We start from the raw sequence: 57,671 nt of genomic DNA, 5'->3' as shown, positions 1-57,671 counted from the left end.
GTCCTTCCACGGGAGACGAAGAGCGCGACGCACATTGGCGAGGACCATCTCGGTCACCACACTGTCGAGCTGAAGGTGACACCCAGCGGGAAGCGTCGGGTTCGGCAACGCCTCGGGCAGCTTACGCCGAGGAAGACCGGTGAGCGCCCGGAGGCGTAGGTCAAAGCGGAACTCGGCCCGCTGGTGACCAACGAAGTCCAGCACGGTGAGACACGTCTTCTCCGGGGCGCGGCGCAATCCTCGGCCGAGTTGCTGAAGGAAGACCGTAGCGCTCTCCGTGGGGCGAAGGAACAGGACGGTATCGACCTCGGGGATGTCCACACCCTCGTTGAAGAGATCAACGGTGAACAGTACGTTGACCTCCCCCTTCCTCAAGCGATGCACGGCAAGGCGACGCTCATCGAGTGGAGTGTCACCGGTTACGGCCAAGGAGGGAATGCCGTACTGAGTGAACTGGCCGGCCATGAATCTGGCATGTTGAACACTCACGCAGAAGCCGATCGCGCGCATCTCACCCGGATGAGCGATCTTGTCCCGTACGGCTTGCAATATAAGGCGAACCCGGGCGTGGTTTCCGGTGTAGAGCTCGCTGAGGGCCGTCTCGTCATAACGTCCACGGCGCCACGCCACGTCGGCTAGGGAGACCTCATCGTGGATGCCGAAATAGTGGAACGGGACTAGAAGCTGTTGTTCGAGCGCTTGCCAGAGGCGCAGCTCGTAAGCAATCCGCCCACCGAAGAACGCTCCGACGTTGATGCCATCGGTGCGCTCGGGAGTAGCTGTCAGGCCGAGAAGGTAGCGAGGTTGGAGGTGCTCAAGCAGCCGCCGGTAGGTAGGCGCCTGAGCATGGTGGAACTCATCAACGATCACCATGTCGAACCGGGACGGGTCGAGTTCGTCGAGGTTGATGTTGGCCAGCGACTGAATCGAGGCGAAGACATGTCGCCACTTCTTCGGTTGATGACCGGCGACAAGCTTCTCGCCAAACTCCCCATCACGGAGCGTCTGCCGGAAGGTAGCCAGGCTCTGGTTCAGGATGCTCTCTCGGTGAGCGACGAACAGCACGGTGTCGGCCTTGCCCGCGGCAGCCAGTCGTCGATAGTCAAGCGCGGCGATCACGGTCTTTCCAGTGCCGGTGGCCATGACGACCAAGTTGTGTGTACGGCCGTGCACTTCACGCTCGGCTTCCAACTCTTCCAGCGCCTCCGCTTGATACCAGCGCGGCAGGACATCCAGCGCGGCAATCTCCAGGGGGAGATCAGCCGGGGCCGATCCACCCTCAAGCCTGAGCGCCGTAGCCAGGCGAGAACCATCGCGGGCCGGGTCATAGTCCTCAAATGCCGGATCGGCCCAGTACTGCTCGAAGGTGGCAGTGAACGTCGAGAGCAGATGGGCTTGTTCGACCTGGGTGAGTCGCACGTTCCACTCCAGGCCGTCCAACTGCGCGGCCTTGGACAGGTTGGATGAGCCGACGTAGGCAGTCGAGAAGCCAGTGTGCCGGTGGAACATCCATGCCTTGGCGTGAAGCCTGGTGCTATGCGTCTCATAGGAGATCTTGACCGTGGCACCCAGGGCGACCAAGCGATCCAGTGCAGCCTTATCCGTTGCCCCAATGTAGGTTGTAGTGATCACTCGGAGCTCACCGCCCCGGGCGATGAACTCCTTGATCGGCCCCTCAATGAGGCGCAGGCCGTACCACTTGATGAAGGCACAGATCAGGTCCACCCGGTCGGCCGTCGCGAACTCCCGCTGGATTTCGGTGCCGATACTCGGCTGACCGCGCCCGTTCACGAGGAGAGCACTGGCGGATAGCGGGGTCTCGGGCCGGATCAGCGGCTCCGGCCGTCCAGGCACGCCTGACGGCTGCCGCACCTCAGTGAGTAGCTGGCCGGGCTGTACGACCCGTTCCCCTTCGTCCTCGGCGTCGAGGAACCCCTTGATGATCGCCTCAGCGATGTGGTTGGCCCGATCGATCTGCTGCTCAGGAGTCTTAGCTGATCGCAAGGCATGGCGGGTCAGGCTGGCAATGTGCCGGACGAGATAGTCCTCAGCGGTTGCCTGCTCAACGGAGACAACCTCCACCAACTCTCCGGGAACCACACGCAGACGCCGGTCAAGGGCATGGGTGAGGAGCTGTTCGTAGACGCCAGGCGCGAGATCACTCATAGCCCGGCACTCTAAGCGGTACTCCTGACATCTGAAGAGATGATGGCCAAAATTCCCACTTAGTCAAGTATCAAGCACGAGGTCATGCCGATCTCCTAAATTCTTCGTATCGGTGTTCGATCGCAGCGACATCAGGGCGATCTCGACGCACTTTGGGCACCCTGAGGGAAATGCCGTTCATCTCCTGGAGACCATGACGCAGCATTGGCCCATCATTCTCTTCGAGAATGTCTCGACGCACCTCAACAACATAGTCCGAGCGTATCCCGAGGATGTTTTTATCGTAGGCAGCATGGTGAATTTTACAGAGAGCCAAACCGTTAGATACTGCCGGTATACCTTCCGGGTGACTGTCACGTAAAATGTGAGCCGCATCAAGCAATGAGGCATGCCGAAGGTTGCACATTGCACAGCTCTCGTCGTAAGCACGAAGCACCTGAGCACGGAATACAGGCTGATGGAGACGCTGACGAGTTAGACGCTCTGCATAGCGCCTCTGACCAACTCTAGCTTCTACTGTATCCGACATAAGCAACTGCGCTTCGTCGAGAGCTACCGCAAATTGCAATTGCTCCGGCTCGTCAGCCACAAGCCAGACCGGAAAGCACGGTAGGTACCACCCCTCCGCCACCCCATAAAACCAAATAAGAGGCAACTTACGCTCGTAAGCGATACGCAACGCCACATTGTCTGACTGCCGAGGGTCGAAACCACGATATTTATAGCGAAGCAGACCGTCAGGGCCCGGCCTGTCCTCATAAGGCGCACGACGACCAGGCGCCGTGTAGGTAGTGAGGATCGAGAGAGCCGCGGTCATTGATTTAGGCTTCCGAATTCCCCGATTGGGATCTACTAGCGGAAAACGCTTGCCCTCGAAATGAAATTCAAGAAGCTCATTACGATGCACCACGAAGTCACCATCAGCGCAACGCCGCTTCAGCCAATCCATTGCAGCGGTCCGGACACGGGCACTGAACGCGTCTTCCATGAAGCTGTCGATCATGATGTAGTTCTACACCGTCATACTCCGGTTATCGAGAGGAGAAGATCATCAATCAGATCACAGATCTAACGCACGACCGTCTCAGGCAAACTCCATACGCAACGATCTGCAAGACCTCTAACTCTGTAGTCGTGTCACCCAAGAGCGCCCTCCAGGAGAAGAGCACGCCAGAGAATGCGTTCGTATGCATCAGGTAGCTAGCCTGGACAACCCACTGGTCAGGAGCCCAAGCCGTCGAACTCTCCGCCTTTGATGCCGCCGACGAACATCTGCCATGTACTGCCGCTGAAGCTCAGCCAAGGCCCATCCGGGTCCTTGCTGTCTCGTACGACGCGGCCCCCGCCCGGAAGGTCTGCTACCTCCACACAGTTGTCCTGCTGAGCACTCAGGCTGCTCTTACGCCAAGCGAGTGCAGGGGGGATCTGGTCCACAGTTCTCGCCTCTACTCCTGATGTAGCTGGTCAACAAGGGCGGTCACGTAGCGTACGGACTCCTCGACGGTCAGAGCCGCCGCCACTACGCGGTTAAAAATGAGCGTATACGCCTGAACCTCCTCTGGTCGCTCCAGGAAGAGATTGTCTGTGGGTGTCTCCAGGTAGACGATCGATGGATCCAGCTCACCCGCGAAGTCAAGTATGACGAACCCGCTTCCCATGGCCGCATGGGCGCCGACCGCGTCAGGGAGCACCTGAACAGCAATGTTGGATCGCGTCGCCATGTCGGCGAGGTGCCTGAGCTGTTCAGCCATGACGTGGGGACCGCCGACCATCTTCTTCAGCGCTGCCTCGTCGATGACGGCCCAGACCTGCGGCGGATCATCACGTGTGAGGATCGCTTGCCGAGCCAGTCGTGCCTCAACGCGTCGCTGGACGGCGGTCTGATCAAGAACCTGCCCGGCTTGGAAGATCGCCGTGGCGTAGCCGGCGGTTTGCAGGAGTCCGGGGATGGTCACGAGTTCGACCGTACGGATTTGGGTCGCCTCTGCCTCAAAACCGGGGAGGCTGCCGCCGAACACGTCCTTGTACTTCGCCCACCAGCCCCGCTCCCGAGACTGCCGGGCGAGATCGAGTATCGCTTCACGCACTGCGGCATCTGTGACGCCGTAGAGGTCCAGCAAGAGGCGGATATTACCGATATCAGGTAAGACCCACTTATTTTGCTCCATGTGAGTGAGGCGACCACGCGACCATTCCAGGCGCTTGGCGACCTCGTCATGCGTAAGACCGGCCTGCTCGCGGAGCCGGATGAGCTCGGCGCTGAGGCGGCGCCGCTTGATAGTGGGGCTACCGGCCACGAGACTTCCTTTCACCTACAGAACAAAGCGTTCAAATCAGACCGTCAAATCAGACAATTGTGGCAATGAAATTTTGGCCTTGAAAATTCTTTGGACGAGATCCACCATGTGAAGAGTATCCACCACTGACAGTGATTTGAGGGTGACTCTGATACGACGCACCCTCTGAACTTTCAGTGCGCTATTCCCCTGCCCGACAGGTGGTCCTATGTGACCGAGCCGGACTGAGCTCATCCGGCATCACGGCACTACCTCCGCGTGAGGGGCACCGTAAACGGCTCTGCCGGGCGAGTGGCTTCGCCCGACAGAGCCTTGATCGCACGTAGGAGGTGCGCCCCGTGTTCAACCCTAGTAGAGGCATCCGGATCATCCGGGTCCGTTGGCGGGCCGAGCAGCCGCCGTCACCCCTGGGGTGCCGGTGGTGCGGTCATCCGCCGTACGCGCATGACGCGGCCAGCCTGCCGCACCGACCCGGCCACCTGTGGGAGCAGCCCAGCCCGGCCCAGGTGCGCACCCGTATGGCGGCCCGGCGCCGTCTCGGATTGTGCGGCCGACCGCCCATAAGCGTGCCCATCATGTCGCGCGTGAGCGCGCCCCGCATGCCGACCACCTCGATGACACGCCCGTCGAGTCGCCCCCTCGTGATCTCTCTCGCGAGCCAGGGTCGACATGCGCGACCGGCCCCGGCGGCGGTCTCCTCGCCGTACGGACGTGAATCACCGCCGGGTGCGCATTCCCGGCCCGGCAGGCGCGAGCCGTACCGGAAGCCGGTGATGGCATGAGCCCTTCACCCACCGGAGCAGGCACCAGGCGCCTCGTCGCGAGTGACACGTGCGAAGGAGGTGATCGGGATGGCCACGCGGCTTCTGTCCGTGCTCGTCGGCGCGTTCACTGACCGGTTCCGGGCGACGACCGGCCTCCGGACTGCGACCGACTTCCTGACGGCGACCGACGACGGTATCCCGGGACCGGCCCGGCCGGACACCATGTGGTCACCGCGCCTGGGGCACGCGCCCGTGATGTCCCCCATGATCTCCCGGCGCTTCGCGGCCACGCCCGACCAGGTCAGGCCCGCGCGGAACTTCGTCGCCGAGATTCTGGGCGACGGCCATCCGCTGTGCGACGACGCCCTGCTTCTCACCAGCGAGCTTGCCACCAACGCCGTCGAGCACTCCGCCGGGCCGGCCGAGGCCGGATCAGGCAACCGGCCACGGGAGTTCGTCGTCACGGCGGCCTCCGTCCCCCACGGTGTGCTGATCACCGTTCAGGATCTGGGTTCCTCACAGATCCCTCACCTCAGGAACTCCGGACCGGACGCCACGGACGGTCGCGGGCTCATGCTCGTCAACAGCCTCGCCACCCGCTGGGGGTTCCACCGTGACTCCATCGGAACCGTGATCTGGTTCGAGCTCGGCTCGACGAACTGAACGACCGGACGGCCCGGTAGACCGGCGTGGCGGCGTGGGCTTGGAGGGGCCGCGCCGTCACGCCTCGCCGTCCGGACATCCTTGGTCGAGGCGGCCTCCCGGCGTTCGGAGGGTGGACGTGGCGTTCCCGGGATCGGTGCGGTATCGAGCGGACCATGCCCCGGCGACACCGTACCCCTCCGAGTTGACCGACGCCCGGTGGAGCGGCGCGAGGCGTTCCGTTCGCCCGGTCGCTCGCGCGGGCCAGGGCCCGCTCGGAACCGGTGTCCCGTGGACGGGGAACATGGCGGGCCCCTCGGGACCGGTGTCCCGGTGCGGACCGCGGCCCGGCGCGCGCTCTCCTGCCCGCCGGGCCGGTTCATCTCACCGGGACGCCGGGTCTACCCGCCGCTGCCGTAGGGGCGGGTGAGAATCTCCAGGTTGTGACCGTCGGGATCGTCGAAGTACGCGCCGCGCCCGCCGTCGCGGCGGTTGATCTGTCCTGGCTGGTCGTGGCCCGGATCGGCGTAGTAGGTGATCCCGGCCTGCTGGATCCGCTGGAAGATCGCGTCGAAGTCCTCCTCGGACACCAGGAACGCGTAGTGCTGCGGGGTGATCTCGCCCTGGTCGCTGGTCATGAAGTCCAGGGTGACGCCGTTGGCGGTCGCGACGGGCAGGAACGGGCCGAGGGGCGCTCCGACCTCCAACCCCAGGATGGTGGCCAGGAACTCGGCGGAGGCCCGCCTGTCACGGGCCATGACGATGGTGTGGTTGAGCTCGACTGACACGGTGGAATGCCTCCACAGACGTCTCACGAGGGCCTCGTACGCCTCACCGGGACGGTGACGGCGTTTGGTACCAGATCGCGATCGTAGGCGGCGTTCACCGGCGCTGTCACGGCGGGCTCGACGGCGGGCCGGAATCCGGGCTCCTCCGCGGAGATATCGTTGATCGCGCTTTAACCTCGCAGCATCCCACGGTGTATCACAATGTGAAATATAGTGTCCCGCTATCCGAGATGATTGCTATGGTCGGACTCTCCGGTGACAAGATCGAAGAATCAGAGGGTGCGGCAGATGCCGAAGACGGTCATCCACGTGTTCCACGACGACGACCACTCGATCACTACGGGAACTCGCGTGGCCCAGCGCATCCAGGAGATCGCGCCGGACCACGACTGCGGTGTCGAGGTCTTCTGCTTCGGGCCGGCCCAGCGTCGTCTCACCGACGGGGATGCCTCCGAGGCCAGCGCCACCTACAACCGTCAGATCGACGAGTTGATCGCCGGCGGCGTCGTCGTCGGGGCCTGCGTCAACGCGGCCCGTGCCGACGGGACCGAGGCCGAACTCGTACGGCGCGGGCTCAACCTGCGGGTCGCCCGAGACGAGTTCCTGCGCTTCACACTCGAACAGGCCACTGTCATCACCTTCTAGTGCGCCGTCCATGGACGTTCACCGGGTCTGGTGACACGCCGGGCAACGTCCGTGGGCGTGGCGTGTGTGGGCTTCACGCTCGATGGCGGATGTGATCACTGTCGAGCGTGCGGTGGGCGGTGGCGGAGCCGGTGAGGGCTTGGCGGTTGACCGATCACCGGTGACGACGAGCAGTACATCGTCCGGGCGGCCACCACACGCCCGGCCAGGCTCGGCCGCCCGTTCACGCACTGGAGCATCCGCAAGAGGGCAGCGCACCAGCTGTTGGATGGCCGCGCCTACTTTCGCACGCGGAAGCGGAGTATCGTGACGGCGCCCAACTGGGTGTTGCTGAAAGGTTCCAGGTCGATCCTGTCCAGGCTTGGGGGCGAGAAGCGGACGCCGTCGCCGAGGAGCACCGGCAGGACATACACCAGGATCTCGTCGACGAGCCCGCGCTGCAGGCACTGGGCGGCCACGTCGGCACCGAGGATCTCCAGGTTCTTGCCGCCCGCGGCGCTGCGTGCCGTGGCAACGGCTTCCTCAAGTCCACAGGTGAGGAACGTGACGGCAGGGTCCGGCTCGTCGGGAGGCTCGTGGGTGAGGACGAACTGTGCTCCCCCGTCGTAGGCGGTGTCCTGGTCGGCCATACCCTTGGCGACCTCGTACGTGCCCCGGCCGATGAGCATGGCGCCCGTGGCCGCCATCACCTCCGGGACCGCGTCCGCAGTCAGGTAATCGGCGATCCAGTCCATCGCGTGGCCAGGACCGGCGATGAAGCCGTCCAGCGACATCGCCCTGTTCACGACCACTTTGCCGGTGCTCGCATCACTCATGCACTTCTCCACGGATCTTGGAAAGCCCGAGGCCGAATCATAGTTCGCCCGGTGGGGGAGGGCGAGGGCGGAGCGGGCCGCGTCGACCATTTCGGAGAGCGCGGGGAGGATCAGCGCGCCGGTGAACATGTCGGCGTGCGTCTCCACGGTGACCGTCCTCGAACCCGGCGTCGAGGAGCAGGGTGCGGTAGCCGCGGGCGGCGCGGGGGCTGCGGCCGACGTCGGCCACGGGGGCACCCGGTGTCAGGTGGAGCAGTTCGTAGGAGCGGGCGCGGAGCGTGATCGCGCCGGGCAGGGCGTTGAGCACGTCGAGCACCCGGAGCAGGTGGGTGAAGGCATCGTTCTGCCGCGTTGTGACGGTGCTGTCAGGCATGCGGTCGAGGGTGCTTCCTCATGTCGACATGAAGTCAAGTAAGGACGGTATGAGGAAGCACGTCCGAAGTGAGCCGGACCGCCGACGGGGCACGGCTCGACGGACCGGAGCCCGGAGCGCGGGAACGTGGCGTGAATGGCGCGTCCCCGGAAAGGCAGCGGTTGAATTCACCGCGCTTTTCTTCCCGAAGGGCGGGCGACGCACGGAAGATTCACTTTCGTCCATGCGGAGCGGGCCCGTTTCAAGGACGATGATGCGCCAGGTTGCTCCGCGTCTCCCTGCCGTTACGGACGATGAAGCCGGCTGACGCCCGTTACGGGTGACGCGACCGGCCGGTGCCAGGCGGAAGGCGCCCACCTGCATGTTTTCGATTCCCTGATTCAGGAGGATCGCACTCCGGATTGGACGAACAACCACCCCTGGAAGCGACCGGCGGATTGATCGACAAGCAATTCGCAGCCTGATAGGGTTCACCGGCCAGTTCATTTAGGAAATGTCCGAAAATGCCGGGCTTCTCAGGTTTTGTCACCGATGCCCGCGGCGGCTCTCATCGTGGGGTGGCGCTCCTGATCGTCATCGGCACCTGCGAACGGTGCGCCTCCGTGACGTTGCCGTCGTCGGTGATGACGACGCCTCCCGCCTCGACCACCGGTCGCCGCGAGCGCCCCGGCACGGAGCCGCCGTGGCCGCGCTCGCCGCATGGCCGAGGCCGGCACCCCGGATTCTCTCTCACGGCACCGGTACCACCGGGCCCCTCTTCGCGTGGCGCACGCGCCATCGAGCCCGATCCGGTCGTACCGCCGCCCGTTCCCCGTACCACTGCCCGTTCCCCGTATCCCGTACCAGTGTCCCCACCGGAAAGGATCCCCTCGCCGATGACCGCCACGGCCGAGCCGCGCGACTCCGTCACCTGCCCGATCGCCCACCCTCTGGACCAGGGCCCCGACGGGGTGAACCGGCCGGGCCTGTACAAGAACCCGGCGTACCACACGATCAGGGAGGCCGGCACCGGCGTCGCCGAGGTCATCCGCGCCAACGGCACCCGGGCCAAGCTCGTCACCCGCTACGGCGACGTGATACAGGTCCTGCGGGACCACGAGGCGTTCTCCCGGGAGGCCGCTCTCGACGTCGACGACGTGGCCGGCCTCGAGGGCACGCTCCTGGGCCTGGACCGAGACGCCCACGCCACGGTGCGCGCGGTCGTCAAGGACCGGTTCACCCCGTCGGCGGTGGAGGGCATCCGCGACCGGATCGAGGCACGGGCGGTGGCACGGCTGGACGCGATGCGCAAGCAGGGCGACCCGGCCGACCTGATCCGGGAGTTCGCGCTGCCGTTCGCCCTCGACACCATCGGCGACATGTTGGGGGTGCCGCAGCGGGACCGGTTGCGGTTCCGGGAGTGGGGCGAGGCGTTCCTGTCCAACGACACCCTCAGCAGGGATGACGCGACCGCCGCCGAACAGGCCATGGCCGGTTACCTGGCGGGCCTCATCGAGCAGCGTCGCCAGGACCCGACCGGTGACCTGCTTTCGCGGATCGCCGTGAACGGGGCACACCTGCCGTTCGACCAGATGATCAAACTGCCGATCGCGCTGCTGGTCGGCGGGTGGGACACCACGGCCAGCTCCATCGGCACCTACATCCAGGTCCTGCTCACCCACCCCTACGGGGATCACGAGACCGGCTACCGCTATCTCGTCGACCACCCCGAGGCGGTTCCCGGCGCGATCACCGAGTTGGAGCGGATGTTCTCCACGTCGGCCGGGGATGAGATGCCGCGCCGGGTGGTGCGGGACGTGACGCTGCCCAGCGGTGCGGCCCTCCGGGCGGGTGACGTGGTGATCCCCTCCCACGACGCCGCCAACTACGACCCGCGGGTCTTCTCCGACCCGCATCGGATGGACTTCGGCCGGACCCCGAACAGGCACCTGTCGTTCGGTTACGGCATCCACCACTGCATCGGCCGGCATCTGGGCCACGTGGAGGTCGTGACGGCGATCGCGCTGCTCACCCGAGAGCTGCCGGCGCTGCGCCTGGCCGTCCCGGCCGAGGACATCCGCCACAAGCCCGGACAGGCCGTCGGCGGCCCGATCGAGCTCCCGGTGGCGTGGAGCTGACACCGGGAGTTCGCCGGACGCTCGCCGGGCGCGGCCACCCGGTCGTGCCCGACACTCATCGCCTTCGCCACGCTCGCTTCGATACGCGCGAGCAGGGTACGGCTCGGCGTTCGGGAGGGGTCGGCCTCGCGCCGGCTCCTCCGCCCCGCCATGGCCGTCCCACGGGCCCGGGAATCCTCCCGGACGGTCGCCCGAGCTGATCTCGGAGGGCGCTGTCTCTCCGGAGGCATCGGCCGCCAGGTGGGGAATCCCGCTCACAGGCAGCGAATTACCGAGGCTTCCCAGGCCTTCTTCACGCTTTACATGAAATAGAAGGAAATATTGCCCCGGAACGGGATCCGAACCCCGGAAAGCCGCGAAGGATAGGACAAAGCGAGCGTTGAACGCTCGACGCAAACTTGACTGTCCGGGTGACAGTGCCGCCCGGGGAGTCTGCCGGACCGGCGTGGCTACCGTGGGCCTGGAAGGCGGCGGCACCACGTCTTGTCTGGGTGGCCGTGGCCGGCCCTCCGTGAGTAGCCACCATGCCGTTGTCCAGGGGAACGGCGGTCGGCACCGGCGCCCGCGGGTTTCCCGGCCCGCCACGGCCACCCGACCAAGAACGGCGGACTCCCCCGCGAGCACCCCGCGCGACGGGGACCGGACAGCCCGCGCAGCGGCGAGGTGCGCCGCACCAGACACCGCCCGGCGCTCGGCTCGCCAACGGCCGGAGCACCTCCATGACCCCGGGGCGGGCGGCCTCCGGCACCGCCCACCCCGGCAGGTCACGGAGACCGCGCCGGCTCGGGGGAAGGCACCGCTCCCGGGGAAGGCTCGCCCCCGCGCAACCTTCCGGAAACGGGCGTCGCACACCCTTGGGTACAACCCGCAAGGTTCCACGTGAAACCCTGTCTCGGTCTCCTCCAGACCAACACAGGACAAACAAGTAATGATCGATCAAGACGCGCCCGGCGGGAGTGGGGTCCTCGACCTGCTGGAGCGGATCGGCTCCGTGGTGCTCCCGGTGGGCATCGCCCTGTACGCCCTGCTCTACCTCGGCATCCAGCAGGTCTACGGGGTGTTCAACGTCAGTCCCGAGCAGGCGGGCATCGACCAGGCGACCATGTTCGGCCGGCTCGTCGGGTGCCTCATCCTGCTGGTCCTGGGCGGCACGCTGGTCATCGGCGCGCTGGTGGCGGCCTGGTGGCTGGCGGACCGGGTCACCGGCGGGCGGCTGGGCAAACTCGCCCGCGCCGTACGGGAACGGGCGTGGGCCGCCGCCGCCGTCGGCGCGGTCTGGTGCGGCGCGACGTACTGGGGCTTCCTCGGCTACCTGGGTCTGGCCGAGGGGGTGGAGGCCGCCTCGATCGTGCTGGTGGCGGCCGTGATCGGCGTCGTCGCCTTCCTGGTCCCGTTCCGGCTGCTCCGCCGCCGTCCGGGGGGCCGGGCCGGGATGAAGATCATGATCGCCGCGTTCACCGGCATCGGGCTGGGGTTCGCGCTCATCGGGCAGATGGAGTCGGACGCCGTGCGCCTGGCCACCACCGGCCGGGGCAGCGTCGTGCTGAGCCTGGTCGGCTTCCAGGAGCAGTGGGCGGTCGCCACCACCCCCGGAAAGGGCCTGCCGATCCGCGGGGGCGTGTCCCTCCTGCTGCTGGGTGAGCACGAGGGCGCCTACACCTTCTACGACTGCGCTCGGCAGGAGACCTTCCGCCGCCCGACGGGCTCGACCGAGCTCCGGGAGATCACACTGGAGCCCGACCGCGAGGAGGGCTTCACCTGCGACGCGCTCACCCCGGCGCCTGCTCCTTCGTCTTCCCCCTAGTCACACCGTGAACCCGGGCGGGGGCTTGTGGCGAGACATCGCTGACATTTCTCCCACGGGAAGGCCAGCCTTCATGCCATGGTGCCCGCGATGACCGCACCGCCCACAGCCCAGGTCCACGACTGCGACCTCATAGCCCGATCCCGCACTCATCCGGAGGCGTTCGCCGCGCTGTTCGACCGCTACTCCGGGATGCTCTACCGATATGTCTCCCGCCGGCTGGGTCCGGAGGTCGCCGAGGACCTGGTCGGTGAGACGTTCCTGACCGCCTTCGCCCGCCGGAAACACTACGACCTGGCCTACGCCGACGCCCGCCCGTGGCTGTTCGGCATCGCCACCAAGCTCGTCTCCCGGCACCGCCGCACCGAGGCGGCCCGCTACCGGGCGCTGCAGCGCAGCACCGTCGAGGACACCGTGGACTCTCCCGCCAACCGGGTGGCCGCGGAGGTCACCGCCCGGGCGTCCCGCCCGGCGCTGGTCCGCGCGCTGGCCGTGCTCTCCGCCAGGGACCGCGACGTCCTGCTGCTGATCGCCTGGAGCGACCTGTCGTACGAGGAGGTCGCGCGGGCCCTGGGCATCCCGGTCGGCACCGTGCGATCCCGTCTGAACAGGGCCAGGCGGAAGGTCCGTGCGGAGCTCAGCGACACCAATCCGATGCGCGAGGAGGCGTGACCATGGACGATCTGACGATGCTCCGCGACCTCGGCCGCGATCTGGAGCACGAGCCGCCGGCCACGCTCGCGCACCAGCGCCGGCGCCTGCTCGACGCCCCGGCCCGGCCCCGGTGGCGACCGCTCCGCGCGGTGCGCGGCTGGACGGCGCTCGCACTGGCCGCCGGGGTCACCGCCGCCGTCGCCGTCGTCCCCACCGTGGTGGTGCTGGGCGGGCGCCAGTCCGTGCCGGCCCCGGCCGGGGACCGCCCGGACAAACCGAGCAAGGCCCTCAACGTGCTGGTGGTGGGGACCGACAGCCAGGCGGGTACGCCGCGCCTGCGCCACCCGGACAGGGGCGTGCTCAGCGACACGATGATCCTGCTGCACCTGTCCGCCGACCGGAAGAAGGTCCAGGTCGTCAACATCCCCCGGGACTCGATCGTCAAGCTTCCCGCCTGCGAGTCCGCGGACGGGAAGACCGTCCCGGCCCGGACCGACATGATCAACGCGGCGTTCCGCACGGGCGGGCTGTCCTGCGCGTGGAAGGCGGTCGAGTCGACCACGAAGGTCCGCGTCGACCACGCGATCGAGATCGAGTTCTCCGGGCTCGAGGACATGGTCGACGCGCTCGGCGGGGTGGAGGTCACGCTCGCGGCACCGGTGGACGACCGCAAGTCGAAGCTGAAGCTGCCCGCGGGCAAGCATCTCCTCAACGGCGAGCAGGCGGTGGGATACGTACGACTCCGCAACTACGGCGACGGGAGCGACCTGCAGCGGATCAGGCGCCAGCAGCGGTTCATGAACGCGATGGTGAAGAAGGCGGCCGAGCGGCTGGCCGACCCCACGTGGCTTCCCGGCTTCCTCGGCGCGGTGACCGCGTCGGTCAAGACCGACAAGGGGCTCGACGCGCGGACGATGTACACCATCGCCCGCGGCTTCAAGGGGACCGAGCCCGGTTCCGTCACGTTCACGACCGTCCCCACCCGCCCCCACCCGAACGACCCCAACCGGCTCCAGTGGGACGCGCCCGCCGCCGAACGACTCTTCGCCGCGCTCCGGAGCGACGCCGGATGACCCTCACCCGTGCGCCCCGTCCCGGGCGGGCGCACGGGCCGCCGACGCCCGAATGGCTCCTTCCGGCATCCGGACACTAGATCGACATGTACTTTTTGTTCGATCGTTGATTCCGCTTCGCCTACGGGGGAGGAAGCCTGTGCCGCGGGCCACGTTCCGGGAACGACTGCGCTACTGGTTCGACAACACCATGTCGCGCGGGACGGCGGCGTTGATCGGGTGGCTGGCCCTCATCTCCCTCGGCCTGATCGTGGTCGTCACGCTCCTGAGCCTGTGGCTGACGCCGGCCGAGGCGGCGAAGCATGACGGCGCCGCGGGCATGCTGTGGGCGGTCCTGATGCGCACGCTGAGCCCCGGCAAGGTGGCGAGCGACACCGGCAGCGTGCCGTTCGTCGCGCTGATGTTCGCCGCGTCGCTGGGCGGGCTCTTCATCGTCAGCGCCCTCGTCGGCGTGCTCGCCAACGGGTTGAAGACCAAGTTCGAGGAGCTGCGCAAGGGCAAGTCCCGGGTGATCGAGACCGGGCACATCGTGATCCTCGGCTGGTCGGAGCAGGTCTTCACGATCGTCAGCGAGCTGGTCCAGGCCCACGCCAGCGAGCGCGGGTCCGTCATCGCGGTCCTGGCCGACAAGGACAAGATCGCCATGGAGGACGAGATCCGCCAGTTCGTGGGCGAGACGGGCCGGACCACGCTGGTCTGCCGGACCGGGCGGCCCACCGAGCCGACCGACCTCGACCTGATGAACCTGGAGGGCGCCCGCTCCGTGGTGGTCCTCTCCCCGCAGGGGGACGACCCCGACGCGCACGTCATCAAGACGCTGCTCGCCCTGGCCAAACGCTCGGGCGACCACCCGCCGGTGGTGGCCGCGATCGCGGACACCGCCAACATGGCCGCCGCCCGGCTCGCCGGAGGCCCGGACGTCCACCTGGTCGACTCCGACGACACCGCCTCCCGGCTCATCGTGCAGTCGTCCCGGCAGTCGGGCACGTCCGTGGTCTGCATGGACCTGCTCAACTTCTCCGGCGGCGAGATCTACCTGCGCTCGGACCCGCACCTGGCGGGCATGACGTACGGGGAGGCGCTGCCGGCGTACCGGACCGCCACCGTCATCGGCCTGCGCCGCGAGGGCCGGATCATGCTGAACCCGCCGGCGGACACCGTCATCCTCGCGGGGGACGAGATCATCGTGATCGCCCAGGACGACTCGATGATCCACCTGGCCGGCGACATGCCGGAGACCCAGGAGGAGGCGATCGTCATGGCCGAGCCCGACCCGCCGGGTCCGGAGCGGACCCTGATCCTCAACTGGAACAGCCGGGGCCACCACATCGTCCGCTGCCTGGACGGCTACGCCGCCTCGGGCTCCGTCCTGGACATCGCCTCCGACCACCCCGGCGCGTCCGGCGGCTTCGAGGGCCTGGTCAACCTCACGGTGAACGTCAAGGACTGCGAGACCACCGACCGCTACGCGCTGGAATCCCTCGGGCTGGGCGTCTACCAGCATGTGATCGTGCTCTCCGACGACCGCTACAGCGCCGAGCACGCCGACACCCGGACGTTGATGACCCTGCTCCAGCTCCGCGACATGCAGACCTCGCTCGGCGAGCGCTACTCGATCGTCAGCGAGATGCACGACGAGAACAACCGGACCCTGGCCGAGGTCACCCGGGCCGACGACATCGTGATCAGCGACACGGTGATCGGCCTACTCTTGGCCCAGCTCGCCGAGAACAAGCACCTGGCCGAGGTGTTCGACTGTCTCTTCGACTCCCGCGGCTCGGTGATCCACCCCCGTCCGGCGCACCGGTACGTCCGCGCGGGGGTGCCGGTCAGCTTCGCCACGGTGATCGAGTCGGCCCGCCGCCGCGGCGAGACCGCGATCGGCTACCGGTTGGCGGACCGGGTGAACGAGGCGCCGCACTTCGGCGTCGTCCTCAACCCCGAGAAGTCACGTCCGATCCGCCTCGGTCCCGACGACTCGGTGATCGTCCTGGCCGAGCGCTGACCCGCCCGGAGGCACGGCCCGCGGGCGGCGTCCACGCCCACCCGGCGGGCGTGCTCACCGCCCGCGCCGGGGCGCCGCGGACGTGACCCGGCGGCTCTTCGGCCGTGCCCGGGTCAGGCAGTGATCATAAAAGCCAGCGCGAGCAGCACGACGACGGGGATCAGCCACACCACGGCCTCGATCGCGAACTCCTTGTACACGGTGAGCTTCTCCTTCTGAATGCTGCTGGACGCGTTGGACAACGATGCGCAGCATATGCGTACCGGCGGGCAACCGGGAACAGGGGCCGGGGATCACATCGGATCGACGGGGGATCGACGGGGGCGGGGGCCGGAAATCACAGGAGGCGGGAGCCGGAGATCGCGGAGGCGGGGCCGGAGATCGCAGGGGGACCGGAAACCGCAGGGGGCGGCGGACGGGCCGCGCCCGGCGTCCGGTGATCCACGGGGCGGAACCCGGGAGCGGGCGCCCGCGGGGGCCGGATCCGCGCCCGGCCCCGGCCGGGACACCGGTCACCCGCTCTTGGCCGAGGTGTCCTCGGGGGCGGCCTCGGGGACGGAGGCGCGGAGCCAGCGCGTGCCGTACGGCTCCAGGGAGAACGTCACCCTGCCGTCGTCGGGCAGGTCGAGGGTGCCGTCCACCAGCAGGTCGACCAGCAGGTCGCAGTGGCCGAGATCACCCAGCGCGAGCTCCACCTCGGCCTCGCGGTCGGCGAAGTTGTGGACGGCGACCACGGTGCCCCCGTCGGCGTCGGCGCGCAGGGCCAGCACGGCCTCGTCGCCGGCGTCCAGGACGTCGTAGTCGCCCCAGGCCAGCTCGGGCGACTCCCGGTAGCGCTCGATCAGCAGGGTGACCCACTTGAGCAGCGAGCCGGGGTCGCGGCGCTGGTCCTCGACGTTGACCTCGTGGGGGCCGAACGTCCCGGACGGCGGCAGGGCCTGGGTCTTCGGGCGGACGGGCGAGAAGCCGCCGCCGCGCGACCACTGCATCGGGATGCGCACCGCCATCCGGCCCTCCGCCTCCAGGTTCTCGCCCAGGCCGATCTCCTCGCCGTAGAAGAGCACCGGCGTGCCCGGCATGGAGAACAGCACGCTGTAGGCGAGCTTGAGCCGACGCAGGTCGCCGCCGAGCATCGGCGGCAGGCGGCGGCGGAGCCCCCGGTCGTAGAGCTGCATGTCCTTCTCCGGGCCGAAGGCGTCGAAGACCTCCTGCTTCTGCGACTCGGTGAGCTTGTCCAGGGTCAGCTCGTCGTGGTTGCGGAGGAACATCGCCCACTGGCAGTCGTCGGGCGGCGTGGGCCGCTCACGCAGGGACTCGGCGAGGAGCTCGGGGTTCCGGCGGGCCATCGACAGATGGAAGCGCTGCATGGCGACGAAGTCGAAGCACATGGTGACCTCGTCGCCGTTGCCGTCACCGAAGTACCTCATCAGCTCCGGGTAGGGCAGGTTGACCTCGCCCAGCAGGATCGAGGTGCCGTCCCGGCGGTTCATGAAGGCGCGCAGGTCGGCGAGGTACTCGTGCGGGTCGCCGTCGATGCCCTCGATGAGGAACGGCACCGCGTCCACCCGGAACCCGGACAGCCCGAGCTCCATCCAGAAGCCGAGGACGCGCGCGATCTCGTCGCGGACCTCGGGGTTGGCCGTGTTCAGGTCGGGCTGGAACCGGTAGAAGCTGTGGTAGTAGTACTGGCCGGTCTTCTCGTCCGGCTCCCAGAGGCTGTCCTCCTTGTCGGGGAAGACGATGGCCTTGGGATCGACGGGGTCGGGGGCGTCCTTCCAGACGTACCAGTCGCGCTTGGGCGAGTCGCGGCTGGAACGCGACTCCTTGAACCAGGGGTGCTCGTCGGAGGTGTGGTTGACCACGAGGTCGGCGATCACGCGCATGCCCCGGTCCCTGGCGGTGCGCATGAACTCCACGAAGTCGCCCAGGGTGCCCAGGCGCGGGTCCACGGAGTAGAAGTCGCTGATGTCATAGCCGTCGTCGCGGCTGGGGCTGGGGAAGAACGGCATCAGCCAGATGCAGGTCACCCCGAGCCGGTCCAGGTGGTCGATCTGCTGGGTGAGGCCGCGGAAGTCACCGATGCCGTCGCCGTTGCCGTCCTTGTAGGTCTCGACGTCCAGGCAGTAGACGACCGCGTTCTTCCACCACAGATCCGCCGTGTAGGTCAGTCGCATGCGTGCGCACTACCCCTGGTTGGTGGATTTATCAGCATTTAGTGGCGCAGGCGTGCCCCGATGACCCCCGCGGGCTACGGTGAGCAGGACGGGAGGGAGGGATCATGCGGCGGCTGCGGCGCGGCGTTCCCTTCGGCTGGCTGCTGGCCCTGCTGTTCCCGCTGTTCGTCTCCGGCGGCCTGGGCGGGATCACCGCCGGGGCCCTGCTGCACCACCCCGCCGTCGCCAAGGCCGGCGGCGAGCACCAGCCCCTGTCCCGCCAGGTCACGGCCGGTGGGCAGCGGTACGTCTTCGTCGCGGGCGTCCCCGGGACCGGGACGGGCGCCGGAGGCGGCCACCCCTTCGCGGCGCCGCCGCCGGACGCCCGGCACCCGCTGCCCGCCCCGGGCCCCGGCGCGCGCCTCACCTCCGGCGACGCCCCCCGCCCGCTCGCGGCCCTGCTCGTCAAGCACGGCCGCGCCCCGCCCTCCACAGGCGGCTGAGACACCCCGGACCGGCTCCGGGGCCTCGGCCGTGCCCGAGAACGCCCCGCCGTACGGGAGAACCCGCCGTACGGGAGAACCCGCCGTACGGGAGAACCCGCCGTACGGGGAACCTCACCGTGCCTGAGGCACCTCGTTCCCGAGCACACCCCCCTTTTTCGAGCCTGTCTTCCCCAGCCTGTGGAGGCTTCCATGTCGCGTGCCCCCGTGGTACGCGCGGTGGCGGCGCTCGCCGTCATCGCCACCTCACTGTTCATCGCCCTGACGATGTCGCCGCGTCTCGGTCTCGACCTGCGCGGCGGCACCCAGCTCGTCCTGGAGACCCGGGACTCCCCGACCGTCAAGGCCGACGCCGCGGCCACCGACCGCACCCTGGAGGTGCTCCGCCGCCGGGCCGACGGCCTGGGCGTGGCGGACGCGCCGCTGGCCCGCTCCGGCGAGCGGCGCATCATCGTGGAACTGCCCGGCGTGCAGGACCCCACCAAGGCCGCGGAGGTCATCGGCAAGACCGCGCAGCTCACCTTCCACCCCGTCATCGGCGTCCCCGAGGCGGGGGCGAAGCCCGGGAAGGGCGAGCAGATCCTCAACGACGAGGACGGCGCCCCGCTGCACGTGGGCCCGGCCGCGCTCACCGGTGACGCGGTCAGCGACGCCGAGGCCGGCATCGACCCCCAGCGGGGCAGCGGATGGTTCGTCACCGTCGACTTCCGCGACCAGGGCCGCGCGGCGTGGACCAAGCTGACCGGCGAGGCCGCCTGCAACCAGCCCGGCGACCCCAAGCGCAGGGTCGCCATCCTGCTCGACGCGAAGGTCATCGTCTCGCCCCAGGTGAACGAGGACGTGGCCTGCCGGGTGGGCCTGCCCGGCAACTCCACCCAGATCACCGGCACCTTCACCACGGAGGAGGCCCAGGACCTGGCGCTGCTGATCAAGGGCGGCTCGCTGCCGGTGCCCGTCGAGATCGTCGAGCAGCGGACCGTCGGCCCGACGCTCGGCGCCGCCGCGATCGCGGCCAGCGCCCAGGCGGCCGTCATCGGCATCGCGCTCACCGCGCTGTTCATCGTCGTGACCTACCGGCTGGTGGGCTTCGTCGCCGCGGTCGCCCTGGGTTGCTACGCGCTCATCTCCTACGCGGCGCTGGTGGGGCTCGGCGCGACGCTCACCCTGCCGGGCCTGGCGGGCTTCGTGCTGGCGATCGGCATGGCGGTCGACGCCAACGTCCTGGTCTTCGAGCGGGCGCGCGAGGAGTACGCGACGGAGCCGAACCTCCGGAGCTCCCTGGAGAAGGGCTTCCGCAACGCGTGGAGCGCGGTGGCCGACTCCAACATCACCACGTTGCTCGCCGCCGGGCTCCTGTTCTTCCTGGCCTCCGGCCCGGTACGCGGCTTCGGTGTCACCCTGACCATCGGCGTGCTCGCCTCGCTGATCACCGCGATGGTCATCACCCGGGTGCTGGCCCAGTGGGCGGTGAGCCGCCGGGCCGTGGTGTCCCGGCCCGCGCTCACCGGCCTGTCCGACATCGGGCGCGTCAGGACCTGGCTCAACACCCGCAAGCCCGACGTGATGCGGCACCGCGGGGTGTACCTCGCGGTCGCCTGCGCGCTGGTGGCCGCGTCCGTGGGCGGGGTGCTGGTGCGCGGCGTCAACTTCGGTGTGGAGTTCACCGGGGGCAGGCTGGTGGAGTACTCCACGACCACCCCGATGACCGCCGACGCCGCCCGCGAGCTGGTCAGCCGGGCCGGGTTCCCGAACGCCGTGGTGCAGTCGTCGGGCCAGGACATCTCCGTGCGGACCGGCCAGATCGGCCCGGCCGAGGTGGTCAGGATCGAGACGGCGCTGGAGAGCGGGGGCGCCCAGGTCACCAAGGAGCGCGACGAGCTGATCGGCCCGAGCCTCGGGGACGAGCTGCGCCGCAACGCGCTGGTCGCGCTGGGTGTCGCGCTCGCCGCCCAGCTCCTCTACCTCGCCCTCCGGTTCCGCTGGACGTTCGGCCTGGCGACGGTGCTGGCCCTGGCCGTCGACGCGGCGGTCGTGATCGGCGCGTTCGCGTGGCTCGGCAAGCCGGTGGACGGGGTGTTCCTGGCGTCGATGCTCACCGTGATCGGTTACTCCGTCAACGACAAGGTCGTGGTCTTCGACCGGGTCCGCGAGCTGTGGGGGGCGCAGCGCAAGGCCTCGTTCACGGAGGTGACCAACACCGCGATCCTGCAGACCGTGCCCCGCACGGTGAACACCGGCCTGGGCGCGCTGTTCATCCTGACCGCGCTGGCGGTGCTCGGCGGTGACTCGCTGACCGACTTCGCGGTGGCGCTGTTGATCGGGATCGTTGTCGGCACGCTCTCGTCGGCCCTGGTCGCGGGTCCGCTGGCGATCGTGTTCGAGAAGCGGAACTCCGCGCCGCCGCCGCAGCCCAAGGGGAAGCGCCCGGCCCGCGTCCGGGAGGGCTCGGGCGCCGTGCTCTGACCGGAGCACCGGAAACCGGAGCACCGGGAGCCGGGACGCCGGAAACCGGAGCACCGGGAGCCGGGACGCCGGAAACCGGAGCACCGTGAGCCGGGACGCCGGAAACCGGAGCACCGTGAGCCGGGACGCCGGAAGCCGGGCGTCAAGGCATCGGAAGCCGGAACGCCGGAGCGGGGTCCTGAGCCGTCTCGGGGCCCCGCCTCCCCCCGTGGGGGAGCCTCCCGGGGCCCGCTAATGTGCTTGGCGTCTGATTTCCCTGCTGCCAGAAGGCGGATGCAACCGTGACGGACGACTACGCGACGACATTCAAGATTGTTGATGTTGACGGTGACGGCCTCATCTCGGTCGTCGAGCTGAGCCGGCTCATGGAGGTGCTCGGCCAGCCGCTCACCCCCGAGGCGGCCGCGGCGGCCATCGCCGGCATCGACCGGGACGGCGACGGCCTCATCTCCCTGGAGGAGTTCGCCGGCTACCTCCGCCAGAGCCGGGGCCGCCTTCCCGGCCTGCCGTAGCGCCACGGGGCCGGCACCCCGGCCTGCCCGTAGCGCACGGCCCGGCACCCCGGCCTGCCCCGTAGCGCGGAGGCCGGACACCCGCAGTCCCTCCCGCCGGATGCCCCACATGTTGCATTTGAGACAAGAACAAGCGTTTGCTAATTGTCCAAAGTGTCAATTAGGGGAGAATGTGAGGCGCACTCCGACGGGAGGGTCTATGGCGACAAAGGAACGCACCGGGATCGCTGTCAAGGGCCTCAACGGCCGCAAGGCGAGATCCCATGACACGTCCGACCAGCGACTGTGGCGCTCGGCTCCCGCCAACGTCGCCAGACTGCTGAGACCGGGCCTCGCCCAGGTCGCGAACCAGGTTATCGACGAGATAACCGCTCGGATCCCCGAATACGCCCGGCCGGCCGACAAGCTGTACGTCAAGGCCCTCCGCCTCGCCGTGGACGAGGCCCTGCGCCAGTTCGTCGACCGCATCGAGAACCCCGGAGCGCGCTGGGAGCCCGACGTCTTCCGCACGATCGGCCGGGGCGAGGCCAACGAGGGCCGCAACCTCGAACCCCTGCAGACCGCCATGCGCCTGGGCGCCCGGGTGGCCTGGCGGCGCCTGACCGAGCAGTCCGAGCAGCTGGGACTCACCCCGCAGCACCTGTACGACCTGGGTGAGGCCATCTTCGTCTACCTCGACCAGCTCGCCGACGCCGCCGCCGAGGGCTTCGAGGAGGCCAGGGCCCGCGCGGCCGGCGAGATCGAGCGCCGCCGCCGGCGGCTGACGGACCTGCTGCTGAGCCAGCCGCCCGCCTCCCCCGAGGCGATCGCCGACCTGGCCAAGGCCGTCGGCTGGCGGCTGCCCAGGACGGTGGCCGGGGTCGCGCTGGAGGAACGTCCCGGGGGCCACCGTCCCCCTTCCCTCCCCCCGGACGTGCTGTCGCGCCTCGACCGTCCCGGCCCGTGCCTGATCGTGCCCGACCCCAACGGCCCCGGCCAGGCCCAGACCCTGGAGAACGGGCTGCGCGGCTGGAAGGCCGCGATCGGTCCCGCGGTGCCGCTGGCCGCGGCCGCGACCTCGCTGCGCTGGGCCCGCGAGGCGCTCGGCCTGCAGCGGCGCGGCGTCCTCACCGAGGAACGCGGCCTGCTCCGCTGCTCCGACCACATGGCCACGCTGATCGTGTTCAAGGACGAGGAACTGGTCAGCGCCCTCACCGAGGTGCGGCTGGCGCCCCTGGCGCACCTGCGTCCCAGCCAGCAGGACCGGCTGGCCGAGACGCTGCTGGCCTGGCTGCGGCACGGCCGGGGCGCGGGAGAGGTCGCGGCCAGGCTCCACGTGCACCCGCAGACCGTGCGCTACCGGCTGCGGCAGCTGGAGGAGCTGTACGGCGACCAGCTCAGCGACCCCGACATCCGGTTCGAGCTGGAGATCGTGCTGCGGGCCCGCCAGTCCGCCGGCTCCCCGGCGGGCTGACCGGTCCGGCGCGTCCCGGGCACCCGGACGTGCCCCGGGTGCGTCCCGCCCGATCCGGGCACGCCCCACCCGGCCCGGGTGCGCCCCGGCCGGGCGGGGCGACCCGGGTCAGGACTCACCCCCGGTCCGGGCGCGTCCCGGCCGGGTGGGGCGGTCAGGACGTCCGCCCCGGCCCGGATGCGCCCCGGCCGGTCAGGACGTCCATCCCCGGAACATCCCGATCCGGTCCTCGCCGAAGCGCTCCCGGAGCTCGGGGTCCTCGACCCCGAGGCCCTCGGCGGGAGCCAGGCCCAGCACGCCGACCTTGCCGACATGCCGGTTGAGCTGCACGGCGCGGGCGGCGGCGCCGGTCTCGGCGAGCGGGTAGACCGCCGAGAGCGCGGGGTGCAGCATGCCCAGCTCCAGGAGCCGGTTGACCTCGTGGCACTCCTGGTAGTTCGCCCCGTGGGAGCCGACGATCCGCTTGAGCTTCATCCACAGGTGCCGGTTGTCGTAAGCGTGGGCGTAACCGCTGGACGACCCGCACGTGACGACCGAACCGCCACGCCGGGCGACGTAGACGGAGGCGCCGAAGGTGTCCTTGCCGGTGTGCTCGAAGACGATGTGGGGGTCCTCGCCGGCCTGGCGGCGGATCTCGGCGCCGAACCTTCGCCACGCCTTCTCGTCGTCGAGGTGGTCGAACTGGGAGCGGTTCACGACGCGGTCGCACCCCAGCCGGCGGAGCAGGTCGGCCTTCTCCTCGGAGCTGACGACACCCACCGGAATGCCACCGCCGTTCCTGACCAGCTGCACGGCGTACGCGCCGAGCCCGCCGGTCGCCCCCCAGATCAGCACGACGTCACCCTGCTTCATCCGGGCCCCGCGCTCGCTGACCAGCATGCGGTAGGCGGTGGACGCGCACAGCATGTTGCAGGCGGCCTCCTCCCAGGTCAGGTGCCGGGGTTTGGGAAGCAGCTGGGTGGCCTTGACCACGGCGAACTCGGCCAGGCCACCGTAGTTGGTCTCGAAGCCCCAGGCGCGCAGATCCGCGCCGAGCATCGAGTCGGCGTGGGTGACCGGGTCCTGCTCGTCCACGTAGGCGGGCGAGACGACGACCCGGTCGCCGATCTTCCAGCGCCGCACGGCGGGGCCCATCCGGACGATCACCCCGGAGGCGTCCGAGCCGATCACGTGGAAGTCCCTGTCGTGCCGGGGGTCCTGCCGGCCGAACCGCTCCAGGAAGGCGAAGGTGGGGACCGGCTCGAACATGGCCGTCCACACGGTGTTGAAGTTGACGGCGCTCGCCATGACGGCGATCAGCACCTCGTCGGGGGCGAGTTCCGGCATGGGCACCTCCCCGACGTGGATGGACCCGGTGATGTCCTTGTCCACGCCGTCCACCCCGTGCGGGCTCGGGCCGAACATGCCGACCTGGTCCTTGCGCGTGTGGGCGGCCCGGAAGGTCGCCGGGACCTCCAGCCGGGCGAGCTCGTCGGGGTCGGCACCGTCGACGACGGCCTGTGCGAGGGTCATAGCTGGCCTCCAAGGTGAGCGGCGATGACTTCCACGTGCGGCGGGTCGAGCAGGTTGAGGTGGTGCGAGCCGGGAACGGGGACGATCTCCAGCCCCGGGCTGAACGGGCCGAACCCCCTGCCGGGGTCACCGGTGTGGGCGTAGCGGGCGTCCCGAACCGCCCACGGGGTGGGGTCCGTGGAGCGGTAGAGCACCACGCGGCCGCAGTAACCCCCCGCCCGGTACGCCTCCAGAGCGCGGGTGTCCTCGTGTGAGGTGACCTGGTGCCGGAGGATGGCCTCCCCCAGCATCTCCAGCACCCCCGACTCGGCCACGCGCGTCTCCACCAGCGCGAACTGGGCGGCTTCGTCCAGGCCCGCGAGCTCCTCGCGGGCAAGCCGGACGCGCACCCCGTACGTCTCGGCGAGGTAGGCCGCGAAGTCCGCGTACCTCCTCGCGGTGATCTCGGACCGCTCCGCCGCCGCGACCTCGTCCGGGAGCCCGGAGTCGATCATGGCGACCAGTTCGACGTCCTCCGCGCCGAGCCGCCGGGCGATCTCGAACGCCAGGACGCCACCGAACGACCATCCCCCCACGCGGTACGGCCCGGCCGGCTGCACCTTCCTGATCTCCTCCACGTACCGGGCGGCCCGCTGCCCGACCCCCGGGTCCGGTCCGAAGACCGCCAGGTCCGCCGGGCGCTCCAGCCCGAACACCACCCGGTCCGCGCCCAGGGCCGCCGCCAGCAGCGAGTAGACGCCCGTCGTCCCGCCCGCCGGATGGGCCAGGAACAGCGGCGCCTGCCCGCCGGACCGGGGTTCCGCGCCGTGGGCGGCCAGGAACGCGCGGGCGGCGGGAGTGAGGGGGCGGACCAGGCCCCGGGCGGCCTCCTCCTCGTCGATCTCCCGCACCAGGTCGGCCACCTGCGCGACGGTCACCGGCCCGGTCCGGGGCCCGGCGCCCGCGGCCAGATCACGGCCCACGTCCCGGCCGAGGACGTCCAGCAGGGCCGGCAGGGCGTCCGCCGGGATCCGCTCGGTCACCCCGAGTTCGCGTCCGAGGACCCGGGTGAGCGCCGAGACGACCTGCCGCTCCGCGGCGTCCCTCGGCTCGACCCGGCGCGCCGGGGCCGCCGTGCGGGACAGGCCCAGTTCGGCGGCGACGGCCGCGGCCACGTCCCCGAGCGTCGCGCCCTGGAGCATCGGCGCGGCGGGGAGGACGACCCCGAAGTCGTGCTCGATCATGCCGCGCAGCCGGGTCGCGGCCAGCGAGTCGAGGCCCGCCTCGGTGAGCACCGTGTCCTCGCGCAGCCGGGCGGCGTCGGAGCCCAGCACGACCGCGGCCCGCTCACCGACCCCGGCGACCAGGACCTCGACCGCCCGGCCGGGCTCCATCGCGGCCAGCGCCTCGACGTCCGCCCGGCCGTCGTCGGCCCCGGCCGCCGCCCCGGTCACCGCGCCCGCGAGGTCCGCGAAGTACGGCATGCGCACGATGCCGGGGAACGCCGCGACGGCCGCGGCCGCGTCCAGCCGCAGCACGCCCGCGGCGGGCGCGCCCCCGGCGAGAAGCGCTTCCAGCGCCTCGACCCCCTCGGCGGGCGTGATGGGCGAGACCGCGGGCAGCGCCGTCCCGCTCGCTCCCCCGACCTCCGCCCAGGTGCCCCAGTTGATCGTCGTGGCGGGCAGCCCCTCGGCCCGGCGCAGGTCGCAGAGCGCGTCCAGCCAGGCGTTGGCCGCCGCGTAGGCGGCCTGCCCCGGTGAGCCGAGGAGCGCCGCCGCCGAGGAGAACGCCACCCACCAGTCCAGGTCGGCGTCCCGGGTCGCCTCGTGCAGCGCCAGGCCGCCGTGAACCTTGGCCGACCAGACCCGGTGCAGATCGTCCGGGCCCACACCGGTGACGAGGCGGTCGTCCAGCACGCCCGCCGCGTGGACCACCCCGCGCAGCCGCACCCCGCCCGCCGTCGTCGCGGCGACCAGCCGCGCGGCCACCCCCGGCACGGCCAGGTCGCCCGTCACCACCCGCACGTCCGAGCCCAGCGCCCGCAGCGCCTCGATCACCCCGGCCCCCTCGGGCGACGGCCCCGACCGGCCGCCGAGCACGATCCGCCCGGCGCCCCGCTCCGCCAGCCAGCGGGCCACGACCAGCCCCAGCCCGCCGTACCCGCCGGTGACCAGGTATCCCCCGCCCCGCCGGACCACCGGCGCCCGCCGGCCGCCCCTGCGCACCCGCGCGCCCGCCGCGCCGCGGGAGAGGGGGACGGGACCGCCGGCGGGCTCGGGGCCACCGGCGGGTGAGGCGCCGCCGGCCGGCTCGGAGTCTCCGGCGAGCTGGGGGGCGGCGCCGAGGTGGGCGGTGTGGCGGGCGCCGGAGGACCAGGCGACCTCGTCGTCCGGGGGGTCGGCCGCCAGCTCGGCCAGGAGCGCCTCCACGCCGTCGACGTCGACGAGACAGGCCCGCAGCTCCGGATGCTCGAAGGCCAGCACCCTGACCAGCCCGCGCAGCGCCGCGGCGCCGGGGTCGCCGGGCTCCCCGTCGAGCACGGCCTGCGCGCGGTCCGTGACGAGCCTCAACCGTGCCTCCGCCCGCCGCCCCGCCCGATCCTCCGGCCCGGCGGCGGCGTCGCGGGCGGAGGAGTCGCGGGCGGTGTCGACGGCGGCGGAGTCGCGGGCGGTGTCGACGGCGGCGTCAGCGGCGGAAAGGCCGACAGTGGTGTCGGAAACGGAGAGGGCGGCTGCGAGGTCGCGGACGAGCCCGGTGACGGCGAGGATCAGCGCCTCGGTTCCCCTGGGCGGCAGACCGGGCGGGACCAGCACCACGACCTCGTCGACCGCCGGGATCCGGGCCGCGTCCCCGTGGTCCACCGGCTCCGCCGGGATCCGATGGACCGCCTGGCCCTCGTGGACCGCCGGGGCCGCCGCGGGCGCTGCGGGCGCCGCCGGGCGGGGCGCCGGGCGCTGGGCCGGGACCAGCGACGAGGACAGCGGTTCTGTCGGATCGGCGCCGGAGGTCCCGGGAGAGGGAGACGAAGGCGGTGGTATCACCCGGGCGCCGCCGGGGGTTCCGAACGGCGGTGACACCGGGACGACGTCAGGGGTTCCGAGACGGTGGGACGAGAACGGCGGTGACGCCGGGGCGACAGCGGAGAGCGCGAGGCGGTGGACGACGTGCCCGGCGGCGGAGAGCCCCGCGGAGAGACGCTCGGCCCGCGGATCCCCCTTCACGGCCACGACGAGCCAGCCGCGGGCCGAGCGTGGCTCCGAGCCCTTCCCCGGCGACGCGCCGTCAACCCTCGTCCCGGCGGTGACTTCCGAACCGCCTTCCCCGATCTCCCCTTCCTCCGCCAGGACCCACACGCGTCTCACAAGCTTGCCCGCCAGCGGGACCGGCACGGCGGTGGCCGGGACGTCCCTGACGAGCAGGCCTGACGGGGTGCCGTCCCGGCCCAGCCGCTCGACCCCGACCGGCATCCCCGACCCGGTCCGCAGCCGTTCGGCCAGCTCGGCGGGGCCGGGCACGGTCGTGACGGGCGGCGAGCCGGGGACGACGGTCGCGGTGCCGTACCGCACCCAGACCCCGGCGGCGTTCCTGGCGTCGATCGCGACCTCCCCGGAGGGGGTGAGCGTGGTGGTGATCGTGGCGGGCAGCGGCAGGAACGCGTGCAGGGTGACGCCGGTCAGCTCGGCCTCGCCGTGGACGGCGAACGCCGCCGCCTGGGCCAGGGCCGCCACCGCGGCCAGCGGCATGACGGGCAGCCCGTGCGGCCGCCACACCGCGGGATCCATGCGCCAGGGCACGTCCGACAGGTCGTCGAGGGTCGTGGTCCACACGTGCCCCGCGGGGCTCTCGACGTGCACTCCGAGCAGCGGATCGGTGCCGGGCGGGAGCGCGGCGGGGCGGGTGGCGGACACCCAGTGGCGCTCGTGCCGCCAGGGCGACGGCGGGACGTCGGAGAGCGTCCCGGACGTGGCCGGCGGGGGCAGGGCGACCGCGACCGCGGCGAGCTGCGCCCGGAGTTCCTCGTCGTGACCACGCCGGAGCGAGTGGGTGATCACGGCGTCCGGGGGAAGCGTGTCTCGCAGCGCACCGGCCAGGACCGGATGCGGGCTGATCTCGGTGAACACGGTGTACCCGTCCTCCGCGGCGGCCCGGACCGCGCCGAGCAGGCGGACCGGGCGCCGGACCCCGGCGGCCCAGTAGGCGGGCTCGAAGGTCGGCGCCTCCCGGGGATCCTCGAACACTGTCGAGTAGAACGGGATCTCCGGCTTGCTCCCCGCGACGCCCGCCAGGGCCTCGCGCAACCTCGGCAGGAGCGGCCTGACCTGAGGTGAGTGTCCGGCGCCCTCGGCGGTCAGCACCCGGGCGAGCAGCCCGCGCGCCCCGACCTCGGCGGCGAAGGCGGCGACCCGGTCCGGGTCCCCGGTGACGACACACTGCCGGGGCGAGGAGTACACGGCGACGTGCAGGTCCGCGGGGACCTCCTCGGCGGGCACCTCCAGCACCGCCATGGCCCCGCCGCCGCCCAGCGTGCCGAGCAGGGCCGCCCGGCGGCAGATCACCCGGACCGCGTCCCGCAGCCCGATGCCGCCGGCGACCGCCGCGGCCGCGACCTCGCCCATCGAGTGCCCGACGACCGCCGCCGGCCGGATCCCGTACGCCGTCCAGGTCCCGGCGAGCGCCACCTGCACCGCGCAGATCACCGGTTGCACCGCGGTCACGCCCCGTGCCTCGACACCCCCGGCGACGATCTCGCGCAGCGCGATGCCGGCCTCCTCGGCGAACATCGGGTCCAGCTTGTCGATCACCCGGGCGAACGCCGGCTCCTCGGCGTACAGGCGGGCGCCCATCCCCGCCCACTGCGAGCCGTACCCGGAGAACACCCACACCGGCCCCCGCCCGCCGGCCTGCGCCATCCCGGTGACGCCCCGCCCGTCCCGTACGGCGCGCAGCCCGGTGACCAGCTCCGCCCGGTCCGCCGCGACGAACGCGGCGCCGGCCCTGCCGCGCCCGGCCCGCCGGGCAAGCGTATACGCGACGTCGCCCAGCGGGACACCGCCCCTCACGACGGCGGGGCCCGGGTCGGAGGCGGCCCGGCCGGGAGCGGCCCGGCCGGAGACTTCGGAACCGGAGACGGTCGTGTCGGAGACGGTCGTGTCGGAGACCTCGGAGGCGGCCCAGTCCGCGAGCGCCCCCGCGTGGGCCCTGACCCGTTCCGCGGAGACGTCCGTGAGCAGGAAGATCCTGGCGGCCGTGGGCGCGGGTGACGGGGGCGGGGCGAGCGGGGCGCGTTCGAGGACCGCGTGCGCGTTGGTGCCGCCGAAGCCGAAGGAGGAGACGCCCGCCAGGGGATGCTCGTCCGGCCAGGGGGTGGGGACGGTGACGACCTTGAGGCTGTCCCAGGGGATGTGCGGGTTGGGCCGGTGGAAGTGGATGCTCGGCGGGATGACGCCGTGGTGGAGGGCGAGAACGGTCTTGATGAGGCCGGTGATTCCGGCGGCGGCCTCCAGGTGGCCGAGGTTGCTCTTGGCCGAGCCGAGAAGCAGCGGCTCGGTGCGGCCCTCGCACAGGGCGGCGGCGACGGCGCGGGCCTCGATCGGGTCGCCGAGGAAGGTGCCGGTGCCGTGGGCCTCGATGTAGCCGGGGCTCCCGAGACCCGCGTAGACGGCGCGCAGGAGTTCCTCCTGTGCCTCCGGATTGGGCGCGACCAGGCCGTTGGACCGGCCGTCCTGGTTGACCGCGGTGGCGCGGAGCACCGCCAGGATCCGGTCGCCGTCCCGCCGGGCGTCGGACAGCCTCTTGAGCACGACGACGCCGCACCCCTCGGCCCTGACCATCCCGTCCGCCGACGCGTCGAACGCCTTGCATCGCCCGTCGGCCGCGGTCCCGCCGCCCCGGTCGAAGGCCATCGTGACCACCGGCGAGAGCAGCAGGTTGACCCCGGCGGCGAGCGCGAGGTCGCTCTCCCCCGACCGCAGGCTGCCGACGGCCAGGTGGGTGGCGACCAGCGAGGAGGAGCACGCGGTGTCCACCGACAGGCTGGGTCCGCGCAGGTCGAGCAGGTAGGACAACCGGTTCGCGGCGATGCTGAACGCCGCGCCCGTGGCCGTCCAGGCGTCCACCCTGGAGGTGTCGGCGGTGGTCAGGTAGGCGTACTCGTTGCCGGAGATGCCGACGAAGGCGCCCGTGCGGCTGCCGCGCAGCGAGCGGGGCGCGACGCCCGCGTGCTCCAGCGCCTCCCACGCCGTCTCCAGCAGCAGCCGCTGCTGCGGGTCCATGGTCTCGGCCTCGCCCGGGGCGATCCCGAAGAAGTCGGCGTCGAACCCGGCCACGTCGTCCAGGAAGCCGCCGTGCCTGGTCGTCCCGGCCAGTGCCTCGGCGGTGCGGGGTGAACCGTCGTCGAACGCCTCCCAGCGGCCCTCGGGCACCTGGCCGACGGCGTCTTCCCCCGCCATGAGCAGCCGCCAGAAGTCCTCGGGGCCGTGCACCGAGCCCGGCAGGCGGCAGCCGACGCCGATCACCGCGATCGGTTCGTCGGGGCGGGCCGGACGGGCCTCGTCGGGGGCCGGCTCCGCGTGTGCGGCGAGGCCCCGGGCCAGCCGGTTGATCGTGGGATATTCCCAGACCAGCGTGGGCCCCAGCTCGCGGCCGAGGAGCACCTCCAGCTCGCCGGCCACCGCGACGGCGTCGCGGGAGGACAGGCCGAACTCCTCCAGGGGGCGGTCGGGGTCGACGTCCGCGAGAGGGACGCGGCAGCGGGCCGCGATCCGCCCCGTGAGGAAGCGGCGGATCTCGTCTTCACCGAACAGGTCCACGTGGCGGCTCCCAAGAACACCCGAGATGGTCGGCCAACTTACCCAGACGTATCGGCATAAGGGAGCACTGATAGCCCACAATCCCCCAGGTCGTTTTGTAACGAACGTGATAACGGGCGATATCCGGGATGATTTGTTGTCAAGACGCAAGCCGCAGTCTTATTTCGTTGCGAACGCTCATAGCCGGGGTCCACTCACCCGGCCTAGGGTCGCCTGCCACGGCCCCTGTCTCCAGGCCGGGCGGAGGAATGACCATGCGACCTGCTCGACGCGGACTCCTGGCGTCGGTGACCGCGCTGATCGTCGGGTTGCCGACGGCGGCGCACGCTGATCACGCCTGGTCGGCCGGGCTTTCCGGGCCGCCGGCCGCGTCCGCGGGCACGGCCGCCGCCTCCGCGGGCGAGACCGCCGCAGGTGTGGTCACCGCCTCTGCGAGCACCGCCTCCGTGAGCAGGGCCGCGACGCCGAAGCCGTCCCCGTCCGGCGGTAAGAGCCCGTGGGGCCCCTGGCCGGCGGCCAAGCCGGGCGTGGCCCGGGTGGTCAAGGAACGCTGGCTCGGGCAGCGCATGGTCGACATCCACATCTCCTCGCCCTCGGTCAACGCGGTGCTGCCGGTCCGCCTGCTGCTGCCCGAAGGCTGGTCGAAGGGGGCGCGCCGCACCTGGCCGGTGCTCTACCTGCTGCACGGCGGGGCCGACGACTACACCTCGTGGACCCGGATGACGAACATCGCGGCCACGACGGAGAACATGGACGCGATCATCGTGATGCCCGAGGCGGGCCGGGCCGGCAACTACTCCGACTGGTACAACCACGGCAGGCGCGGCGCGCCCGCCTGGGAGACCTTCCACACCTACGAACTGCGCAGGCTGCTGGAGATCGGCTACCGGGCCGGGAGCCGCCGGGCCGTAGCGGGCCTGTCGATGGGCGCGTACGGCGCGATGAAGTACGCCGCGCGCCACCCCGGGATGTTCCGCTTCGCGGGCTCCTACAGCGGGATCATGTCCACCCGCCTGCCCGGCATCCCCGAGCTCATCATGAACGCGCAGGCGGCCGAGGGGCAGGACCCCAAGGCCCTGTGGGGTGACCCGATCAGGAACCACCGCGTCTGGAAGGCCAACGACCCGGCGTATCTGGCCAGGAACCTGCGCGGCATGAAGCTCTACATCTCCAGCGGCACGACCAGCCGCCTCGGCGAGCTCGACCCGCCCGGAGCCCCCTGGAGCCCCGCCCACCTCAGCGAGCCGATCTCCGCCTACACGGCGAAGGACCTGGTCGCCAAGCTCCGACGGTACGGCGTCAAGCCCATGGTGCACCTGTACAAGGACGGCACCCACTCCTGGCCGTACTGGAAGCGCGAGTTCGACCGGTCCTTCCCGATGATCCTGTCGGCCCTCGGCCTGGAGGAGGACGCCCGGGACGAGGACGACTCCCCGCCTCTGGGACTGTGGACACATCCGTTCGGCTAGGTCCTGCCCGGACGCGCGCCGCGGGGCGGCCTCCCGTGGAGACGGTGTTCACGGGATAACGCCTGCGAAACCGGACGGAACGACGCCCTGCGAAACGGTGCAGAACCGCGTCCCGTGAAACGGCACAGAACCGCGTCCGACATTGCGGGGTTCCGGCGCTCGGGAAAACGGCCATCCGCGGCCGGAAAAGCACCTATCCGCCGAAGTTATCGCCATATTCCATGGAATAGTCGGCATCATCATCTGTTCACGACGGGCATTCTTCGCCCGCGCGAGGATTTCACCCGGCCGCGCCGCATCGTGTCCACGGTCCGGCTCGGTGTTGACTCACCGTTGACCCGCACATAACTTTGGGTAATCAAACCTGTTCCCAGAGTAGCGAAGAGTCGAGGTGAGACATGACCGCCGAAGCTCTGGAGCGTGTCAGGCTCCGGTTCGCCGTGCTCGACGAGAGCTCCGCCCCGGCCCTCGGGCGATCGTGACGATGAGGGGAGCGTCCGGAGGCCGCGCCGGGGATGCGCCGCGCGACTCTCACGGGGCCCGGCACCCGGTGACCGTCATGGCCGAGCGGATCGTCGACGTCTTCGTCGGTCTCGGCTACCGCGTCGTGGAGGGGCCCGAGGTCGAGGCCGAGTGGTTCGCCTTCGACGCCCTCAACATGGACGAGCGCCGCTTCGCCCGCGCGGCCGACCGCGCCTTCTACCTCGAGGATCCCGTCGCCCCGGACCGGCGGTCGGGGCTGGTGCTGCGCACGTGCACCTCGCCGGCGCAGATCAGGGCGATGCTCGGCGGCGCTCCTCCGCTCCGCGTGGTCTGCACCGGCCGCGCCTTCCGTCCCGACCCGGCCGACGCCACCCACAGCCCGGTGTTCAACCAGGTGGAGGTACTCGCCGTCGACCGGGGTCTCACCATGGCCGACCTGAAGAACACCCTCGACCGCTTCGCGGCCTCCGTGCTCGGTGAGGGCACACCGACCCGGCTCCGCGCCCACCGGTTCGCCTGCACCGACCCGTCAGTGAAGGTGGACGTGGCCTGCACGGCCTGCCACGGCACCGCGACGCCACCGGACGCGGGCGCTCGCGAGGACGATCGTGAGGATGCCTCCGGACGCGCCCCCGAGGACGCGCCGGCCGTGCCGTGCGGCGCCTGCGGCGGCAGGGGATGGATCGAGTGGGGCGGCTGCGGCATGGTCCACCCCCGGGTGCTGGGCGCCTGCGGTGTCGACCCGCACCACTACAGCGGGTTCACCCTCGGCATGGGCATCGAGCGCACCCTGATGCTCCGGCACGGCTTGAAGGACATACGCGACGTCATCGACGGTGACATCCGCTTCGCCCTCGCCCTGGACGAGTTCCCGCCCCGCCCGGCCCCGCCCGGTTCCCGGGGCACCCGGGACGGCCACGGCGGCCCGGACGGGAAGAGCGGCCGGGACGACCGGGGTGGCCCGCTGGGACGAATGGTGCCGAGCGCGCGGGCGGTTCCGGAGGCGGAGATCATCCCGGGGTCGCGAGCCGTCCCCGGGGCCCGGCGGGATTCACCGGCGGAGGCCGTTCGGGAGACAGAGACGGGGACGGGGACGGGGGCGGAGACGGGGGCGATCGTCCGGGAGGCGGAGGCTGCTCCGGAGGTGCCGGGACATACCGGGACCGAGGCTGGGTCAAGGGCCGGAGCCACGGCCGGAGCCGAGGCCGGCGGCGGGGGCGGTGGCGGGCTGGACCGGTCGCGGAGCCTGCGGCGGCGGATCGGGCACGCGCTGGCCGGGGCCGGGTACGTCGAGACCCCGGGCTTCCCCTTCGTCGGCGACACCATGTGGGAGGCGCTCGGCCTGCCGCCCGACGACCCGCGCCGCACCGCGCTGAGGCTCGCCAACCCGCTCGACCCCCGCAGGCCCGCGCTGCGCACCACGCTCCTGCCCGCGCTGCTGTCCGCGCTGGCCCTGAACCTCGGCCGCGGCAATCGCGACCCCGCCCTCTTCGAGCAGGGGGCGGTGTTCATCCCCCGGCCGGGCGCCGGGTCACCGCCGTCCCCGCCCGCCGGTCGGCGCCCCACCGACGACCAGCTCGACGCGCTGGACGCCGCCACCCCGGCCCAGCCCCACCATCTCGCCGCGGCCCTGACCGGGGAGGCGTCGTGGGCCTGCGTGGTCGAGGCCGCCCGGACGGCCGCGCACGTCATGGGCGCCCGTCTGGCCACGCGCCCCGTCGAGTACGCCCCGTGGCGGCCGGGGCGCTGCTTCGAGCTCCTCGTCGAGGAGACGGTGCTGGGCCACGCGGGCGAGCTGCATCCGGGCACGGCCCGGACACTCGGTCTGCCCGCGGGGACCGGCGCCATGGAAATCGATCTCACCGCGATGGAACGCCTCACCGACCGGGAGACCCCATGAGGGCGGCTCCCGGTGCCCGTGGCTCCGCCCGCGCCGACCGGCAGGGGAACGGGGGCGCGACGGCGGGGCGAAACGTCAGGCGGTGGTGAGGTAGATCTGGCCGAAGACCTCGGAGAGCTTCCTGAGGTCGGTGGCCACGTCCACCTCGGGAGCGGCCGGGTCGTAGACGGCGGCCAGACGGCGCTGGATCGGGCTGAGCTTCTTCAGCGTGTCCCAGGCGCTCAGGTGTTTCACCGTGCCCTGGGCGTCCTGGACCCGGGTCCGGACGTTCACCTGCTGGGCGGCGCCGTCCTTGACGGGCACCGAGAGCCGGGTGGCGACCTGGTCCTCGGCGACCTGGCCGACAAGGCCGGTCTCCTCGGCGGCGACCTGCGCCAGGACGTCCCACGACCGGGCGCGGACCTGGATCCACTGGTTGCGGTGGGCCTGCTCGGCGTTGATCTTCCAGGTCTCGTAGCCGCCGTACAGCAGGCCGCTGTCCAGGGAGATCTGGTCGACACGGCCCGCGATCAGCGGGGACTCGATCTGCTCGGGCGCGAGGAGCGGGTGGCGCTTGCGCATCTCGGCCTTGCAGGTGTCGTTCGCACCGCAGGCGAGTTCGGGCACGACCGTGTGGACGCCCAGGCGCTTGCCGGGAGCGGCCTGGCGGAGCGCGTCGGAGGCGGCGGCGACGAAGGCCTTGATCTCGTCGTCCGTGGCGAACGTCGTGTTGTACCCCAGCTGGGAGGTGAACCGGATGCCGGCCACCTCCGGGCGCGAGGCCAGCGCGCCGACGCGCTTGACCGCGGCGGCGAAGGCCTCGGGGCCCGCCTTCCAGTCGTCGGCCAGTTCGGTGTCGATCCAGATCCGGAACCGGGCGGCCGCCGCGGCGGTGATCGCTTGGCCGGCGGGGGTCTGCGCGGCCGCCGCGGCGGCGGCGTCCTGCGTGGCGGTGGAGGTAGGCGTGGCGGTGGGGGTCTGCCCGGGAGGGGTGAGGGTGCCGGCCGGGTCCTCGGCGACTCTCTCCGAGGTGCCGCCCGCGTCGTGCCCGTCGACCGAGCACTGCTGGCCCGCCTCGCACTCGGGCGCGCCACCCTCTTCGGACCCCTCGGGGAGGGGGGAGTTCTCGTCGCCCTCGACGCTGTCACCGGGCTTCGGGCAGGAGGCCCCCGCGGCCGAGCAGTCGATGAACTTGCCGTCCACCGGGCTGGCGTCCTTGAGGTTGGCCCCGTCGTCGGCGCCCCAGAAGAGGGCGACGCCGAGCGCCTCATCCGGCTTGGCCAGCCAGTGGCACACGACGTAGGCCGGGGTGTCGGGCCCCAGAAGATCATTGCAGCTCTCCGGGTCGGCCTGCGAGTACGCGGCCCCGGGCGTCACGATGCCGATGAGCGCGAGCGCGGCACCGACGGCGAGAGCCCGGCGCAAGGTCAACCGCATGTCCTGAACTCCCCGGTGAAACCCGTCAAAACGATCGAACCGCACTTTACCCAGATCACGATCGTCTCGACAGCCCCGGTCAGGGAATCATCATGTCCCCGACACCTTCCGTTGGGCTCCCGCGGTTCCCGGCGCCCCTGCCAAAAGGTCACAATCCCAATACCTCGCACGCGCGCGCCACCCCGTCCTCGGCCCGCAACCGCTCCCCCAGCCGCGCCGCCGCCGCACGCGTCCCCGGATCGCGTACGGCGTGCGCCACCCGGGCGGCCAGCGCGTCCACCGTGAGCCTGCGCACGGGCAGCGGCGCCGGTCCGGCGCCCAGCAGTGCCACCCGGGCCCCCCAGAACGGCTGGTCGGAGAAGAAGGGGCACACCACCGCGGGCACCCCGGCGCGCAGGCCCGTCCCCGTCGTCCCGGCACCGCCGTGGTGGACCACCGCGGCCGTCCGGGGGAAAAGCCCCGCGTGGTCGGTCTCGCCGACCACGAACATGTCGTCCGCGCCGTCGTACGGCAACCCCTGGAGGATCCCGCGGACCCCGGCCGCGCGCAGCGCCGCCACCACGGTCTCCGCCGTCGCGGCCGGGTCGGCGGGGACCATGCTGCCGAAACCGGCGTAGACGGGCGGCGGACCGGCGGCGAGGAACGCGCCCAGTTCCGGGTCGAGGATCCCGGGGCGCTCCAACGGCCAGAAGCCGGTCAGGTGCACGTGAGCGGGCCAGTCCGCCGGCCGGCCGACGACCCACGGGCTGACCCCGCACAGCACCGGCACCCGGTCGGCGCGCGCCCGCCGGAACGGGTTGCCCCGCATGGGCCCGAGCTTGAGGACCCGGCCGCGCAGCCGGTTCACCATGCGGCCGAGCAGCAGCCAGCTCAGTCCCTCGACCAGCGCGTAGCTGGCCCGGTTGCCCGCCCCGCCGAGCGTGCGCAGCGGCACCAGGGGGTTGGGGAAGGCCCGGGTGGGCTCGCTCGGCTGGAAGTGCAGCAGCGCGTACGGCATGCCGTACCGCTCGGAGAGGTGGTGCCCGAAGCCGCCCAGCGCGGGCGAGAGCACCAGGTCGGCGTCGGCGCACGCCTCGTCGACCTCGGTGACCAGGCGCTCGGCGAGCGGTTCGACGATCCGGCGGAAGCCCCTGACGAACCCGGCGGGGCCGCTGCGCAGCCACGCCTGCCCCTCCTCGGACTCCACGATCCGCACCGGATCCACGCTGATCGGGCTGAACTCCGGGCCCGCCCCCTCGACCAGCCGCCGGTAGCGGTCCGCCGCCACCACGCTGACCCGGTACCCCCGCGCGACGAGCCCCGCGCCGAGGGCGGCACACGGCTGGGTGTCGCCCCGCGACCCGAACGCCAGGATCGCGACCTTCACCGGAGGGTCACCAGGCTGACGGCGGCCCCGATCACGACCAGGCCGGCGGCGACGAGCAGGCCGACCGAGTATCCGGCCGAGAAGCTCGCCGAACCGTTGACGATCACCCCGATGACCGCGACGCCGAACAGCCCGGACATCTCCCGCGCCACGCTGAACACGCCCCCGGCCACACCCGCCCGGGACTCCGGAACGGCTCCCAGCACCGCGGAGCCCAGAGGCATGGTCAACGCCGAGCCGGCCCCGATCGCGCACACCGCGGGCAGCAGGTCCGCCCATCCGTCGCCGGGGCGCAGGAACGCCACGGCCGCCATCCCCGCGGCGACCATCACCAGCCCCAGCGCGACCGTACGGGCGGCGCCGAGCCGGCGCTCCGCGAACGGCACCAGGGGGGTGACCACCACGACCAACAGCGCCAGCGGCACGAACGCCAGCCCGGACATGGTGGGGCTGAAACCGAGTACCCCCTGCAGGAACAGCGCGGTGAAGAAGAAAACCCCGTTCACCCCGAGCCCCCAGAGCACCTGGGCGAGCACCCCGCCGGTGAAGGCCCTCGCCCGGAACAGGGCCAGGTCCACCATCGGCGCCCCGCCGGTCCTCCCGACGGCGATCCTCTCGACGGTGACGAAAACGGCGGCGGCGACCGCGCCGACGGCCAGCGCGGCCATGATCGGCGGCGAGGCCCAGCCCAGCTCGGGTCCGAAGGTCAGCCCGAACGTGCCCGCCGAGAGGGCGACGACCGACGTCGCGACCCCGGGGACGTCCACCCGGGAGGCGGCCTCGTCACGCGACTCGGGGATCGCCGCCACCGCGAGCGCGACGAGGAGGACGCCGAGCGGGACGTTGAGCAGGAAGATCCAGCTCCAGTGGAGGTACTGGACCAGGTAACCGCCCACCACCGGACCGAGCGCGAGCGCACCGGCCCCGGACGCCATCCATACGGCGACGCCGACCGACCGCCGCCGGTCGTCGTTGCCGACCGCGACGACCGCCAGCATCGCGGGCAGGACCAGCGCGGCACCGCAGCCCTGGACCAGCCTGGCCGCGACGAGCGCACCGGCGGAGGTGGCCAGCCCCGCGGCGAGGGACGCCGCCGTGAAGACGGCGAGCCCGGCGACGAGCGCCCTGCGGCGACCGTAGACGTCGGCCAGGCGTCCTCCGGCGAGCATGAAGCCCGAGAACGTGAGGACGTAGCCGGTGACGACCCATTCGAGCGTCGCCAGCGACGCGCCGAACTCGGCCTGGAGGGTGGGCAGGGCGACGGTGACCACCGTGTTGTCCAGCGTCGTCACGAACCCCGCCAGACCGATGACCACGAGGAGAAGACCGCGCCGGTACCGGTGCCAGGCGGGTGCGGCAGCGTCCTCCTGCCCCTGACCGGCAGGCACGGCGCCACCCACTTCACCCTGACCGGCAGGCAGAGCGCCATCCTCCTGCCCCTGACCGGCAGGCACGGCGCCACCCGCCTGCCCTGCGGCCGGAGCGGAGAACGGGTCCGCGGTTGCGGGTCTGGCGGTGCGGTCGCTCAATCGTCCACCTCGACCCATTCCCAGCCCGCCCCGTTCGCCGTGGGCCGCACGACCCGGGTGGCCCTGGCGCCCACGGCGACCCAGCCTCCGACCCGTTCCTCGGCCTCCTGCCTCGGGGGCTGCGTGGGGAACTGCTTCGGGAGTTGCCTCGGGGTCGTGGGCGCCACGGGCTCCTGCCCGATCGCCGGCATGGCACCGGCGGCCGGTGCGTCGGCGGTCGGTACGGTGCCGACAGTCGGTGCGTCGGCGGCCGGCTCCTGCCCGCCTCGTCCGGGTACGGCCCCCGGCCGGCCGTCGTCCGGCCGGTCCTCCCGGGGAGCCACCGGAGGCCGGGCGGCCTGGGGTGCCGGAACGGACGGTACGGGGTCGGAGAGCGCCGGGATCCGAGGTTCCGAGGTCTGCGGAGTCGGGATGCGCGGCGGCTCGGGGGGCCGCGGCGTGACCCGCGTGACGACCGGGGGCCGGATGAGCGGCTCCAGCTGGTCGATGAGGTGGCTGCTGACCATCGGGACGTCCGGCGCGCGCCACCCGCCCTCACCGGTACGAGGCCGCGGAGCCGGGTCCGGGACGCCCCCTGAGACGCTCCCCGGGACGTCCCTCTGGAGGTCTCCCGGCCCGGCTGCGCCTGCGGCCTCCCCCGGCGTCGCAGCGCCTGGCGTGTTGTCCGGACCGGTCAGGCCCGGCGTGCCCCCCGGGGCGGCCGCCCCGGCCGGGATCACCGCGCCCGCCGCGCTTTCCAGGGCCGCGGTGCCCGCCGGGGCCGCCGGAGCCGGGTACGCGGGGCGTCCGTGAGGACCGGGGCCCGCGGGAGACGCCTGCCGGTCGGCCGGGACGGGCCGGGGCGGCTGTGGGCGCATGGGTTCGAGACGTACCTGGAGTACCGGGAAGGGCGTGACCTGAGGCCGGGCAGGCGGCGGAGGCGGGGACGCGGAGGCACACCCCGGGAGCGGACCGGCCGGCACCGAGGGGCGGGCCGGAGGGGCCGGCGGCTCGGGAATCCGCGGAGCCGACGCGGTCCGGGCGGGAACCTGCCGGTGCGGCGACGCGGGAGCAGAAGGCCGCCGATCCGACGACACCGGAACAGGAGGTTGCCGGCGCGGTGGGGCCGGGAGGGGCGATTCTGCGGCATCCGGGGCGGCCGGCAGGGGCTGCGGCGGCGCCGGGTCGTCCTCGGGCTCCTCGGCCCAGTGCCAGCCGGGACCGTCCAGGTTGGGCTTGACCACCTTCTTGGTCCTGCCCTTGGCCGGTGGCGGTGCGGGCCGGGCCGGTGGCGCGGAGGGCTTCGAACGCGTGGAAGTCTCCGGGGGTGCCGAACGCGGCGCGGGGGTGGGGGACGGGGACTCGACGTCGATCCCCGGCAGCGGGTACGGGTTCGAACGGTGCTGCCGGTGGGACGGGGCATCGGGCTCGGCATACGGGATCAGGGGCTCCCGGGGCGGAGCCGATGGCTCCTGCCGCATCACGTGCGTCTCCTCCGGAGCCGGGGCGCGGGGGGCACGCGGCCGGTGGGGTTCCAGGCGAGGGGTGTCCGGTGGCCGCACCGGACGACGCCGGGACGACGGATCGCCCCCGGACACGGACCCGGGCGCGGGTGCGACACCAGACGCGAACCCGGATACGGACCCGGACACGGGCACGGACCCGGGCACGGGCACGGACCCGGGCACGGGCACGGACCCGGGCACGACACCAGACGCGAACTCGGGCACGGACCCGGGCACAGACCTGGATGCGGACCCGCCCCCGGGCGCGGTCTCGGGGACGGGACGCGCGGGCGGTGGCGGGGTCGGTGGGACGGGCAGATCCCGGGGAGGGGCGGAGGCGTCGGCCCAGTACCAGCCGGTGCCGTCGGGGGTCGTCCTGATCACACGCACCGGGACGGCGGGGACGAGCGGCGCGGGGCCGGGGGCGGGGGCGGGGGCGGTGATCTGCGGGGCGGGTGAGGAGGCTCCCAGGCGGTGCTTGGGACCTGGACGGCGAGCGGCGGAGCCGGTCTCTCGCTCCACGGTCACGTACGGGACGTCCCGCTCCACGGTCACGTATGGGGTCTCCCTTTCCACCGTCACGTACGGGACGTCCCGCTCCACGGTCACGTACGGGGTGTCGCGCCCCGCCGCCGCATGCGCGTCGCCACGCACGTGAGCGGCCGCACGCACACGTACGGCCGCGCGCTCCGCCGCCGCGTACGGGGTGTCGCGTACGGCGGTCGCGTACGGGACGGGTACCCCCTCCGGATCGTGCTCGCGGATCTCGATCCGGCGGTGGATTCTCCGGAGGAAGCCCGGCAGCCACCAGTTGGCCTCGCCCATCAGGCGCATCGTGGCGGGCACCAGGAGCGCCCTGACCAGGGTCGCGTCCACCACGATGGCCACGAACATGCCGACGCCGAGCATCTTCACGATCGTGATCCCGGCGGTGGAGAACGCCGCGATGACGACGAGCAGCAGCAACGCGGCGCTGGTGATGACGCCGCCGGTCCGTTCCAGGCCGACCGCCACGGCGGCGGTGTTGTCGCGGGTCCGGAGCCACTCCGCGCGGACCCGGCTGAGCAGGAACAGTTCGTAGTCCATGGACAGGCCGAACACCACCGCCAGGATCAGCACCGTGATGGTGGCCTCGATGGTGCCCGTCGGGGTGAAGTCCAGCACGCCCGCGAGGTTGCCGTCCTGGAAGGCCCAGACGATCACGCCGAACGACGCGCCCAGGGACAGGATGTTCATCAGGATCGCCTTGATCGGCAGCAGGATCGAGCCGAACGCGGCGAACAACAGCAGACCGGTCATCAGGCAGACGACCAGCGCGGTCCACGGCAGGGTCGCCGTCAGGCTGGCCTGCAGGTCGAGCTGGGCGGCGGTGGCCCCGCCGACGACCACGCCCTGGAAGTTCGGTTCGGGCGGCAGCTCGCGGATCCGCTCGACCAGGGCGCGGGCCTCGTCCGACATCGGGTCCATGTCGTAGCGGACCGCCAGGCGCACCGCGCCGCCGTTCTGGGAGACGCCCGTGACGTCCACGCCGGTGACATGGTCGAGCGCCTCCAGCCGCTCCACGAAGACCTTCACGTCCGCCGGCCCGACCTCGGTGACCGGGGTGATCCCGGAGGTGCCGACGCCGACAGGGCCCTTCCGGGTTCCGACCTCCGAGGTGAGGGCACCGGGTGCCGCGGCGGTCATCGGCCCGACCAGGTCGCGCTCGATGAGCACGATGACCTCGATGGGGGACATGGCGTTCCTGGCGAACCTGGAATTGATCTCCTCGGCGACCTGGCGGCTCTCGAACCGCTCGGGCAGCACGCGGTGGTCGACGTTGCCGAACCGGGCATGCAGGAACGGCGCCGCCAGCGCGACCAGGAGCACGCCGACCCCGGTGAGGTAGGCGACCGGCCGCCGCATGACGCTGGAGGCGATCCCGTGCCAGGTTCCCACCCGGCGGCGGCCGAAGTCCGGCACGATCCTGATCGCGTCCACCCTGGGCCCGAGCACGGCCAGCAGCGCGGGCAGCACGACCAGCGCGGCCAGCATCGCGACCAGCACCACCGCCGCGGCGCCCAGGCCGATCGACCGCAGGAACATCTGCGGGAACAGCAGCAACCCGCTGAGCGAGGTCGCCACGGTCAGCCCGGAGAACGCGACGGTACGGCCGGCCGTGGCCATGGTCCGCACGACGGCCGCCTCGGTGGACGCCCCCCGGCGAATCTCCTCCCGGAAGGCGTTGAGCACGAACAGCGAGTAGTCGATGGCGAGGCCGAACCCGAGCATCGTCACGACGTTCAGCGAGAAGACCGAGACGTCGGTCACCTCGGTGAGCAGCCGCAGCAGCAGGAGCGCCCCCGCCACCGAGAACAGCCCGACGACCAGGGGCAGCCCCGCCGCGACCAGGCTGCCGAAGACCAGGACGAGCAGGACGAGCAGGATCGGCAGCGACAGGGCCTCGGCCTGCTGCAGGTCGGCGCCGGTCTGCGCGTTGAGGTCCTTGAGCAGTGGGATCCGGCCGCCGATCTTGACGGTGTATCCGGCGGGCGCCTTCCGCAGCGTGTCGCCGATCGCCTCGTAGCCGCTCTGCTTGGTGAGCTGCCCGCCGCGCAGGGTGATGAGCGCGTAGGTGGAGTGCCTGTCCTCGGAGACGAGTTCCTTGGCCTGGGTCGACCAGTAGGTGGAGGTGCCGGTGACGTGCTCGGCCGGCAGGGCGCGCAGCGCGGCCTGCACGTCCTTCTTGAACTGCTCGTCGGCGGCCTCGTACGTGGGGTGCGTGTAGAGCGCCACCACGTCGGGCGAGCTGCCGCCGAACCACTTCTCGCCCCACTGGGCGGCCAGCGTCGACTCGGCCCCCGGGTCGTCGAAGCCGCCGTCGGACATCCTGCCGAACAGCCCCAGCCCGAAGTAGCCGGCGAGGACCGCGCACACCGTCCCCAGCACCAGCAGGGACCAGCGCCCTCGGTGGACGGCCCGCCCAAGCGACTCGAACATCAGGTGTCGGCACCCCGCGCGCCGGTCCCGGCATCCCGGAACGCGCCGTCCCGGTAGGCGCGGGCGCACGCGGCACGGGCGATCTTGCCGCTCGACGTGCGTGGCACGGCCCCCGCCTCGACCAGGACGAAGTCGTGCAGCCGCAGGTCGTGGTGCCTGGCGACGGCGGCACGGACGGCGGCGGCGACCTCCGCCGGGGCGCGCCCGTCGGCCTTGCGGGAGCGCTCGGCCACCACCACCAGCCGCTCGGTCTCCTCCCCCGCCACCGCGAACGCGGCCACGTGGTCGCGGCGGACGGCCGGGTCGGCCTCCTGCACGGTCAGCTCCACATCCTGTGGATAGTGGTTCCGCCCGTCGACGATGATCAGATCCTTGATCCGGCCGGTGACGTAGAGCTCGCCGCCGTGGATGACACCCAGGTCCCCGGTCCGCAGCCAGGTGCCGTCCTCTCCCCGGAGCACGTTGCCGAAGACCTCGGCGCTGCGTTCCTCGTCCCGCCAGTAGGCCCGCGCCACGTTCGGCCCCTGGACCCAGATCTCACCGACCTCGCCGTCCGGTTTCACCGTTCCGGACGCGTCGGCGACGACCACCCGCTGGCCCGTCGGCACCCCGCAGGAGACCAGCTCGCTGACCCGCCCGCCACCCTCGGGAGAGCCGGGCCACGGGCCGGTGACCGGCACCGCCCGCCCGGCGGTCAGCAGGTCGCGGTCGAACGCGGTGACCCGGGCCGGCAGGTCCCGGTCCATGGCCGTGACGAACACCGTCGCCTCGGCCAGGCCGTACCCGGGGGTGTGAGCCTCGGGCCGCAGCCCGCAGGCGGCGAACGCCTCGGAGAAGCGATGGATCGTGCTGCCCCGGAGCGGCTCGGCGCCGTTCAGCATGACCGACACCCCGGACAGGTCGAGGGCGGCCTTCTCCTCGTCGGTGACGCGGCTCGCGGTGTACTCGTAGGCGAAGTTGGGGCCGCCGGTGAACACGTCCTCGTACTCGGTGAGCATGCGCAGCCAGCGCACCGGATGCATGACGAACGCCACGGGGTCCATGAACACCGCGTGGTTGCCGCCGACCATGGGCGCGGCGATCGTGGCGATCAGGCCCATGTCGTGGAAGAGCGGCAGCCACAGTGCCGCCGTGGAGACCCGGGGGGTGGCCCGGAACGCCTTCCAGAGCTGGTGGGCGTTGGCGGTGAAGTTGCCGTGGCTGATCTCGACTCCGGTGGGGGCGCGGGTGGAGCCGGAGGTGTACTGCAGGTAGGCCAGGTCGTCCCGGCCGATCGGCTCGGGTTCCCACTCGTCGGCGAGCAGGTCCGAAACGGTGTCGAGGGTGATGATCTGCTTGGGCCGGGGGGCGGAGCAGCCGTCGAGGAAACCGTGGACGCCGTCCAGGGCGGGGGTCGTGGTGAGCACGCACACGGGGTCGGCGTCGGCGTAGGCGCGGATCAGCCGGTCGGCGTGGCCGGGCAGGTCGGGCGCGAAGAGCGGCACCGCGATCACCCGGGCGTACATCGCGCCGAGCATCGCCACGACGTACTCCAGCCCCTGCGGGGCGAGGACGGCCGCCCGCTCGCCGGGGCTCGCCACCTCGCGCAGGCGCACGGCCAGCGCGCGGGCCCGCAGGTCCGCCCTGGCCCAGGAGAGCGTCCGCCTGACCCCGTCATGCGCGGTGGAGTAGTCCACGAATGTGTAGGCGGGGGCATCCGGGATCTCGCGCGCCCACCGCTCAACCTGGGCGATCAGCGTCTCGCTCATGCTCACGTCCCCTCGCCGAGGTACAGGGACCTAGCAACTTACGGCAGGGATCTCGCGCAATTCTTGCCCGGTCACTGCACATTCCCGGCGCCCGCTTATTACCGGCATGACAACTGATCACACATCGATCTGACCGCTGGTGCGCAGGCCCCGGGCGGGGATCCGCTCGTGGAGGCCGAAGCGGGCCTCGGGCTCCAGCTCGCCGTCGAGGATCGCGGCGACGTACTCCGCCAGGGCGGGCGCGTGCTTGAACCCGTGCCCGGAATCACCGCCGAGCAGCCAGACGCCGTCCTCCGGCTGGGCGATGACCCACTCGCCGTCGCGCGTGCTGGTGTACTGGCACGTCTGGGAGAACAGCACGGGCGCCTCCGCCAGGCCCGGGAACCTGCGCCGGAGGTAGGCCCGGACGACCTTCTCGCTCTCCGGCGAGATCCGGCGGTCGCCGGTCTCCGCGTCGTACGGCTCACCCTCGGCGTCCGAGGTCGCCTTGACGCCGAGGCCGTCGATGTCGCCGTGCCCGTAGATCGCGCCGTCGTAGTCGACCCAGGCCGGGGTGTCCCAGGCGTCCTGAACGGTGAAGTGCAGGGTGTCCTGCTTGGTCACCTGGAGGTCGACGAGCCCGGGGAACAGCCGGGGCAGCCACGCCCCGCACGCCCACACCACCCGGTCGGCGCGGAGCACCTCGTCGCCGACCCGCACCGCCGCGCCGTACGGCTCCGCGCGGCCCCGGAGAAAGGTGACCCCGGCGGCGCGGGCGAGCTTGGCCGTGACCTGCGTGGCCCGCCTGGCCCTGACGGCCCCGGCCTCCGGCTCCCAGAGCGCGAAGGCCAGGTCGTCACCGCGGAAGGTGGGGAAGACCGCGCCCGCCCTGGCCGGGTCCCACAGCTCGTGCGGGACGCCGAGCCGCTCCAGCACCGCGGCGCCCGCCCGCTCCATGCCCTGCTCCTGACGGGCGAACCAGAGCATCCCCGTCTCGGCGTACAGTTCCTCGCCGGTCCGCTCGCCGAGTTCCCGCCACAGCTCGCGGGCCCGCCTGGCCAGGCGGGCGTACCACTCGTCGGTGCCGTGCGCGGCGCGCAGCAGCCGGGTCTCCCCGGCGCTCGCCTGCCGCAGGTGGCCGGGCTGGTACTGCTCGACCAGCGTCACCCGCCAGCCCGACTCGGCCAGCCGCAACGCCAGCGACGTGCCCCAGATCCCCGCCCCGATCACGATGGCCGACCTCATCCGCGCAACCTTCTTCCCTGCCGTCCCCGGATCTCTCCCGGGCCTCCCGGCCCCGCTCCCGCGCGGACCGCTCACCAGGCACACGGTAGATTCCCGCGGAACGGCGGACCACATCGGGCACCGGTCACCGGACGGGTCACCCACCGCGACGTTCCCGGGCAGGACACCGGACGGGTCACCGACCGCGACGTTCCCGGGCAGGGCACCGGCGATAATCAGGGAATGGTCCCATCCTCTCGGACGTCCTGATGGCGGCCGAATCCTCGCAGACCCTGGAGCGCGGGCTGCGGCTGCTGCGGCTGCTCGCCGACGGCCACCGGGGCCGTACGCCCACCGAGTTGGCGGCCGGGCTGGGGCTGAGCCGGCCGGCGGTCTACCGGCTGCTCAACACGTTGCAGAGCGAGGGCTTCGTCCGCCGCGACGGTGAGGGCCGGGTGCACCTGGGCTTCGGCGTCCTCGTGCTGGCCCGCGCGGTGCAGCCGCTGCTGCGCGAGGGCGCGCTGCCCGCCCTGCGCGGGCTCGCCGAGGAGGTGGGCGCGACCGCGCACCTGACCGTGGCCGAAGGCGACGACGGCCTGGCGGTGGCGGTGGTCGAACCCTCGTGGACGAACATGCACGTCGCCTACCGGGAGGGCTCCCGCCACCCGCTGACCAGGGGCGCCGCGGGGCTGGCCATCCTCGCCCTGCGCCAGGGCCGCACGGACTACGTGATCACCGAGGGCCAGCTCCAGGAGGGCGCCCGGGGCATCGCCGCGCCGGTGCCGGGCCTGCCGTGGTTGGAGGCGTCGGTGGGCGTGGTCGCCTTCAGCCCGCTGGACCCCGAGGCCGTCGGCCCCCGGGTCGCCGCCACCGCCGCCGAACTGGCCCGTTCCCTGGCCTGACAGCGCGGAGAGCGAAGCGCTCCTCTCCCCACCCGGACCTCCGCTGTCGAAAAATCCAGAAACAGTCGGCAAAAATCGGCGGGACCGGGAACAACCCGGCAAGATGGCACCGTAAAGATCTTCCCTCTTCCGGCGCCAGAGAAAGAGCACCCCGTGCCCGACGAGACCTCCCCAGACGCTCCCGACCAGCAGCTGCCGACCGCCCTCGACAGCAGCGTGGCGCACTCCGCCCGGATCTGGAACTACTGGCTGGGCGGCAAGGACAACTACGCCGTCGACCGCGAGATCGGCGACCAGTTCCGCGAGATCTTCCCGGACATCGTCGACATCGCCCGTTCCTCCCGGGCGTTCCTCTCCCGCGCCGTCCGTTACATGGCCGGAGAGGCGGGCATCCGCCAGTTCCTCGACATCGGCACCGGCCTGCCCACCGTCGACAACACCCACCAGGTCGCGCAGCGCGTCGCCCCGGACGCGCACATCGTCTACGTCGACAACGACCCCATGGTGCTGGCGCACGCCCGAGCCCTGCTGACCGGGACCCCCGAGGGCGCCACCGAGTACATCGACTCCGACCTGCGCGACCCCGAGAAGATCATCGAGGCGGCCCGGGGCACGCTGGACTTCGACCGGCCCATCGGGCTCATGCTGATGAACATCCTCGGGCACATCGTCGACATCGAGGAGGGCCGGTCGATCGTGCGCCGGCTGCTGGCGGAGATGCCCTCCGGCAGCTACCTGGCGGTCGCCGACGGCACCAACGTCATCCGCGCCAAGGAGTTCGAGGAGGCCATCGCCATCTGGAACGAGGCCGGCTCGGTCCCGTACATCCTCCGCAGCCCCGAGCAGATCGCGAGCTACTTCGAGGGCCTGGAACTGGTCGAGCCCGGCGTGGTCTCGTGTCCGCTCTGGCGTCCGGAGGCCGCGCAGCTCGGCACCGGACGTGAGGTGGACGAGTTCTGCGCCGTCGGCCGCAAGCCCTGACACGCGGGCGAACTCCGCTTCCGCGCCGTCGGCCGCAAGCCCTGACACGCGGGCGAACCCTGCGCCGTCGGCCGTGGGCCCTGACGCGCGAGTCCGGCTCGGTGGCCGGCGGACGGTCACCGAGCACGGGAATCCCGGACCGCCGGGGCGTAAAAGCCCATTCCCGAAAACCAGGTGTTTCCGGTGAGTCCCCGCCGGAAGAGCAGAGGGAGCACCGGAACCGCGCCACCTCCGGTCCGTAAACCACCGGCCGCCCATTCTCTGCCGGTGAAACGGAAAAAATATTTATAACGTCAAAAAATCTGATTGGGAATGACATTTCTCCCAATCAGCGCCTTACCCTGACAGCACGCGGTGACCGGACCCGCGGGAGGGACGGGGTTCATGAGGCTCGTCGTCGATCTCAACCGGTGCCAGGGATACGCCCAGTGCGCATACCTGGCCCCGGACGTGTTCACCATGCACGGGGAGGAGGCGCTGCTCTACAGCCCGCAGGTCGGCGAGACGCAGCGCGAGAACGTCATGCGGGCCGCGGCGGCCTGCCCGGTCCAGGCCATCCTCCTCGACCAGGTCGAGGAGCGGGCCGCGGAGGGGGCGGGCTCACGTGGCGGGTGACGGATCAGCGGAGGCGTTCAGGCGTAACGGCCGCGCCGTCGTGGTCGGCGCTTCCCTGGCCGGCCTACGGGCGGCGGAGACGTTGCGCGAGCGGGGCTTCACCGGATCGCTGACCGTGATCGGCGACGAGCCGCACGAGCCCTACGACCGTCCGCCGCTGTCCAAACAGGTCCTGCTCGGCCGGGTGCCGGCGGACGGCACGGCCCTGCCCCGGCGCCGCGCGCTCGACGCCCGCTGGCGGCTCGGCGTCGCCGCCACCGGACTGGACCTGGCCGGCAAGCGGGTGCGCCTGGCCGACGGCGAGGAGGTCGGGTTCGACCGCCTGCTGATCGCGACCGGCACCCGCGCCCGGCCGTGGGTCAGGGAGGCCGAGGCCGACCTGGACGGGGTGTTCACCCTGCGGACCGGCGACGACGCCGCCCGCCTCGGGCGGCGGCTGGACGCCCGGCCGCGCCGGGTGCTCGTCATCGGCGCCGGGTTCACCGGCTCCGAGGTGGCCTCGGCCTGCCGGGAGCGCGGACTGGAGGTCACGGTCGCCGAACGCGGCCCGGCCCCGCTGGTGGGGGCGCTGGGCGGGGTCGTCGGCGCGGTCGCGGCGGAGTTGCAGCGCCGCCACGGTGTCGACCTGCGCTGCGGTATCACGGTGACCGCGCTGGAGGGCGACGCGGCGGGACGCCTGCGCTGCGCCCACCTGTCCGACGGCACCACGCTGGACGCCGACGTCGCCGTGATCGCGCTCGGCGCGCTGCGCAACACCGAGTGGCTCACCGGGTCGGGGCTGGCCGCGGGCCCGCGCGGGATCGCCTGCGACGCCGGGTGCAGGGCCTTCGACATCCACGGCATCGTCACCGACGACATCTTCGTCGCCGGGGACGTCGCCCGCTCCCCGCACCCGCTCTTCGGCTACCAGTTCCTCTCGCTGGAGCACTGGGGCAACGCGGTCGCCCAGGCCGAGATCGCGGCCCACAACATGACCAGCGCGGGGCCCGACCGCCGCCCGCACCTGTGGGTGCCGGCCTTCTGGTCCGCCCAGTTCGGCGTCAACATCAAGTCCGTCGGCGTCCCGACCATGGGCGGCGAGCTCGTCGTCACCCAGGGCTCGCTCGGCGAGCACCGCTTCGTGGCGGCTTACGGCCACCAGGGGCGTGTCATCGCCGCGGTCGCCTTCGACCAGGCCAGATGGCTGGACTTCTACTGCCGCCTGATCGAGTCCGCGGCCCCCTTCCCGCCGGATTTCGCCACCGTCGACCGGCGGCCCGAGGGGATGCGCCCGGTCGCGGCCGACTTCCCGGACCCCGCGCTGCCCAGCCACGGCCCCACCGTCACCCTGAGCGGCTACTCGCCCAGCGAGCGGCGGGTCACGTTCACGCCCGCCCGTTTCTGACGGCGGGCCGTCCTTCCTCGACCGATCACGTCTCTTCCCCGGCCGATCACGTCCAGGCCGCGGCCCGGGGTCTCCACGTTGGAGGTATCCGATGACTCCGGGCACGCTGCTGGAGCAGATCCTCGACCACGCCAACCGCGCCGACCCCTATCCCCTCTACGCCGAGTTGCGCAGGACCCCGGTGTCGCGACAGGACGACGGTGTCTACGTGGTCAGCACGTACTGGGAGATCCTCGGCCTGCTCCACGACCCGCGGATCAGCTCCGACGCGCGCAACCGCGCCCCGCAGGCGGGCGGGCCCCTCGCCACCGAGGAGGAGAACGCGAACCTGCCGGCCAGCTTCCTGCGGCTCGACCCGCCCGAGCACGACCGGCTCCGCCGGCTGGCGACCCGGTCGTTCGGGCCGCCGGCGTGCCCACGGCGGATCCACGGCATGCGCGGGGAGCTCGCCCGGATGGTCACCGGCCTGATCGACGGCTTCGAGGGCAGGGACCGGGTCGACATCGTGGAGGACCTCGCCTACCCCTTCCCGGTGATGGTGATCTGCAAGCTCCTCGGCGTACCGCACCGGGACGAGCCCCGCTTCCACGCCTGGGCCGAGACGATCGTCTCCGGCCTCGAACCCACCCCCTCCGAGGGCCCCGCCGAGCGGCAGCGCGCCGCCCAGCGGGCCAGGACGGAGCTGGGCCTGTATCTCGCCGGGCTGATCGAGGAGCACCGCCGCGCGCCCGGCGACGACCTGCTCTCCGCGATGGTCACCGACCGCGGGCCCGAGGGGCGGATGTCGCCGGTGGAGCTCGTCGTCACCGCCGTCCTGCTCCTCATCGCCGGGCACGAGACCACGGTCAACCTCATCGCCAACGGGACGCTCACCCTGCTGCGCAACCCCGGCACGCTCAAGAGGCTCCGTGACGACCCGGGCCTGGCGGTCCCGCTCGTGGAGGAGCTGCTGCGGTTCGAACCGCCGGTGCAGTTGCTGCCGCAGCGCACCGCGCTCGCCGACATCGACATCGCCGGCACCACGATCCCCAGGGGGGCGCCGGTCTGGCTCATGCTCGCCTCCGGCAACCGGGATCCCCGCCGCTTCGCCGACCCCGACCGTTTCGACCCCGACCGCCGGGACAACCGGCACCTCGGCTTCGGCAGCGGCGTCCACTACTGCTTCGGCGCGCCGCTCGCCCGGCTGGAGGCGCAGCTCGCCCTGGCCGAGATCGCCCGCCGGCTCGGCGAGCTCCGCCTGGTGGACGACCCGCCCCCGTATCGGCGCAACCCCGTGCTGCGCGGCCCGCGCCACCTCCCGGTCGCCTTCGACGGGCTCGCCCCGTAGGCGCAGCCCGCCGTCCGGGCGTCGGGGAACGACGGGCCGGGCGGCCGCGTAGAGCACCGGCTCGGGACAGGCGCGCGTTCCCCCGGCAGGAACGCCCGGCGGGGGTCCGGCTCTCGGCCCGTGTTTGACATCGCCCCTCCCATGACAGATGGTTGTTCGTATAGAGGACACTAACGTCCGATAAACGGACACATTGGAGGGGCGGATGCCGTACTACCGCGCCGTAGGTGAGATCCCGCGCAAGCGGCACGTGCAGTTCCGGCGGCCCGACGGCGGGCTGTACGCCGAGGAGCTGATGGGCGAGGAGGGCTTCTCCAGCGACTCGTCGCTGCTCTACCACCGCCACCTCCCCACCGCGATCGTCAAGGCCGAGGCCGTCGAGCCCGCCGAGTCCGGGCGGCTGGTCCCCAACCTGCCGCTCTCCCCCCGCCACCTGCGCACCCAGGACCTGCCCGACGGCGGTGACCTGGTCACCGGCCGCGGGCTGCTCGCGGGCAACGGCGACGTCCGCATGTCGTACGCCGCGACCGACGCGCCCAGCGGGCTGTACCGCAACTCCATGGGCGACGAGTGCGTCTACATCGCCACGGGGCAGGTCAGGTTCGAGTCGACGTACGGGGTGATCGAGGCCGGCGCGGGCGACTACGTCGTCATCCCCACCGGGACGATCCACCGGTGGGTCCCCCGGGGGCGCGTCACGGCCTTCGTCATCGAGGCGGCGGGCCACATCCGGCCGCCCAGGCGCTACCTGTCGCAGTACGGCCAGTTCCTGGAGCACGCGCCCTACTCCGAGCGCGACCTGCGCACCCCGCAGGAGCCCCTGACCGTCGAGGGCGAGGAGGTGCCGGTGCTGGTCCGCACGCGTGGCGGGCTGACCCGGCTGGTCTACCGCAACCACCCCTTCGACGTGGTCGGCTGGGACGGCTGCCTGTACCCGTACGCGTTCAACATCGACGACTTCGAGCCCGTCGTGAAGCGGACCCACGCGCCGCCGCCGGTGCACCAGACCTTCGAGGGCCCGAACTTCGTGATCTGCTCGTTCTGCCCCCGGCCGCTGGACTTCCACCCGGAGGCCGTCCCCGTCCCGTACAACCACCACAACGTCGACTCCGACGAGCTCATGTTCTACGCGGGCGGCGACTACAGCGCGCGCAAGGGCTCGGGCATCGACATCGGCTCGGTCTCGCTGCACCCCGCCGGGTTCACGCACGGCCCCCAGCCGGGCGCCGTCGAGGCCGTCATCGAGGCGGTACGGCAGGGGAACACGCAGACGAGCGAGCTCGCGGTGATGGTCGACACCTTCCGCCCGCTCGACCTCGGCCCCGCCGGCCTCTCGGTGGAGGACCCCGCCTACGCCTGGACGTGGGCCCGGTGACGGACCCGCAGCCGCCGGGCCCCGTGACGGACCCGCACCCGACCCCGGGCACCGGCCCGGTGACGACCGCCGCGCGGGCCGCGGACACCGGCCCGGCCGGAACCCGCCCCGCCCCGGCGGACACCACCCCGGCCGGGGCCCCGGGCCCGACGGCGGACTCGGGCCCGGCCACGGCGGCGCTCTTCCGGAGGCTCGTGGACGACGCCGGACTGTTCCCGCCGACCGCGCTCCCGATGGCCGAGGCGCTGGAACGGCACCGCGGCGACCTGGCCGGCGGCGAGCCCGTGCTCACCCACCGGTTCCTCTGCCCGGCCACCCGCCTGGCGGAGCTCCGCGAGCACCTGACCTTCCCGATCCGGCTCGGCCTGATCCTCGACACCCCGGACGTCCCGCCGCTCGGCGACCTCACCGTCGAACTGGTGGAGACACGGCGGGCGCCCGGCGAGACGCCCGCCGCGGTCTCCGCCCGGCTGGCCGACCGGCTGGCCGGGGCCCGGCTGTTCGTGGAGGTGCCGCCCGGGGAGGTCGCCGCCCTGCCCCGCGACGCCGCCGGGCACGGCCTGAAGTTCCGCTGCGGCGGGCTGACCGCCGACGCCTTCCCCACCGCCGGGGACCTGGGCGCCGCCATCGCGTACTGCGCCGAGCACGGCGTCCCGTTCAAGGCGACCGCCGGGCTGCACCACGCGGTCCGGCACTTCGACCCGTCGCTGGGCGTCGACCGGCACGGCTTCCTCAACCTGGTCCTCGCGGTCTGCGCGGCCGTGGCGGGCCACGACCCGGTCCCGGTGCTCACGCTGACCGACGTCGGCGAACTGACCCGGCTGGCGCGCGCCGTACCGGACGGGACCGCCGCGCGGGCCCGGGAGCTGCTGGTGTCGTACGGCTCGTGCAGCACGAGCACCCCGGTCGAGGACCTGCGCGTCCTCGGCCTGATCGGAAACCTGACCGGAGAACCGACCGAAGTGGAGAACGCGTGATGGGCTGGGGCCTGGACAATCTGCCGTACGGGGTCTTCTCCCGGCGCGAGGGGGAGACCCCGCGTGTCGGCGTACGGTACGGCGACCACGTGGTCGACCTCACCGGGGCCCTGCACGACGAGGTCTTCGCCACCGGGTCGCTCAACGCCTTCCTGTCCCGGGGACCGGCCGCCTGGCGGGACACCCGGGCCGTGCTGCGGAACAAGCTGAGCACCGACCGGGCCACGGTCGAGCCGCACCTGATCCCGCTGGACCAGGTCAGGCTGCACCTGCCGATCGAGGTGGGCGACTACGTCGACTTCTACTGCTCGCTGGAGCACGCCTCCAACCTGGGCCGCATGTTCCGCCCCGACGAGGAGCCGCTCAAGCCCAACTGGCGGCACCTGCCGGTCGGCTACCACGGCCGGGCCGGGACCGTCGTCGTGTCCGGCACCCCCGTCACGCGGCCGTCCGGCCAGCGCGGCGCGGGGGTGTTCGGCCCCTCGGCCAAGCTGGACATCGAGGCGGAGCTGGGCTTCGTCGTCGGCGCGCCGACCGCGCTGGGCGAGCGGGCCGGCCGGTTCGACGACCACGTGTTCGGCGTGACCCTGGTCAACGACTGGAGCGCCCGCGACATCCAGGCCTGGGAGTACGTCCCGCTGGGCCCGTTCCTCGGCAAGTCGTTCGCGACCTCGGTGTCGCCGTGGATCACCCCGCTCGCGGCCCTGTCGGAGGCGCGCGTCGAGGGCCGCCGGCAGGATCCGGAACCGCTCGGCTACCTGCGCCGCGAGGAGCCGTGGGGGCTCGACATCCGCCTGGAGGTGGCTATCAACGGCGAGGTCGTCTCCCGGCCGCCGTACCGGGACATGTACTGGACGCCCGACCAGATGCTCGCCCACATGACCGTCAACGGCGCCCGGCTCCGCACCGGCGACCTCTACGCCAGCGGCACCGTCTCCGGCGCCGAGCCGGGCGAGCGGGGGTCGCTGATCGAGCTGACCTGGAACGGCGCCGAGCCGCTCAAGCTGTCCGACGGCTCGACCCGGACCTTCCTGGAGGACGGGGACGTCGTCACGATCACCGCGACCGCGCCCGGCCCGGACGGGAGCGTGATCAGCCTGGGCGAGGTGTCGGGACGGATCGCACCCGCGAGGTAGCGCCGCAGGCGCATTTTGACAGGTCCTTACAGCCGTCTGGCGGACGACATACCGTAGAGGGAGGAACCTCCCGGACGCCCGGTCCGTTCAACGAGGAGGAGGGCCGGAGCATGGATGACTGGGTCATCTGGTTGATCGTGGCGGTGACCCTGGGGGTCGCCGAGATCTTCACCCTGACCATGGTTCTCGGCATGTTCGGAGGGGCCGCCCTCTTCGCCGCCCTCGCCGCGGCCATCGGTCTTCCGGTCCCGCTCCAGATGGTGGTCTTCACCGTCGCGCTGGGCGCCGGACTGGTCGTGGTCCGGCCCGTCGCCAGGCGCCACCTGCGGCAGCCGCCGCCGGACCAGCGCTTCGGTGTCCAGGCCCTCGTCGGCAGGCCCGCCTACGTCCTCCGTGAGGTGACGGGACGGGACGGCCGGGTGCAGATCGGCGGGGAGGAATGGTCGGCCAGGGCGTACGACGAGACGCTGGTGATACCCGCCGGGGCGGTCGTCGACGTCATCGAGATCGAGGGCGCGACCGCGCTCGTGTATCCCCGGGAGTGACCATGGACCCTTTGCTCATCACCGGACTCCTCATCGTCCTGTTCGCCGTGTTCACCGTGTTCCGCTCGGTGCGGATCGTCCCCCAGGCGCGGGCCCGCAACGTGGAGCGGCTCGGCCGCTACCACACCACGCTCAAGCCGGGCCTGAACTTCGTGATCCCGTACATCGACCGGGTCTACCCGATGATCGACCTGCGCGAGCAGGTGGTCTCCTTCCGGCCCCAGCCGGTGATCACCGAGGACAACCTGGTCGTCGAGATCGACACCGTGCTGTACTTCCAGGTCACCGACCCCCGCGCGGCGGCGTACGAGATCGCCAATTACATCCAGGCCGTCGAGCAGCTCACGGTCACCACGCTGCGCAACGTCGTCGGCTCGCTGGACCTGGAGATGACGCTGACCTCGCGCGACACCATCAACAGCCAGCTGCGCGGCGTGCTGGACGAGGCGACCGGCAAGTGGGGCATCCGGGTCAACCGGGTGGAGATCAAAGCGATCGACCCGCCCAAGACCATCAAGGAGGCGATGGAGAAGCAGATGCGCGCCGAGCGTGACAAGCGCGCCGCGATCCTCACCGCCGAAGGTCAGCGGCAGTCGCAGATCCTCACCGCCGAGGGCGACAAGCAGAGCGCGATCCTGCGCGCCGAGGGCGAGCGCAGCGCCGCGATCCTCAAGGCGGAGGGCCAGTCACGGGCCATCGACCAGGTCTTCCAGGCGGTCCACCGCAACGATCCCGACCCCAAGCTCCTGGCCTACCAGTACCTCCAGGTCCTGCCCGAGCTGGCCAAGGGCCAGGGCAACACGTTCTGGGTGATCCCCAGCGAGGTCACCTCCGCCCTCCAGGGCGTCTCCAAGGCGTTCACCGAGGCCCTGCCCCGATCGTCGGCCACCCGCGAGGACTCCGGGTCCGGCGAGGCGGCGGCCGAGGCTGCCGAGGAGCGGCAGGCGGCCGAGCTCGCCGCCGCCGAGGCGGTCGCCGAGGCCGCGGAGACCGACACGGGCCCCCGCCAGATCGCCGCCGCCCCGGCGACCGCGGACGGGCTCACGGACCTGCGGGAGGAGCGCCGCGGCGCCGCCTCCTGAACGGAAGGCCACACCCCGGCAGGAGACAGGAGAAGCGCCGTCTCCCCGGCAGGAGGAGCTCCGCCCCCGAGCGGAGAAGCACCGTCTCTCCGAGCGGGGAAGCACCGTCTCTCCGAGCGGGGAAGCACCGTCGGAGTGGTCGGGAAGCCTGCTGCGGGACCGGCGGCGGCCCGCACCCGGTCTCGACCAGCCGTGCCCGGCTTCCGCGTGAAGCAAGACTGTGGGCGGGTTTAAGAAAACCGC

At 71.8% G+C, this 57,671-nt stretch carries 40 protein-coding genes (1 of these 40 only partly in view); 23 read left to right on the top strand and 17 right to left on the bottom strand.

Annotation, left to right across the window (positions count from 1 at the left end):
- The 4 genes from ABD841_RS16410 to ABD841_RS16395 all read right to left on the bottom strand — a co-directional run.
- On the bottom strand, window positions 1-2,166 hold the 5' portion of the coding sequence (locus tag ABD841_RS16410) for a DEAD/DEAH box helicase (RefSeq protein ID WP_344972287.1). 876 nt of this gene lie to the left of the window's left edge; only the first 2,166 of its 3,042 coding nucleotides appear in the window; its start codon is at window positions 2,164-2,166; its stop codon lies off the left edge, out of view.
- An 82-nt stretch (window positions 2,167-2,248) separates the two neighbouring features.
- On the bottom strand, window positions 2,249-3,169 hold the full coding sequence (locus tag ABD841_RS16405) for an HNH endonuclease (RefSeq protein WP_344972285.1): 921 nt from the start codon (window positions 3,167-3,169) through the stop codon (window positions 2,249-2,251).
- 218 nt (window positions 3,170-3,387) lie between these two features.
- On the bottom strand, window positions 3,388-3,600 hold the full coding sequence (locus tag ABD841_RS16400) for a DUF397 domain-containing protein (protein WP_344972283.1): 213 nt from the start codon (window positions 3,598-3,600) through the stop codon (window positions 3,388-3,390).
- A gap of 11 nt (window positions 3,601-3,611) precedes the next feature.
- The gene (locus ABD841_RS16395) at window positions 3,612-4,463 is read right to left on the bottom strand and encodes a helix-turn-helix domain-containing protein (protein WP_344972281.1); all 852 of its coding nucleotides are present in this window, start codon (window positions 4,461-4,463) and stop codon (window positions 3,612-3,614) included.
- 851 nt (window positions 4,464-5,314) lie between these two features.
- Here ABD841_RS16395 and ABD841_RS16390 point away from each other — a divergent pair.
- The gene (locus tag ABD841_RS16390) at window positions 5,315-5,890 is read left to right on the top strand and encodes an ATP-binding protein (RefSeq protein ID WP_344972279.1); all 576 of its coding nucleotides are present in this window, start codon (window positions 5,315-5,317) and stop codon (window positions 5,888-5,890) included.
- Window positions 5,891-6,270: 380 nt separating this feature from the next.
- On the opposite strand, the gene ABD841_RS16385 is transcribed toward ABD841_RS16390, so the two are convergent.
- Complete coding sequence (locus tag ABD841_RS16385) at window positions 6,271-6,657, bottom strand: VOC family protein (RefSeq protein ID WP_344972278.1); 387 nt, start codon at window positions 6,655-6,657, stop codon at window positions 6,271-6,273.
- 288 nt (window positions 6,658-6,945) lie between these two features.
- On the opposite strand from ABD841_RS16385, the gene ABD841_RS16380 reads away from it, so the two are divergent.
- Window positions 6,946-7,302 (top strand): hypothetical protein, encoded by a 357-nt coding sequence (locus ABD841_RS16380; RefSeq protein ID WP_344972276.1) that lies wholly within the window; start codon window positions 6,946-6,948, stop codon window positions 7,300-7,302.
- A 278-nt stretch (window positions 7,303-7,580) separates the two neighbouring features.
- Here the strand turns inward: ABD841_RS16380 and ABD841_RS16375 are convergent, their stop codons facing one another.
- Window positions 7,581-8,117, bottom strand: a complete 537-nt coding sequence (locus ABD841_RS16375; protein ID WP_344972275.1) for a dihydrofolate reductase family protein — start codon at window positions 8,115-8,117, stop codon at window positions 7,581-7,583.
- Between the two features lie 37 nt (window positions 8,118-8,154).
- Complete coding sequence (locus ABD841_RS16370) at window positions 8,155-8,490, bottom strand: hypothetical protein (protein WP_344972274.1); 336 nt, start codon at window positions 8,488-8,490, stop codon at window positions 8,155-8,157.
- Window positions 8,491-9,365: 875 nt separating this feature from the next.
- On the opposite strand from ABD841_RS16370, the gene ABD841_RS16365 reads away from it, so the two are divergent.
- The 5 genes from ABD841_RS16365 to ABD841_RS16345 all read left to right on the top strand — a co-directional run bounded on the left by ABD841_RS16365 (window position 9,366) and on the right by ABD841_RS16345 (window position 16,143).
- Entirely contained in the window at window positions 9,366-10,607 is a 1,242-nt protein-coding gene (locus ABD841_RS16365; RefSeq protein ID WP_344972272.1) for a cytochrome P450, read from the top strand.
- Between the two features lie 928 nt (window positions 10,608-11,535).
- On the top strand, window positions 11,536-12,411 hold the full coding sequence (locus tag ABD841_RS16360; RefSeq protein WP_344972271.1) for a hypothetical protein: 876 nt from the start codon (window positions 11,536-11,538) through the stop codon (window positions 12,409-12,411).
- 90 nt (window positions 12,412-12,501) lie between these two features.
- Window positions 12,502-13,083, top strand: a complete 582-nt coding sequence (locus tag ABD841_RS16355; RefSeq protein WP_344972269.1) for an RNA polymerase sigma factor — start codon at window positions 12,502-12,504, stop codon at window positions 13,081-13,083.
- A 2-nt stretch (window positions 13,084-13,085) separates the two neighbouring features.
- Entirely contained in the window at window positions 13,086-14,138 is a 1,053-nt protein-coding gene (locus ABD841_RS16350) for an LCP family protein (protein WP_344972268.1), read from the top strand.
- 139 nt (window positions 14,139-14,277) lie between these two features.
- The gene (locus tag ABD841_RS16345) at window positions 14,278-16,143 is read left to right on the top strand and encodes a CASTOR/POLLUX-related putative ion channel (protein WP_344972266.1); all 1,866 of its coding nucleotides are present in this window, start codon (window positions 14,278-14,280) and stop codon (window positions 16,141-16,143) included.
- A gap of 113 nt (window positions 16,144-16,256) precedes the next feature.
- On the opposite strand, the gene ABD841_RS16340 is transcribed toward ABD841_RS16345, so the two are convergent.
- Together ABD841_RS16340 and ABD841_RS16335 are read right to left on the bottom strand one after the other, a co-directional pair.
- Window positions 16,257-16,385: a hypothetical protein gene (locus ABD841_RS16340; RefSeq protein WP_344972265.1), complete on the bottom strand. Its 129-nt coding sequence runs from the start codon at window positions 16,383-16,385 to the stop codon at window positions 16,257-16,259.
- Window positions 16,386-16,655: 270 nt separating this feature from the next.
- Complete coding sequence (locus tag ABD841_RS16335) at window positions 16,656-18,317, bottom strand: alpha-amylase family protein (protein ID WP_344972263.1); 1,662 nt, start codon at window positions 18,315-18,317, stop codon at window positions 16,656-16,658.
- Between the two features lie 104 nt (window positions 18,318-18,421).
- On the opposite strand from ABD841_RS16335, the gene ABD841_RS16330 reads away from it, so the two are divergent.
- The 4 genes from ABD841_RS16330 (at window position 18,422) to ABD841_RS16315 (ending at window position 23,227) form a co-directional block, all read left to right on the top strand.
- Window positions 18,422-18,799, top strand: a complete 378-nt coding sequence (locus ABD841_RS16330) for a hypothetical protein (RefSeq protein ID WP_344972261.1) — start codon at window positions 18,422-18,424, stop codon at window positions 18,797-18,799.
- Between the two features lie 192 nt (window positions 18,800-18,991).
- On the top strand, window positions 18,992-21,262 hold the full coding sequence (gene secD / locus ABD841_RS16325; RefSeq protein ID WP_344972259.1) for a protein translocase subunit SecD: 2,271 nt from the start codon (window positions 18,992-18,994) through the stop codon (window positions 21,260-21,262).
- Window positions 21,263-21,543: 281 nt separating this feature from the next.
- The gene (locus tag ABD841_RS16320) at window positions 21,544-21,774 is read left to right on the top strand and encodes an EF-hand domain-containing protein (RefSeq protein ID WP_344972257.1); all 231 of its coding nucleotides are present in this window, start codon (window positions 21,544-21,546) and stop codon (window positions 21,772-21,774) included.
- A 199-nt stretch (window positions 21,775-21,973) separates the two neighbouring features.
- On the top strand, window positions 21,974-23,227 hold the full coding sequence (locus ABD841_RS16315; protein WP_344972255.1) for a PucR-like N-terminal domain-containing protein: 1,254 nt from the start codon (window positions 21,974-21,976) through the stop codon (window positions 23,225-23,227).
- 192 nt (window positions 23,228-23,419) lie between these two features.
- On the opposite strand, the gene ccrA is transcribed toward ABD841_RS16315, so the two are convergent.
- Together ccrA and ABD841_RS16305 are read right to left on the bottom strand one after the other, a co-directional pair.
- The gene (ccrA, locus tag ABD841_RS16310; protein WP_344972253.1) at window positions 23,420-24,739 is read right to left on the bottom strand and encodes a crotonyl-CoA carboxylase/reductase; all 1,320 of its coding nucleotides are present in this window, start codon (window positions 24,737-24,739) and stop codon (window positions 23,420-23,422) included.
- Complete coding sequence (locus ABD841_RS16305; RefSeq protein WP_344972251.1) at window positions 24,736-31,527, bottom strand: SDR family NAD(P)-dependent oxidoreductase; 6,792 nt, start codon at window positions 31,525-31,527, stop codon at window positions 24,736-24,738. Before ABD841_RS16305 ends, ccrA begins: the two co-directional genes overlap by 4 nt.
- Before the next feature lie 254 nt (window positions 31,528-31,781).
- On the opposite strand from ABD841_RS16305, the gene ABD841_RS16300 reads away from it, so the two are divergent.
- Window positions 31,782-32,996 carry an alpha/beta hydrolase gene (locus ABD841_RS16300; protein WP_344972249.1) on the top strand — a complete coding sequence of 405 codons (1,215 nt, stop codon included), beginning with the start codon at window positions 31,782-31,784 and terminating at the stop codon, window positions 32,994-32,996.
- Between the two features lie 484 nt (window positions 32,997-33,480).
- Window positions 33,481-35,379, top strand: a complete 1,899-nt coding sequence (locus ABD841_RS16295) for a tRNA ligase subunit PheS family protein (protein WP_344972247.1) — start codon at window positions 33,481-33,483, stop codon at window positions 35,377-35,379.
- Between the two features lie 75 nt (window positions 35,380-35,454).
- On the opposite strand, the gene ABD841_RS16290 is transcribed toward ABD841_RS16295, so the two are convergent.
- From ABD841_RS16290 to ABD841_RS16265, 6 genes are all read right to left on the bottom strand, one after another.
- The gene (locus ABD841_RS16290; RefSeq protein WP_344972245.1) at window positions 35,455-36,795 is read right to left on the bottom strand and encodes a hypothetical protein; all 1,341 of its coding nucleotides are present in this window, start codon (window positions 36,793-36,795) and stop codon (window positions 35,455-35,457) included.
- 148 nt (window positions 36,796-36,943) lie between these two features.
- Window positions 36,944-38,161, bottom strand: a complete 1,218-nt coding sequence (locus ABD841_RS16285) for a glycosyltransferase (RefSeq protein ID WP_344972243.1) — start codon at window positions 38,159-38,161, stop codon at window positions 36,944-36,946.
- Window positions 38,158-39,549: an MFS transporter gene (locus tag ABD841_RS16280; protein WP_344972241.1), complete on the bottom strand. Its 1,392-nt coding sequence runs from the start codon at window positions 39,547-39,549 to the stop codon at window positions 38,158-38,160. The genes ABD841_RS16285 and ABD841_RS16280 overlap by 4 nt, the downstream gene beginning before the upstream one ends.
- 137 nt (window positions 39,550-39,686) lie before the next feature.
- Window positions 39,687-44,153 (bottom strand): MMPL family transporter, encoded by a 4,467-nt coding sequence (locus ABD841_RS16275; RefSeq protein WP_344972239.1) that lies wholly within the window; start codon window positions 44,151-44,153, stop codon window positions 39,687-39,689.
- Window positions 44,153-45,901 carry a fatty acyl-AMP ligase gene (locus ABD841_RS16270; protein ID WP_344972237.1) on the bottom strand — a complete coding sequence of 583 codons (1,749 nt, stop codon included), beginning with the start codon at window positions 45,899-45,901 and terminating at the stop codon, window positions 44,153-44,155. Before ABD841_RS16270 ends, ABD841_RS16275 begins: the two co-directional genes overlap by 1 nt.
- A 117-nt stretch (window positions 45,902-46,018) precedes the next feature.
- Window positions 46,019-47,125, bottom strand: a complete 1,107-nt coding sequence (locus ABD841_RS16265) for an NAD(P)/FAD-dependent oxidoreductase (RefSeq protein WP_344972235.1) — start codon at window positions 47,123-47,125, stop codon at window positions 46,019-46,021.
- Between the two features lie 248 nt (window positions 47,126-47,373).
- Between ABD841_RS16265 and ABD841_RS16260 the strand changes: the two genes are divergently transcribed.
- The 10 genes from ABD841_RS16260 to ABD841_RS16215 all read left to right on the top strand — a co-directional run bounded on the left by ABD841_RS16260 (window position 47,374) and on the right by ABD841_RS16215 (window position 57,428).
- Entirely contained in the window at window positions 47,374-48,006 is a 633-nt protein-coding gene (locus ABD841_RS16260) for an IclR family transcriptional regulator (RefSeq protein ID WP_344972233.1), read from the top strand.
- A gap of 153 nt (window positions 48,007-48,159) precedes the next feature.
- Entirely contained in the window at window positions 48,160-48,987 is an 828-nt protein-coding gene (locus ABD841_RS16255) for an SAM-dependent methyltransferase (protein ID WP_344972231.1), read from the top strand.
- 384 nt (window positions 48,988-49,371) lie between these two features.
- Window positions 49,372-49,602: a ferredoxin gene (locus ABD841_RS16250; protein WP_344972229.1), complete on the top strand. Its 231-nt coding sequence runs from the start codon at window positions 49,372-49,374 to the stop codon at window positions 49,600-49,602.
- The gene (locus tag ABD841_RS16245; RefSeq protein WP_344972227.1) at window positions 49,592-50,986 is read left to right on the top strand and encodes an NAD(P)/FAD-dependent oxidoreductase; all 1,395 of its coding nucleotides are present in this window, start codon (window positions 49,592-49,594) and stop codon (window positions 50,984-50,986) included. Before ABD841_RS16250 ends, ABD841_RS16245 begins: the two co-directional genes overlap by 11 nt.
- A 91-nt stretch (window positions 50,987-51,077) precedes the next feature.
- Window positions 51,078-52,313, top strand: coding sequence for a cytochrome P450 (locus ABD841_RS16240; protein ID WP_344972226.1), 1,236 nt, complete (start codon window positions 51,078-51,080; stop codon window positions 52,311-52,313).
- Between the two features lie 205 nt (window positions 52,314-52,518).
- A complete protein-coding gene (locus ABD841_RS16235; RefSeq protein WP_344972224.1) occupies window positions 52,519-53,688 on the top strand; it encodes a homogentisate 1,2-dioxygenase in 1,170 nt (389 codons plus the stop codon).
- Window positions 53,685-54,665 (top strand): hypothetical protein, encoded by a 981-nt coding sequence (locus ABD841_RS16230; RefSeq protein WP_344972222.1) that lies wholly within the window; start codon window positions 53,685-53,687, stop codon window positions 54,663-54,665. Before ABD841_RS16235 ends, ABD841_RS16230 begins: the two co-directional genes overlap by 4 nt.
- Entirely contained in the window at window positions 54,665-55,801 is a 1,137-nt protein-coding gene (gene fahA, locus ABD841_RS16225) for a fumarylacetoacetase (protein WP_344972220.1), read from the top strand. Before ABD841_RS16230 ends, fahA begins: the two co-directional genes overlap by 1 nt.
- Before the next feature lie 110 nt (window positions 55,802-55,911).
- The gene (locus ABD841_RS16220; protein ID WP_344972218.1) at window positions 55,912-56,346 is read left to right on the top strand and encodes an NfeD family protein; all 435 of its coding nucleotides are present in this window, start codon (window positions 55,912-55,914) and stop codon (window positions 56,344-56,346) included.
- Window positions 56,347-56,348: 2 nt separating this feature from the next.
- A complete protein-coding gene (locus ABD841_RS16215) occupies window positions 56,349-57,428 on the top strand; it encodes an SPFH domain-containing protein (protein ID WP_344972216.1) in 1,080 nt (359 codons plus the stop codon).
- Window positions 57,429-57,671 lie beyond the last annotated feature (243 nt).

The organism is Streptosporangium fragile (assembly GCF_039534445.1).
GTDB classification, from domain to species: domain Bacteria; phylum Actinomycetota; class Actinomycetes; order Streptosporangiales; family Streptosporangiaceae; genus Streptosporangium; species Streptosporangium fragile.
The sequence above is the reverse complement of the archived record's forward strand: the minus strand, read 5'-3'. Positions and strand labels throughout refer to the sequence as shown.

Coding starts and splice junctions, on each gene's coding strand:
- ABD841_RS16335 (WP_344972263.1), bottom strand. CDS start 18,317: ATGCGACTGACCTACACGGCGGATCTGTGGTGGAAGAACGCGGTCGTC.
- ABD841_RS16215 (WP_344972216.1), top strand. CDS start 56,349: ATGGACCCTTTGCTCATCACCGGACTCCTCATCGTCCTGTTCGCCGTG.
- ABD841_RS16380 (WP_344972276.1), top strand. CDS start 6,946: ATGCCGAAGACGGTCATCCACGTGTTCCACGACGACGACCACTCGATC.
- ABD841_RS16300 (WP_344972249.1), top strand. CDS start 31,782: ATGCGACCTGCTCGACGCGGACTCCTGGCGTCGGTGACCGCGCTGATC.
- ABD841_RS16270 (WP_344972237.1), bottom strand. CDS start 45,901: ATGAGCGAGACGCTGATCGCCCAGGTTGAGCGGTGGGCGCGCGAGATC.
- ABD841_RS16390 (WP_344972279.1), top strand. CDS start 5,315: ATGGCCACGCGGCTTCTGTCCGTGCTCGTCGGCGCGTTCACTGACCGG.
- ABD841_RS16220 (WP_344972218.1), top strand. CDS start 55,912: ATGGATGACTGGGTCATCTGGTTGATCGTGGCGGTGACCCTGGGGGTC.
- ABD841_RS16235 (WP_344972224.1), top strand. CDS start 52,519: ATGCCGTACTACCGCGCCGTAGGTGAGATCCCGCGCAAGCGGCACGTG.
- fahA (WP_344972220.1), top strand. CDS start 54,665: ATGGGCTGGGGCCTGGACAATCTGCCGTACGGGGTCTTCTCCCGGCGC.
- ABD841_RS16240 (WP_344972226.1), top strand. CDS start 51,078: ATGACTCCGGGCACGCTGCTGGAGCAGATCCTCGACCACGCCAACCGC.
- ABD841_RS16375 (WP_344972275.1), bottom strand. CDS start 8,117: ATGAGTGATGCGAGCACCGGCAAAGTGGTCGTGAACAGGGCGATGTCG.
- ccrA (WP_344972253.1), bottom strand. CDS start 24,739: ATGACCCTCGCACAGGCCGTCGTCGACGGTGCCGACCCCGACGAGCTC.
- ABD841_RS16360 (WP_344972271.1), top strand. CDS start 11,536: ATGATCGATCAAGACGCGCCCGGCGGGAGTGGGGTCCTCGACCTGCTG.
- ABD841_RS16275 (WP_344972239.1), bottom strand. CDS start 44,153: ATGTTCGAGTCGCTTGGGCGGGCCGTCCACCGAGGGCGCTGGTCCCTG.
- ABD841_RS16365 (WP_344972272.1), top strand. CDS start 9,366: ATGACCGCCACGGCCGAGCCGCGCGACTCCGTCACCTGCCCGATCGCC.
- ABD841_RS16330 (WP_344972261.1), top strand. CDS start 18,422: ATGCGGCGGCTGCGGCGCGGCGTTCCCTTCGGCTGGCTGCTGGCCCTG.
- ABD841_RS16370 (WP_344972274.1), bottom strand. CDS start 8,490: ATGCCTGACAGCACCGTCACAACGCGGCAGAACGATGCCTTCACCCAC.
- ABD841_RS16405 (WP_344972285.1), bottom strand. CDS start 3,169: ATGATCGACAGCTTCATGGAAGACGCGTTCAGTGCCCGTGTCCGGACC.
- secD (WP_344972259.1), top strand. CDS start 18,992: ATGTCGCGTGCCCCCGTGGTACGCGCGGTGGCGGCGCTCGCCGTCATC.
- ABD841_RS16295 (WP_344972247.1), top strand. CDS start 33,481: ATGAGGGGAGCGTCCGGAGGCCGCGCCGGGGATGCGCCGCGCGACTCT.
- ABD841_RS16350 (WP_344972268.1), top strand. CDS start 13,086: ATGGACGATCTGACGATGCTCCGCGACCTCGGCCGCGATCTGGAGCAC.
- ABD841_RS16290 (WP_344972245.1), bottom strand. CDS start 36,795: ATGCGGTTGACCTTGCGCCGGGCTCTCGCCGTCGGTGCCGCGCTCGCG.
- ABD841_RS16355 (WP_344972269.1), top strand. CDS start 12,502: ATGACCGCACCGCCCACAGCCCAGGTCCACGACTGCGACCTCATAGCC.
- ABD841_RS16265 (WP_344972235.1), bottom strand. CDS start 47,125: ATGAGGTCGGCCATCGTGATCGGGGCGGGGATCTGGGGCACGTCGCTG.
- ABD841_RS16260 (WP_344972233.1), top strand. CDS start 47,374: ATGGCGGCCGAATCCTCGCAGACCCTGGAGCGCGGGCTGCGGCTGCTG.
- ABD841_RS16315 (WP_344972255.1), top strand. CDS start 21,974: ATGGCGACAAAGGAACGCACCGGGATCGCTGTCAAGGGCCTCAACGGC.
- ABD841_RS16250 (WP_344972229.1), top strand. CDS start 49,372: ATGAGGCTCGTCGTCGATCTCAACCGGTGCCAGGGATACGCCCAGTGC.